This is a genomic window from Williamsia sp. 1135, assembly GCF_002095395.1.
Classification (GTDB): Bacteria; Actinomycetota; Actinomycetes; order Mycobacteriales; family Mycobacteriaceae; genus Williamsia.
Map to the genome: position 1 here is coordinate 1 of NZ_MJEI01000065.1, position 45,717 is coordinate 45,717.

Consider the following 45,717-nt stretch of genomic DNA (forward strand, 5'->3'; position numbering starts at 1 on the left):
TGACATCTCGTAGTCGATGGGACTGAGCATCCCGATCGTTGAGTGCCTCCGTCGAGTGTTGTAGTAGTCGAACCAATTGTCAACCGCAGCAACCAGTTCGCTCTTGTAGACGTAGCTGTGGCGGTAGTAGTGCTCGTGCTTGAACGTCGACCACAGGCTCTCGGCACCGGCGTTGTCCCAGCACACCCCGGTCCGACCCATCGACCGAAGCAGACCGTACTTCCCGCAGGCATTCGTCATCAAGGACGATGTGTACTGAGATCCCCTGTCCGAGTGCATGATGATGCCCTTGGTTCGACCGCGACGGGTACGAGCAGCCATATCGACCGCATCGGTCACCAAGTCAGCGCGCATGTGATCGGCCACAGCCCACCCCAACGCCCGCTTCGAATGCTCATCCTTGATCACGCACAGATACATGTCTTCGCCACCGCAAGTCAGATATGTGATGTCCGACGTCCACACGGCGTCGGTGCGGCCCTGATCGAAGACGCGGTCGACCAGATCCGGCGGGAACGTCGCGAACGGATCGACGATCGTCGTCGGCGGCGAGAAGGTGCGCGGACTGATACCAGCTAGGCCCCGCTCGGCCATGATTTTGGCGACGGTCTTCTCGGTGACGAACTCGCCCCGCGCGCGTAGCTCAGCGGTGATCCGCGGCGATCCGTAGACACCGTGGGAGTCTTCGTGGATCGAAGCGATTCGCACAGCCAACTCTTCCCGACGCTGCCTCTGTATCCCTAATTCTGTTGCCCTGGTTGACTTTAGATGCCGATAGTAACCCGAGGCTGACACACCCAGCAGGGTGGCCATTCGACTGATTGCTGTGGTGGCGCACTCCGTGGCCATCAACGCGTACTTCTCTACCGTTGATGGTTCGCCGCGAAGTACGCCGACGCTTTTTTCAAGAATGCGATGTCCTTCTCCTGATCGGCGACCTGCCGGCGTAGCCGGGCAAGCTCGTCGCGCTCGACTGCGGTCAGTGGCTCATCGCCCTCTCGCCGCGCTGCGTCCAGGCGCCGGCGCTCATCAGCGACCCACCGCCCCAGCAGGCCTTCGTTGAGGCCGAGGTCTCGTGCGACCTCGGCGATGGATCGACCAGAATCGATCACTCGATGCGCAGCATCGACCTTGTACTCGGTCGTGAACGACCGACGCTTCCGCGACATGTGAACATCCTCCCAGCGGAACCGCTGATCCCGCTAGCTCGGTGTCCACTACCTGGGGGGAACCTCACCGGTCGCGACCGCGCATGTGCCCATTGAGTAGATCGGCGCCTTTCAGGCAGAGCTCTGGCTGCTTCTTGTGCACGAGCCAGACGATCCGCGCTTTGTCGCCTTGTTGTTCAGCGCAGGTGAGCGCGTGCCGGGCCGACGGCCGTCGACGTTTCGCACCTCGCCATCGACACACGGCGACGCAGCCAGACGCCGCCCTCGTCATCGAACGGCGCGGGACCTCGGGTCTGGTGGCTCGACCCAACGTCGTCCAGGGACCTATCCGCGCGGACAGAACGCGGAAATCCCAAGTCCTTCAACCCGTTCGACGGTTACGTCCGCGTCTGAGCCGTAGATAGCCCGCAGGTGCTAGCAACCGCAACTCTGGGGACGAAGCCGAGAACGTATCTTAACTTCGGTGCTTGCGGATTCCTCGCCGGGAGAAGCCAATTGTGGGAATGCTGATCGACACGACGGATCACGACGACAATTGGCAAATCCCTGACGCACAATTGACATGAGCAAGCTGTGGGGGCTCGCCAGTCGCTTTGCAGTGGCGGCGAGTTTTGTGAGATGAGGTCTCGGTTATTGTTCGGTTGGCGAGGTTGGGTGATCGGGTAACCGATCGGCCACTGCATTAAGGCCTCTGTTAAGGACTGTTGCACTGTCTTTGATGGCCTTCACTATCGACAGCGGCGTTCCAGGAACCGTCATCGCGGCAGCTAAGTAGTCCCCGACATCTATGACGTACGTGAGTGTATCCACCGGCCCTGAGGGCCCCTGCGCATCGATCGTGACGGTGAACCGCGTCGGATTGTCCGGGTCGGCAGGGTCTAGGACGTCCGTATGGACACCCAGGTGCCACTGCATCACACGACCAGGTGGGAGTGCCTCGAACTGGGCCACTCCAGGTTTGCCAGGTGTGGTGGGGCCAACTGTCCGGCCTCGGCGCCAACCCTGCGGGAGGGGTGGATCGAACGTCATCGTGACACTATTGGCGACGGTCGGGCCCTCGTTCTTGAGTACGAGCATCAAGAACTGCCCGTGCTGCTCGTGCATCCGGATATCTGCCCACACATACGGTTGCGTGGCATCTCGTCGCAGTTGCCTCTGAAGTTCAGTTTGCTCGCTCGCAACACGCGTTTGGAGGGCGGTGAAGAACAACGCGGCGGCCGCGATCACCGCGCCCACGATAGCCACGACGGCAGATACATCCATGTCGACCTGCTTCCTCTTGCGCGGCTCCATGTCGAGGGCGCCCTGGCGGGTGCTCGCCGCAATCGAAGTGTGGCTCCTATTGTGGCCTGAAGTCTCTTCGTTGCGGACTAGGAAACTGCTTGCCATCTGGTCGTTAGCTCAAGGAGCATCGAAGCACACTGGCGGGCACCTTGCTGTGGGGTGGATATCTGCTCAGCGCGGCCGCGAGGACGCTGTCGCCGGCACCCGATTGATGCCAGTGATCCAGTTGCGGGTGGGTTCGCTGATCGACCCAATCAGATTGAAAATGTCACGGGCACGTTCAGCATTGTCCATCTCGAGCAATGACTCCATGTGCGAGACACGGTTGCGACTGAGCGACACTCAGATTCGAAAGCTCGGCACCGAATTCGTCGCGCAGCTCAAGAAGCGCCAGGCGCTCGTCTGATGAGCAAGAGTGGAAACCCCGAGAGCATCTATCGGCGCATTCTCGATGACATCGGCGGGACAGCCTGGAGCGCGTCGCAGGAGATCGTGAGCGGGGTCGAAACCGCTGTCCTCGTACGTCACGTAGAGCGATCTCTGGCGGGCTCTGCATTCGCGTTCAGTGGCGGGAAATTGGAAAGGTTTTCGGGGTATTTCAGCAGAGAACTACATTCATACGGACGCGAAGGCCTGCCGTGTCACCGATGTGGCGCGCTGATCCGGCGCGAAGCGTTCATGAACCGTAGCTCGTTCGTCTGCCGGAAGTGCCAGCGGCCGCCAAGGCAGGGGAATGGTACGTGCCGCTGAGGGCGAGTCATCGCATGCACGCCTGAGGAGGTCGGCCGAGCGCCTCGAAGCCATCTTCGACGCCGATCCGAGATCCGTTCGTGTCGTCCGCACGTGGGCTAGGGCTCTCCGCAACGCAGGACACCGGCGGCACAGCCGCCAGCCAGATCCTCCTCGATGACCCGCCGTCGAGGAGGAACGACATGTCCGACTGCAACGCCCCTTCTGTCTGGATGGGCTCGCTCGCTGCGTAACACGGAGCCCACGACGGCGTCCCGCGCCTCATCGGGAAGTTGGGTCGACGCGATCGACGCCGACGGCGTCACCGTGGCCGATCTGCACGCCGGCACTGACGCGCCCTACGACGACGATGACGAGCTCTGGTCCCTCGACACGTCCGGAATACCTTCGGGCACGGGCGAGATGAGCCCCGCCGAGGCCACGGCCTGGGGCCTGGCATGTGCTCGTCGATCGACGAGCACCTGCCCGGCCTACATCGCGTGGTGCGCCACGGTGGACCTCGACGACGGCCCGCCCGACGTCGACGAGTTCGTCGATTCCTATGCGGGAGTGGGACTCGTTCGGCGACTTGGCATCCCAGCTTGTCGAGAACCTTGGTTTGCTCGCCGAGGTGCCCGAGGAAGTGGCCCGGTACTTCGATCACGACTCGTACTGCAGGGACCTGCTGCTCTCGGGCGACTACAGCACCGTCGATGCTCCCGGCGGCGGCGGCGTCTAGGTGTTCCATTCCTACTGAGAACCATCGCACGCACGACCCTGCCGGGTGGCACCCATCCGCCGGCCTCCTTCGTCGGCAGGCCGATGGACCGATCAGCTGTGGGTCACCATACATGAAAGGAGATCACCCCCATTGATCTACGAGGACCGAATCGAACAGATCCCATTCGATCAACTCGTTCCCGGTCACGTGCTGTTCGACAGTGCCGCACCTTTACGCCGTGGTCGCCACCGGTGCGCTGCTCGTCTCGCCCGATCTGGCCGTCGTCGGCATCCGCGCATGGACGACCGCTGGCAACCTAATCACCACCCCCGACACCGCATTGACCGCGCTCGACTGCCCGAACCGCCTGTGCCGCGTCTACGTCCCCCGCCACCGGCGGCCCCTGGCGCCCGCCCCGGCCCGGGCCGGGGGAGGACCCGCAGGACCCGGATGCCCGGCTCGACGGCATCGCCGACCGACTCCGGCCGCACATCGACCCAGACCGACCTGATCGACGATGACACGAGGCCCCGCGCCGAGATCCGGTGCGGGGCCTCACGCTTACCTGCTCAGGACGAGAAGGCCTCGTCGATCCAATCGTCCCCGCGGTAGACCGCGTCGACCATCATGCCGATCGACGTGTACCCGGTCGCCGTCATCGTGGTGTCATCGCCGCCGTTAATAGCCTCGCCGTCGTCCGGGCGAGATCCCGCGTCCACCTTCAGGAACTTCATCCGGGAGATAGACCGGCAGTGCACCGCCACGGTCCCGCCGTCGGGGAAGTAGTGCTTCAGGCGTTCCACCACGACGTCGTCGGCCGGGTCGTCGTCGATGCACACCACGGTGCTGCGCACCCACGGGTACCTCTCGTCGCGGAAGTCCTGGTCGCGGTTGTTCTGCGCGAACCCGAACGTCGCGACCGTGCGCGGGTCACGCGTCTCGTGGCGGGCGTCCCATTGGTCGGCGAGCTGCTTCATGAAGAAGTTGTATCCGGAGTCGACCAGGTCTCCGTCGCCGGCGCGCAGCTCCCTGGCCACGGAGACCTCGAAGTCGTCGGGCCCCGGGCCAGTGCGCACCCGATGCACAACCGTGCCGTCCTCGACCGAGAAGGAGTCCATCACGTATCGGACCGGCCGCTCGCCGGTCGCGCGGAACGAGTCGACGTCGCCCTCGCGGGCGATCAGCTCGATCGTCCAGTCGTAGTACTTGCCGCCGCGGACCCCGTACCGCACGTGCAGCTCGGTGTTCACCGGGTTGCCGTTGCCATAGGGTCCCAGCGACCCGACGAACTCGTTGTATTCCATACCCGTGGTCGGCACCTTGTAAGGCCTCGTCTCAGTCATACCGGCGACGATAGTGCTCAGTGCAGACACCCTTTCCAAGACACGTGATCTTGGCGTGCAGTACCGCGACAGCCGTTAGCTAGGCGACACGAAACGGACGACAGCCGGCTGTGGGCTCCGACTTAGTAGAGGGAGAGCCCGGCGGCAGCCAAGGCATCGAACGGGACGTCAAATGGCGAACTGTCGTCGTCAGCCACGATTATTCGCCACCCAGGTCCCTCGGCGGTCTTTGCTTCCGGGCGGTCGAATCCTCATCTGTGAGTTGAACACCGCTAGCACGCCCGGATACTCGTCGACCAGATCGACCATGAACGCGTCGTCCGACATGATGTTGTACCCGATGACCACTATTAGTGAGTCGACCTGGCGGCGCACCAACTCGTAGTACGCAATCGAATGCTGATTGTTCAACCCGCTGGTCGCCGCCACCACAGGCTTGCGCGCACCGCCGTTGTACATCCGCCTGCGCCACTGGGGTACTCCCGCGTAACAGCCCTGCGGCTGGTCGACGCTCATGGCCGTACTCGAGATGATCCGGCCACGCGAAGCCGATGTCGCCACCGGTCGGCTGCATCAGCCGGTCACGACCTCCCACCGCGCCAGCTCCGCAGACTCCGACGGTTTGCCGTTCCACAGATGCGCCTGGAAGTCACTGTCCTTGAGCTTGATCTCACCGGTCGTGTCAGTCTCAGTGAAGCTCGCGTAGTGCGCGACGTACAGCGCGAAGACCTGCTCGCTGACCGGCGCAGCTTTGTAGGCCATGGCGAATGCCGTGGCCACCGGGCGCAACTCGTCGGTGGTCGTGATGTCGCCGCCGCACAAGTCGATAGCGATGGCGAACTCACCCGGATGGTCGCTGTCGGTCGACCGTCGGCCGGTCACCAGCGAGACGCCTCCAGGCAGCGCAACACTTTCCGCGACCGCCTGGGCCGCAGGGCCCTGGCCCTTATCCTCGCGTCCACCTTCGCTGAACGGCACCATGTCCCGGCACTCGCCTGCAGTGGCCGTGCTCGTGGCCGTGGTACCCGTGGTCTCGGCGTCGGTAGTGCTTTCGCTGCTACACCCGGCCAGCACTAGCGCCGCCGCTGCGGCCAGCGCGCCGCACATCTTCATGGTTCTCATGCGCATCAGCATCTCAGGTCAGCGCCGGGGAGTGTTGCTGCCCACGTCGATACCTGCACCGACACAACATCCTTAGTCCTGTGAACGAGTCGGCGCAGGTGAGCCGTCGCCATGAGTTCTCGCCGGTGCTGAGATACTCAGCCACCGTGAGCTATGAATCCCTGTACCCCCGAGAACTTGCTGAGCACGTTGGCTACGTCGTTCTAGAAGCCGCCGAGACCGAAGACCTGATCGGTGAACTGCTCGTGCTGCGCGGTGGTCTCGACAAACCTGATCCGAACTGGTGGGCCAGCGGCGAAGCGCTGGCCAAAGCCATCGAGAAGATCGGCGATCCGGCGCTTCAACCGATCGCCGATGAGATGAGAGAACTACTCGCCCAGCGCAATGCATTGGTGCACGGATTGTTCCTCGGCTATGGACAGCCCCGGGTGACCATGAAGCGTCATCGAGGCAACAAGGGCGACGCACCGTCCTTCCAGTTCCGGGGAGAGTGGACTGACGCAGCACTGGCAGATGTGGCCCATCGTTTCCACCTACTCGGCCGAATGGTCGATAACGCGATCAGTGACGCGATGGGTATCACCTCGCCGTCAAGTCCGTGAGTGTTCGATCAGCCGGACCAACCGACACCCCCTGATCTCGATCGGCGGTCTCCGGGGTGCATCGTGATCGACACCGTCGGCTCTCGCCCTCACTTCCATCAGGCTGTCCGCAAGCCGGCGGGTGAGCGGACACTCGGCGCCATACGCCCACCGGGGGCGAACGGTGTCCACAAGACCTGGCGGGTGGTGTCGCCCCGTCGACGCACCCTTACCGAGCCAGCAGGGGGCTGAGAAAGGTGCCGCATAAGGGATCAAACCTGCTGGTAATGGGTGCTACCGCTGGCCTTGAGGCCGCCAAATGAACCAGCGCTGCGTCAGACCAGGAGTCGCCTGTTAGGCAGTGCGATCTGCGAGTCTTAGAAACTTCAGCAAGGGTGCTGGTGGCATCCATAACAATGCCATCACACGGTTTCGGTCTCCATGTAAAAGCCGTACATCGGTCGCCGGCCAAGGCTTCGTCGAAACTGGGCTATGGGAGCGGCCTGCGAACCCAGACCACGTGAAACGTGTGCCCCGCAGCCTCCGCAAAACTCGCTGCCACGTTGACCGCTGTACGGCCCAACACGGCGGTGAACTTAACTGCAGCTCGGGAGTTCGCAACACCCCGTCAGAGTCGCGCTGGCCGGTTTCGCCTTATCGGAGTCCGGCGGCATGGCGCATTACCCAAAACCGCTGTGCGGTCTCAGTGGTCTGCGGTAGCAGCCCAAATCGATCGTCGGGGCCGAGGTTGTTGCGGATCAGATGATAGATGTCGGACACAACCGTCAGCGTCTGGAATACATACGAGTGCCCCAGAAAATCCGACTCCACCTCAGTGGCGTCTATAGTATCCACGCCATCGACCACCACAACGGAGTTTCCAGCCCGAGCCCACCCCGCGATGCTCTGAGATGCGCCCAGCGCCCGATCGTTTCGCGAAACATACAGGGTGTACCGATTAGCCTCTCGCGGAAACGATTCCGAACGGTGCGCGAACACTTCAGCATCAACATCGGGAGCAGCGAAGATCACGTGTCCCAACGTCAGAGGGACGCCAGCGGCCAGAGCTTCGGTCACCAATCGGTTGCCCATGCTGTGCGCCACAATGTGCACGGGCGTCCCCTCGGGCAGTGCATCGCCAAGAATCTGGACGAACCTCCTGAAGTAACGTTGACTCGCCTCGACGCTAGTACTGTCGACAACGTAACTGTTGAGGTTTCCAGCGGACGGCCAACTATAGACCGCAGCAATGCCTTTGAAATCGTAGGCTTCGGCCATTCGCGCTACCTGCCGGACCGCATCGGCAAACGTGACGTTGTATCCGTGGACGAAGAGTAAGACTTCCAGTCCTTGGCCTTGTTCATCGCCGTTGGGAGGCGGCAACTCCCCGGCGAGCTCAGACACTTTCTCGCGCAAGTTCTCGGTTGGCGTGAGCGTGATGACCGGCTTCCTTGATCTGCCGAATCCCAACGGCCGCCGCCGCATTCGCGGACGCTCTCGGGACTCGTGGTGATCAGGCAATCCGATCTTGGCGACCCCGAAGCGTAACGCTCGTCCTCGGTCGCCACCGAAGTCGAGGTCGTCGCCCTCGCGAATTGATCGATCGGTCGCATACAGCACCTGAAGCCAACCGAGTCGAACCGGCGTCGACTGGGCGTTGCCAATTCCCCTCTCCTCGCCCAGGTGCCGCAGCATCTGCGCATCAGCCACCTTGTCCGCGAAGTCAGGAGACTCATCCAGGACCGCTAGCACGCGGTTGTGGGCAGCATCGATATCCTCGCCCTCCGCGCCAAGGAGTGCGGCATCGAGGTCACGGAGGGCATCGATGAGGTCCGCCTCGTTTCGAATCGCGGACAACCCAGAGGCTTCCCACACGTCCGCGAGCGCGGTTACCAGGGCCTCTGCACTGCTCGCATTCGATTCCATCAGTCCTCCTTTGTTGCCGGGTGAATTGGCCTTTCAGCCGCGTCCACAGGTGGTCGATCCCGCACATCGACGTGAGCCAGACCCCAGCCGAAGAATGCATACGGCGCCCACGACAGCGGGTCGAGAGCAGTCACCCGACCACGACGAAGTGAATCTACTGCTTGGTGCATCGCCCGCACGATGGCATCACCAGGACGGTGTTGGCTGGCGCGGTTCAGCGTTGAATAGATGGCATTGACAACGGGAATGGTCGACGAATCGCGAAGCGGCATCGTGGCAGCGACCACTTCTCGATAGCCTGCTTGCCGAGCAGCGCCCGCCAGGTGCAGTGCCTCGTTGGGTAGGCGAACATCTCCTGACGCCGAGTCGCACGAAAGGAGGACTGCCAACTCGCCACCCGGTACCTGGCCGTCCGCCAGTTCCCCCAATGTGAAAGTCCCGTCCCGCAAGCGAATACCCGACTCCACCGAATTCTCATCGAGATGTCCGTGTGCGGTCACATGAAGGTAGCGATGCCTGGTGATGGCCTCCCGTACAGCGTCTACCGTCACGTCTGCATCGAGCAGAGGGGTGATGGGGATCGACGGCAGTGAATCGCTCACCGCTTGATACTCCGCTGGAATGGCTTTGATGCCGCCGATCGAGTCGGTCGCGAGGTAAAGCAAGCCCTTGACAGCCGACGTCTCGTTCGATGAACGAGCGACGTCTAACGACCACACGGTCGGTAGGTAGGCCGAGATCGCGATGTCGGCGAGACACGGCCATTCCTCAGAGTTGGCTCGGGCAATCTGCCGCGACGAGCGAGGGTGACGGCCGGCCGCGTGGAGCGGAAGCAGCGCGAACTGACCGATCGGCGACCACCAAATCCTGGCAAGCTCCTGACCGTGGTGGTGGGGCAGGCAGTCAACGATGGGTCCTACGACGCAATCCCAAAGCCACTCGAAGCAATCAAACAGGGCGTGCCGGCGACGCTCGACACTCGACCATGCACCCGACCGGTCACTAGTGGAACCCAGCGCCGCCCGCAAACTAGCAACCTGCTTGTCGAGTTCGTCGATTCCGGCCTTGGGAAGATGCACTGTTTGGGTGCCGATGGCGTCGCCCACCACAAGCGCGGTCGCTCCCTCCGTGCCGGGGACGACTGACACCAAAGTCCCGGGCACGTGAAGATTCTCATAGACCCGCGGATCAATCGACGGGACCACGAGCGCCGATCCGGTAGAATGAGCTGCCGCCCTTCGCTGTTCACGCTCCGCGTTTGCGCTGTCGGGCAATACACCTGGTGCGTCACGCGAATCGCGGAGAGAAGCGAGGCCAGCCAAAGCCGAACGCTGTTCTGCACCAACGTTGTCGAGGACTGTCCGAACATGCATCGACTGCCGCCACAGTATCGATCGGATCTGATCCGCCCACGCCATCGCCACATGGTTCTGCGACTGCGAAATGGCGAACGTCACCGCCCTGATCATCGCGCCGGACATCTGTTCGAGCAACAGTTGCCGCTCAACCACATTCATGCCTATCCAGGCAACGTCGCTGGCGAGTGTCACAGCCTGCCGATGAGCCGCCATCGCTTGGTCGGCGTCTGCGTACGCCTCAGCGTCCTGCGCCCACAGGACGGACTGTGTGAACTGGTGAGCTGGCGGTATGCCGGTTAAGCTGGCGGCGCGACGCTGAACATTCAGAATGTCTTCCAACGTTGCGGCGGTCGGATGGACGCGGTGCAATAGGCGCAGAGCCCGGGCGTGATTCGCCAGGGCCGGCAGAAGGCGAGGCCCGCTATACCCCGCAGAGGTAGCCGCCGCATCAGCAGCATTGATGGCCCGCGTGATGTCGGCGGTGGCAGCAGATGTCCGCCCCGACTTCTCCCGGAGCGCGGCCCGTTGAAGGTACACGTCTGAGAGATTGGCTTGGCGAAATGCCCGGTCCCCATGATCTTCCGGGAGTATCTCGAGAGCAGTGACCAGCCATTCGATGCCCTCATCGAGCAATGACGGCGATGCCGTGTAGTGCGCCTTCGCGGCGAGAGAAAGGCCGAGGTTCGACGCGTAGCCCGACTGTTCTGTCGGTCGACCTTCGGCCAGTAACTCAGCCTGCTCAAACAACGCGATCGCGTCGGTGAGATCGGAGAGGCGTGACTTGCTTTCGAATCCTCGGCCAGCGCGTTGCCCAGGTTGCTTGCAAATCCCGGCCACAGCAAGGACTGGCGATCAGTCGCATCGACTGCTTTGTGCGACTCGGTGATCGCTTCTTCGAGATCGTCGATGTTTAGAGTCGACTCGAAGCGTGCCCGGAGAGCAAGTGCGAGGTCGTTCTGCCGCTCACAGATACGCATACCGATGGGCTCAGGCCTGGTGAGGGCCTCCCGGTACAGCTCGATTGCTCTATCGAGGTCGGCGAGTACCGCACGTTCATCGAAGTTGTCGCTGAGGATGACCGCCAGGTTCGTCTGTCGCGCAGCGTATTCCCGATGTTCCTCGGGGGTTGAGTCGAGCGACTGCGTCGTGTAGTTGAACGCGAGATCCAGATCAGCCAGCGACCTGGCTACCACGAAGCGGGACCGAAGGGCGTTAGCTGTCATCGTGAGCGCCGCCGCTCGCCTGAGTCCCGGCTTCGTCAGGATGCGTAAAGCCTTCTCGCCGGCGTCCACCGCGTCACCGAGAAGTCCTGCATCATCGAACATCTCACCGGCATCTCGTAGCGCTGCAGAAAAAGTCGACAGGCCGATACCCGCGTCCTCCGCGGTCACCTCTTGAGCGGCAGTTCCCGTTCGATACAGGTCGAGACTCCTGCGGACCAACTGTTTGTCGACCGTCTCATATCCGAGGTCGCTCGCGACCGATGCCGCCGAAATGTGGACATACGCGAAATCCGGGTGATCGTCGATCCCCGCATCCAACACCTCTTGAATGAGAGCCCACGCCCTTTCCAGATGCTGGGCGCTACCTGCTTCCCGTGATCGCTGGCGCAGCAGACCACAGAGATTGGCGGTGAGGCGCGGCCAGTCGTCGTTGTCCGCATCGAGATAGCTCAATGCGCGTTCGCTTGCCGAAATCGCTTCGACGATGAGTTCAGGCTCCGGGCGCAGATCATGCAGTCGGTCAAGTGAATTCGCAAGGCTCATCCACGCCTGCGCTAGGACCCCGCGATCCTCGACCGGCAACGAGGTCGCTCGCCGCGCGTTGTCGACGGCATCCACCAAGTCAGCGAGTGGCGAGTCATCGAGACTCAATGTCTCTGCGAGATTGGCGAGCACCTGGGCGAGTACGTCGACATCCAGGTCGTCGCATGTCGCAGCCTGCTTCCAAAGCGACGCTGCACGTTGCTCGTCGCCGTCTGCCCGCCGGCTCATGAGCCCGACCGCGAGATTGGTTTGCGTGTGCGCCCGCAAGAAGCAGTCATCATCCTCATAGATGTGAGCCAGCGCGCGTTCCCACAGGTGAATGCACTCTGCGAGCAACTCATCGCTACGCACGACCTCGAACTTCGACCACACCATCAAAGCGAAGTCAGTAAGATATTCCGGGTCATTCGGGTGATAGTCATCCACGATCAACTGCGCTCGCCGAATCGCATTCTCGAGATCGTCGTAGTCCCGGGTTTCGTTGTACCGATCGTGCAGCCGATTCGCGACCATCCAGTGCAGGTCAGGCCAGTCTTCGTCGCTACGGTCCAAGCCGTCGATGGCAACACGCATGTCGTTCAAGTTGGGCTCGAAGTTGTCATCATCGTCGCCGTTCATCCTGTGATTATGTACTTTCCGAACCGCGACTGTGCGCCGCTGACGGCGGCGCCCAGGCCAGTCCGCGGCGGCTATCACTCGCGAAAGCCGCACCAAACGCGAATTGGTGCTCGGCTAGCTCGCGACCGGGCAAACACACTGCCCTCGCGGCGCCTGACAGGCATCTTCGGTCGCATCATTGCGAATGTCATTGGATGCGCTAAGTCAGGGTACTTCAGCAGAGAGCTACATTCATACGGCCGGGAAGGGCTGCCGTGCCACCGATGCGATACGCCGATCAGGCGGGAGGCGTTCATGAACCGCAGCTCGTTCTACTGCCCGAAGTGCCAGCGACCGTCCAGGCAGGTGAGCGGCACCCGCCGCTGAGGAGGCGCCATCGCACTGGATGCATCCAGCCTGGCGTCAGTCCTTCTTCGGCATCCGCGAGTGGACATCCTTTGCTGCGTCCGTCATTCGCGTCTGCGCGTCATAACCGCACAGGTCGAGCCACCGCCACGTTCCCCACTGAAGAGTGTCGGCCGCGGCCTCCATGACCTCGGTGATGTACGACCCGTCGGGTATACGCGTCGTCCGGTAATGACCCGGCTCGTACTCGTCGCCCAGTTCGACGTCATACCCCTCCACGCCGAACCAATTCTGGCCGTGGCCGGCGCCGCTCGCGGCGTTCCACAGGTACGACCAGCGCTCGGGGTCGCCGCCGACGGTGGTGGCGGCCGCCTTAACCAACCCCTCGTACCCCGGAGGCTTGTCCTTCGGGGAGACCCCGACGCCGAGCTCCTCGGCCCGGGCGACCAGCTCGTCCATCCGCACGTCGATCTTCTCCACGGGCAAGCCGCCTGCCTTCCGGGCCTTGCGCGCGTAGCCGAAGTCCTTATGCATCACCCGCAGGAGTCGACGCACGCAGTCACGAGGGTCCTTCGGGTCCAGCAGCCAGACTGCGTGGGCTCCGGACTCGAGACCTGCCCTGCCCATCAGCAGATAGGGGAGGAAGCGCACCTGGTTGATGTGGCCCTCCACGAACTCGTACGGCGCGACCAGGTCGGCCCACAGCATCATGTGCTCGGTGCCCGACGTTAGATAGCCGCGCGACCACACGGAGGTCTTCTCCCACTTGTACGCGATGTCGGCCATTCGCATGAAGCTGCCCGGCTTGGGGTCGACTACGTCAGCGAGCGCCAGGTCGCATGCGCGTACCACGTAGGTCGCGGTTGCCCATCGGTGCTGATGGTCCGCGCTCAGGAAGCCAGCGGGAGTGGTCATCCCGCGATCATCTCACTCCGCGTCGAATCCACCGTCTGCAAGCCGGCCGTTGACCGGACGCTCGACGATCGGGGGTCCAGCGGGGCCAACTAGTGCCCGTATGGCCCGTCCGCCCAGGGAACTGCATTCACATGGTCAAGAAGGTCCGCCGTGCGACAGGTGCGGGACGCCGATTATGTGGGAAGCGTTCACGAACCGGAGTTCGTTCTTCTGCCGCGTTGCCAGCGACAACAGTGGGCCCGGTTTGTCTCTGGACAAATGGTAAGCAAGGGCAAGGGGTAGCGGGTTGCTCTAGGAGAAGGGTGTCGGAGCCGTAACTGTCGGGACTTCTGCGTAGTCTCACGCCATGCTTCGAAGTCTTGACGTCCACAGTCAGTGGCGCTCCCTTGCGCCTGGCTTCTGGCCGAAGGAGGTCCCGTTCGGCAAGCGAACTATCGTCTACGGGCACAACGGGAGCGGTAAGTCCACCATCGCGGACTTGTTGCTGGCGCTCGCCGGTGACGGTGCCCCTGTGGACACGTCCTGGCAGGCAGAGGATGGAACTTGCTATCGCGTGGCCAGTGGAGCGGCCGGCCCCGCCAGTGGTGTAGCGGTGTTCACCAAGCGGTGGGTGGAGGAGAACCTCTCAGCATTTCTTGATGGCGATTCGGCGTCGGCCATCGTGACATTGGGTAGACAGGCCATCTCGGCGAAGGAGGAGGAGGAGCGCCTCACTGAAGAAATCGCGTCTTTCGTCAAGTCCGCCCAGGAGCACACACGGACGGCCGAGGAACTCGACAAGAAGGCCGAGGCGCTGGCGCGCGAGCTCCAGAACCTCATCGTTGCGGAGCTGGAGGATGTCGACCGACGGCGGTTTACCAAGCACCGGTATCAACTGCCGACGGTGAAGGCCGATCTTGCTGGGTTCAAGGGAGAGGTGCCGAGTACGGCTGACCATGCCGCTGCGCTGATGCATCTTGGGGAGGGCACGCCGGAGAAGATTCCAGTTCCCCGCCCGATGCCGGATGCCGTCATTGCCAGCTTGCGCGACATAGACGTACTTCTGTCTGAGACTCCAACTCGGGAAGCTCTGGCGTCACTGGAGGGCCATCCCGAGGTTCAGCGATGGGTTGAGGAGGGCCGTGAACTGCACGAGACTGAGGTCGAATGTTTGTTCTGCGCTTCGCCCCTTACCGAGCAGCGCCGCGAAGCTCTTGCGAAGCACTTCGACGAAAGCTGGCTGAGTATCCGCGCCCGCGCACGCACATTGCGTGATCAGGTCAATCAAGAAGCACGAGACTTGGCAGCGTGGGCGCGTGAGTGGCCTGACTCGCCGCTGATCGCAGGCGAGCTCCGTCCTACCTATCAAGAGGCTGTCGAGGCTATCCAAGCGGCCGTAGCGACTAGGGTTGACGTCCTCGCAGCCGTCGAGGAGACCCTTGGCGTGAAGGAACTGGACCCAAGCGCAACGCCCACTTCGCCAGACCTCACCCCGTTGGGTACGCCACCCAGAACGGCGGTGGTGGATGAGCTTGTTGCAACACACAACGAGCAGGCCGACGACCACGATCGACTCCGTTCCGAGAACATCAACACAGTTCTCGATCACCTGGTTGGCTCACGCAGCGCACGGTTCGCGGAACTTAGGAAGCAGGCTGGCGAAGCATCCGAAAAGGGAGAGGCTGATTCGCGGGCGGCTTCCGTGAGCGATCGCAGGTTGAGGAGAATACGCGAGCAGAAGCTGACGACCAGCGAGACTGCTACAAGGCTCACCGAAGATCTGTCGAGGGTCTTCGGGCGGGGCCACCTCTCGGTGCGCGTCACCGACGACGGTAAGTCCTACACTTGCTGGCGCGGCGGCCTGGCTGCAACTCATCTCAGCGAAGGTGAGCGCACCACCCTTTCGCTCCTGTACTTCCTGCGTCAGTTGGAGGATGAAAGTCGCAGGATTGACCCGGGCAAGCGGATCGTGATCATCGATGACCCCTCCAGCTCCTTGGACCGGGAGTCGGTGTTCGCTACACACCAATGGCTGGTCTCTGCTCTCGAGAACGCGGGACAGTTTGTCGTCTTCACCCATGACTTCAACCTGCTCCGCCTGTTCCTGAAGTCGCAGAAGAACCAGTGGGACACTTCGTTCAGGAAAGTGAAGAACAACGATCCCAACGAAATTCGCTACCCACGTGTCGCCTTCATCGAGTGCTTCGCAAGTAACCAAGGTGGGCAGCGCCAGACGCGCATCGCACCTTTGCCCGACCTTCTCCGTAAGAGCACCTCCGAGTACGCCTACCTGTTCTCGATGGTCATGAAAGGCCTTGCCGAGCCAATCGACCACGAGCGCTTGTTCCTACTCCCCAACGCGGCACGCCGCGTGCTGGAGAGCTTCGCGAGCTATAACACGCCGGATCTGAGCCACTTCGACCAGCAACTTGAGGCAATGATCGAAGCGCCGGAACTCCAGCCATACCGTGATGTCTACGACTTCTGTAACAGGTGGTCCCATGGCGAAGGGAGTGAGGCGGTGGACGTTCTCGACGTACGGGCAGTTTACAACTCGGTCCGGCGATGCATGGAGTTCCTACGGGCGGCTGACCTCGATCACTTCACTCGCCTCTGCAAGGCCACCTCGGTTGATGCCAGTGTCCTCGATTGACCGCCATATTTTCGAGCCTGCTGCTATGCGGTTCGTCCTTTCTTGGACGAACTTCCCGGAAACCCCGGGATGGATCAGTCCCTCCTCGGGGGTGACTGAACCGAAGGTAGCGGCCGCCTCCGACAACCATTGGGGCCTGAACCTCAGGAGACTGTCCTGATAATCGTTCCGGGTACGGGAACTAGACCCGCATCAACGACAAACGGCCAGTCGGGGTACTTCGAGCGTTCGCTCAACGCCTATGGGCGAGAGGACAAGCCCTGCCGGCGTTGCGGTGCAGCGATGCGACGGGAGCAGTTCATGAATCGCAGTTCTTTCAGCGGCCCGAAGTGCCAGGTTCGCCCGCGCTTCTAGCCGCTGCGCGTCGGGCATGATCGTCGTATGACCGTGAACCTGACGCCCGACGAACTGCTGACCACCACCCGAACCGTGCGTAAGCGGCTGGACCTGACGAAACCCGTGCCCATCGAACTCGTCAAAGAGTGCCTCGAGATCGCGCTCCAGGCGCCGTCGGGATCCAATCGTCAAGGCTGGCAGTGGATTGTCGTCACCGACCCAGAGGTACGCGCGGCGATCGGGAAGATCTACGGCGAACTCGTCGACGAGTATCTCGACTCGAACCAGTCGGCAGCCAAACTGTTCGCGGACGATCCTGAGCGTGCCCCTGTGCAGCAGCGGGTCGGTGGCAGCGTCGCGTGGCTCGGCGAGCACATGGGCGAGGTCCCCGTTCTGGTGATCCCTTGTATCAAGGCCGGCGCGACGCTACCGGCCGGGAATCAGGCCGGCCTCTGGGGGTCGTTGCTGCCCGCGGCGTGGAGTTTTGCCCTCGCTGCACGTGCCCGCGGCCTCGGCACCGCGTGGACCACGCTGCATCTGCAGCGGGAGGCGGAAGTCGCGGAACTCCTCGAGATTCCCGCCGGTTTCCATCAGGCGGCGTTGATCCCGACGGCGTTCTACACGGGGGACACGTTCAAGCCTGCGCCGCGCGAACCCCTCGACAACCTGCTTCACATCGACCGTTGGTGACCCGCGTCGCGTCGTCTCTCCCCGCTGAGGTCCCGCGGAATTGCCGGGTGGGGCGGCGTGTTCAATATGGACATGAGCGCAACCGAACCAGTGGCCAGTGAGCAGCATGCGACAGAACTGTGGGTTCAGCGAACCGGCAGCAGGCGATACACCGGGCGCAGTAGCCGCGGCGCCGAGGTCCTCATCGGTTCGCAGGACGTCGAGGGAGTCTTCACGCCCGGTGAGTTGCTGAAGATCGCTCTCGCCGCCTGTACCGGGATGAGTTCGGACAAGCCGCTCTCGCGCAGGCTCGGAGATGACTATGACGCGACCGTGCGCGTGGCCGGGGACGCAGACCGGGACAACGAGGTCTATCCGGCGTTGAGCGAGGTGCTCGAGGTCGATCTGTCCGAGTTGGACCCGGAAGCCGCGAAACGGTTGCTGGTGGTGGTCGAACGGGCCGTCGACGCGGTGTGCACGGTAGGGCGCACCCTCAAGGCAGGAACCACCGTCGACCTGCGCATCGACGCGGAGTAGCACCGTGGCCGAGCATCCAGGACCTGATTCGGACCCTGTCCGGCTCACCGCTTGGGTGCACGGGCGAGTACAGGGCGTCGGATTCCGGTGGTGGACGCGTGCCCGAGCGCTCGAACTGGGGCTCGTGGGTTCCGCGACGAACCACGCCGACGGCCGCGTACTGATCGTGGCGGAAGGCCACAGGGCTGACTGCGACAACTTGCTGGACCTGCTCGATCAGGGCCGGAGTCCAGGTCACGTGGACACGGTGGTGGTGCAATGGGGACCCGCCCGCGGTGACTTGACAGGGTTTGTCGAGCGCTGATCGCCCGTCGCCTCGGCCGCCCGATCACACCGCCCGCCCACGCCGCGGACGGTAATGGGTACGCTCAAGCGCTGTGCACCTGAAAAGTCTGACCCTCAAGGGCTTCAAGTCCTTTGCGTCAGCAACCACCCTGCGGTTCGAACCGGGGATCACCTGTGTGGTGGGCCCCAACGGTTCGGGCAAATCGAACGTCGTCGACGCTCTGACCTGGGTGATGGGCGAGCAGGGCGCGAAAGCGCTGCGCGGCGGGAAGATGGAGGACGTCATCTTCGCGGGCACGTCCGGCCGCGCGCCGCTGGGACGCGCGGAAGTGACCCTGACCATCGACAACTCCGACGGCGCGCTTCCCATCGACTACTCCGAGGTGTCGGTGACGAGGCGGATGTTCCGTGACGGTGCCGGGGAGTACGAGATCAACGGCAGCTCGTGCCGGCTGATGGACGTGCAAGAACTGCTCAGCGACTCCGGCATCGGCCGGGAGATGCATGTCATCGTCGGCCAGGGACGGCTGGCGGCGATTCTGGAGTCGCGCCCGGAAGAGCGTCGGGCCTTCATCGAAGAGGCTGCCGGGGTCCTCAAACATCGCAAGCGCAAAGAGAAAGCGGTTCGCAAGCTCGACGCGATGCAGTCCAATCTGGCGCGCCTGGGCGACCTCACCGCCGAACTGCGGCGTCAACTCAAACCACTCGGTAGGCAGGCAGAGGTCGCCCGCCGGGCCCAGACCGTCCAGGCCGACCTGCGTGATGCCCGATTGCGTTTGGCTGCAGACGATCTGGTGACCCGTCGCAACGAACTGGCGGAGCAACGTACCACCGAGGCGGAACTTCGCAGGCAGCAAGACGAGCTGGCACAGCGCCTCGACGAACTCGGTGGCCAGGTCGACGAGAACGAGAAGTATCTGGCGCAGATCGTGCCGGCTGCCAACGACGCCGGACAGGCCTGGTTCGCGTTGTCGGCGCTGACCGAACGAGTCGGGGCAACCTGCCGAATCGCCGGCGAGCGCAGTCGGTACCTCGCGGAGCCGGTGCGCAACGACTCCGGGCGCGATCCCGACGAGCTCGATCGTCAAGCAGAGGTCGCAGCCGAAGAGGAGTTCATCCTCACCGAGACCGTCGAGGTGACTGCCGAAGCTCTCGACGACGCGAAGGTCGCACTGAGCGAGCGTGAGCAGGAAGCCGCGGCGGCGCAGCAGCAGCACCTGGCCGCCGTGCGCGCGGTTGCCGATCGCCGCGAGGGACTGGCGCGGCTCGAGGGCCAGGTGAACAATCTCCGGACCAAGGTCGAGTCGATCGATGCCGAGGCGACCCGTCTGGGAGCGGCGATCGACAACGCGGTCGCCAGGGCCACCGAGGCCGCCGACGAGTTCGACGCGGTCCAGGCCACTGTCGCCGACCTCGATGCCTCCGAGCTGGGGTTGGACGAGCATCACGAGCGCAGTGTCGCGGCGTTGAACCAGGCAAACGAACGGGTCGCGGAACTGCAGGCAGCCGAGCGTGCCGCGGAACAGCGGGTCACGTCGCTGGGCGCCCGGATCGACGCTCTCGCAGTCGGTCTCGAGCGTAAAGACGGTGGCGCGTGGCTGCTGGAGAACAGGGCCGGTGAACTGCTGGGGCCGATGTCCTCGCTGCTGCGGGTGCAAGACGGTTACGAGGCGGCGATCGCTGCTGCCATGGGTCCGGCAGCTGATGCAGTGGCGACGGCTGACCTACCGGCCGCCCGCTCCGCCTTGTCGTCGCTGCGCGAGAACGAGGGCGGGCGTGCTGCGGTCTTGATCGGGGGCGTCGACCCGTCCGGGCGCGGCTCTGCCGGCCTTCCGGCGGGCGCGGTCTGGGCGCTCGACGTCGTCGACGGTCCGGACACGCTGCGGGGAGCCCTGGAGCTGCTGCTCGGCTACACCGTCGTCGCGGACGATGTCTCGATCGCAGAAGCCGTACTCGACGAGGCCGCCGGAGGGGTCCCATACCTGGGCTCCCTGCGGGTCGTGACCCTCAACGGCGATCTGATCGGAGCGGGCTGGCGCAGCGGTGGAACCGGCGCGCGTCCGTCAACCATCGAGGTGCAGTCAGCAATCGATTCGGCACGTGCCGAACTCCAGCAGTCCCGGCGACGCAGTGAAGAACTGGTCGCGGCACTCGCCGGGGCCCTCGCGCAGCAGACCGATCGCAGAGAGACCGCTGAGCAGGCGCTGGCCGCACTGCACGAGTCGGACGCCGAGTTGGGTGCGGTGTACGAGCAGTTGGCCCGCCTCGGGCAGACCGCCCGTGCAGCGCAGGAAGAATCGACCCGGCTGACCAATCAGCGGGCAAAGGCAGAAGACGGCCGCACCGAGGCTCTGGCGAAACTGGCCGAGTTCGAGGAGCGACTGCGCCTGGCCCGCGACGACAGCGAAGAGGCCCCTGCGGACGGGGATCTGCCCGACAACGATCGCGATCGTACGGCCGCTGCCGTGACCGAGGCACGTTCGGTGGAGATGGAGGCACGCCTCGCCCTGCGCAGCGCCGAGGAGCGGCTGGCGTCGGTGCGGGGTAAGTCGGATTCACTCCGGCGCGCGGCCCGCGCTGAGCGAGAAGCGCGCGAGCGGGCCGAACGCCAGAACCGCGCCCGCCGGCACGCGGCGAGTGTGGCCGAAGTGGTGTTCGAGTGCGGCGGTCTGATCGCAACGAGGCTCGAAACCGCAGTGGCGGGGGCACAAGCGCATCGTGACGAACTGGAGCGGGAGCGGCGGGTCCGCACGGAGCAACTGGATGTCGCGAAAAAGGCGGCCGCCGAGGTCGGTGCGCAGCTGACGGCGCTACGTGATGCTGTGCACCGCGACGAGGTGGCCAAGGCGCAGGTGTCGCTGCGCATCGAACAACTCGAAGAACAGATCATGGGGGACTTCTCGATCAGTCCGGACGATCTGGTGGCTGAGTACGGTCCCGAGGTCACGATGCCGCCGTCCGAACTCGAGATGGCGGAATACGAGCAGGCGAAAGAACGCGGCGAGATGGTAGTCGCGCCCACCCCGATACCGTACGACCGGGCGACCCAGCAGGCCCGTGCGAAGAAGGCACAGCGCGACCTCAACACACTCGGTAAAGTCAATCCGCTTGCGCTGGAAGAGTTTGCCGCGCTCGAGGAAAGATACAACTTTCTGTCCACTCAGCTCGAGGACGTGAAGAAGGCGCGGCAGGACCTTCTCGACGTGGTGCAGGATGTCGACAGCCGGATCCTGCAGGTCTTCACCGAGGCCTACGCCGACGTCGAACGCGAGTTCGTCGAGGTGTTCAAGACCCTGTTCCCCGGCGGTGACGGCCGTCTCATCCTGACCAACCCATCCGACATGCTGACCACCGGTATCGACGTGGAGGCGCGACCGCCGGGGAAGAAGGTCAAGCGCCTCTCGCTGCTGTCCGGCGGCGAGAAGTCACTGACCGCGGTGGCGATGCTGGTGGCGATCTTCCGCGCCCGCCCGTCGCCGTTCTATGTGATGGATGAGGTCGAGGCCGCCCTCGACGACACCAACCTCCGTCGGCTCATCACGCTGTTCGAGCAACTACGCGAAAAGTCGCAGCTCATCGTCATCACACACCAGAAGCCCACGATGGAAGTCGCGGACGCGCTCTACGGCGTGAGCATGCAGGGCGACGGCATCACCACCGTCATCTCGCAGCGCATGCGCGGGCAGGACCTCCCGGCACCGACGCCGACAACCGGTTAGGCCCGCCGCCGATCGGGGTGATCAACCGAGCGAGTTCGTCTCCTGCTCGACTTCTTGCCCAACGGGGAACTTCGCGGCCATCGCCGACCTGATGGCGACGTATCGTTCGAGAAACGCGCGCTCGTCCAGCTTCTTGCGCCGCATCCAGGCGGTCACCTCGTCGTTGCATTTGCTGGCGTTGCAGGAACCGCAGGCGGGTGCGATGTTGTCCAGGGTGTACCGGCCGCCACGTGAGATCGGTAGCACGCAGTCTCGTTGCAGCGGTCGGTCGCCCGCGCCGCAGTACGCACACCCTTCCCAGGCTGCCTTGAGCTGCGACCACTGTTCGTCGCTCAGGTCGTGCTCGACGCGGGCCATCCGGCGACGGCGTTTGCGCGCGTATCTCGTCCGGTTGGCGACCACGGGGATCGAGTCTATTGCTCAGCAGACCTGACTGAGCACAACTGCGAAGTCGTCGGCGTGGTCGGTCCAGCTCTCGAGCTGCCGTAGACCGGCGGCGGCCAATTCGGCATGCAGCGATCCGAGGTCGAACTTCGTGCTGATCTCGGTGAGAATCTCAGCGCCTCTGGGTAATTCCCACGTCCGCTCGATCGCGCCGAACCGGGCGTGCACGTCGCGCCGGGCGCGTAGCCACATCTCGATCCGGTGCTCGGGCGGATTCCACCTCGCGATGTGATCGAAGTCGTCGGTGTAGAGGCCGGTCGCGTCGAGCCCTGTACGCAAGACCTCGATGACGTTCCGGTTGAAGTCGGCGGTGACCCCGGCTCGGTCGTTGTAGGCCGCGATCAACCGGCCGGTGTCCTTGATCAGATCGGCCCCGAGGAGAAAGTAGTCTCCGGGCCGCAACGCCCCCGCGATGTGGCGGTAGAAATCGGACCGTTCGGTGGGGTCGAGGTTCCCGATCGTTCCACCGAGGAAGATCGCCATGCGCGGTCCGTCGCGGTCCGCGAGATTCAGGTCGGGGTCACCGAAGTCGGCGTGCAAGGGTTGGACCGAGATCTCCGGGAACTCGGCTGCCACCTGGTCGGCCGCGTACGTGAGCATCTCGACGCTGACGTCGAGCGGCACATAGGTGAAGTCGGTCCCGCGGGCAGCGAAAGCCGACAGCAGGAGCCGGGTCTTCTCCGACGTCCCCGAACCGAGCTCGATCATGGTCCGGGCTCCCGTCGCGGCGACGATCTCTGCCGCGCTCCGTCGCAGGATCTCGGTCTCGCGTCGTGTCGGGTAATACTCGGGCAGCCGGGTGATCTCATCGAACAACTCACTGCCGCGTTTGTCATAGAGCCATTTCGCGGGCAGGACGGGCGGACTCTGCCATAGTCCGGCGACGGCGTCCGCGACGAGCAACGGGTCGACCGACGGTGGTGACATCGTCATCGGGCCAACCGGAGTCCGCTGAAGACCCACCGGGATCCGGCTGGGAAGAAGTTGCGGTAGGTGGGCCGTTCATGGCCGGCGGGAGTCAGTGCGCTCGCGCCACGCAGCACGTGCTGATCACTCATGAACTTGCCGTTGTACTCGCCGACGGCGCCGTGTGCAGGTACGAAGCCGGGGTAGGGGAGGTATGCACTCGCGGTCCATTCCCAGACGTCGCCGACCATGGTTTCACCGGCGATGCCGGGATGACATCGCCCAGGGTCGAGGAGCTGGCCGCGGGAGGCTCCGGTGCGAATCGCCGCGGTCTCCCATTCGAACTCGGTGGGCAGCCGCGCGCCGGCCCACCGGGCGTAGGAGTCCGCTTCGTAGAAAGACACGTGTACGACCGGTTCGCTCTCGACGATCGGACGCCTCCCGGACAGCGTGAACGACGTCCAGGTGCCGTCGTCGAGGCTCCAGTAGCCTGGAGCTGACCAGCCGGTCTCGCCGATCCTGTTCCATCCGTCGGACAACCAGAGTTCACTGCGGCGATATCCGTCATCGGCCATGAATTCCAGCCATTCACCATTGGTCACCTGCCGGTTGGCGAGTTGGAAGTCCGGGAGGTAGACCGAATGGCCGGGACCCTCGTTGTCGTAGCTGAAACCATTCGGATTCGCCCCGATCGTGACGAGCCCCCCGTCGAAGGATTGCCAACGCAGGGGTGCCGCCTCCTCCGTGGCATCCGGTCCCCGCTCGACGTAGACAGGCGCGAACGGGTGCGTCGAGAGGAGATGCTTGATGTCCATGAGCAACAGTTCTTGGTGCTGTTGCTCATGGTTGCAGCCCAGTTCGACGAGGGTGCGTGCGTACTCATCGAGTCGGCCCTGCTCGAGTGCCGAGATCATTGCCTGATCGACGTACTCGCGGTAACGGGTGATCTCGTCGACGCCGGGTCGGGTGACGAGGCCTCGATGTGGACGGGGGTGGCGGGCGCCCACTGCCTCGTAGTAGCTGTTGAAGAGGTACCGAAAGCTCTCGTCGTACACCGTGTATCCCGGCAGATTCCGCAGGATGAACTCTTCGAAAAACCAGGTGACGTGGGCGCGATGCCACTTCGTCGGACTGGCATCGGTCATGGACTGCGGAACCTGGTCTTCGGGTGACAGTCGCGCGGTTAGCTCATCGGTGAGCGCGCGGACGTCACGGAACCTGGTGGTGAGAGTGGACTGCTCGACTGTGATGCTCATGCTCGTCTCCTGGAAGATGACCGGCGGGACAGCAGTATGGATGAGGCGTCTGACAGTCACGGTACCCGCAGGTCGGTCGTGTCCGCCTCTGGCACTGATGGCGTAGGTGCCTCTGGCAGACTGAGGCCGTGAACACCGGTGCCGTCATCGCGATTGTCGTAGTTGTCGTCCTTCTGCTCGTCGCCCTCGTGGCGACGGGCCTGGTCCTGTCCCGTCGCAGGCGAATCTCTCTGAGCGACAGCGCAGATCGGACACCCTCCGACGGCACGAGGCAAGTCGACAAGTCCGGTGGTTACAAGGCGGGGAGCGGGTTCTCTTTCACCCAGGGTGGCGCGGGCACGGCCACCGCCGAACCGCCGGCCCGAGACGTACCCACGATCGAGCGGACCGACACCGACGGGCAGCCGGGTGTGGGTGACGATGCGGCGATCCCTCGCGACGCACCGAAACGCGGCCTGCGCAATGTTCCTCTGCCCGAACCGAAGACAGACGAGACAGAACCGAAGACAGAAGAACCGGAACCTGCTGCCCCGGCACCCGAGGCGACGACCACCGAGATCGAGGCCGCGCCCGCCGAACCTGAGGTAGTGGCGCCGGAACCGGTGATCGAGCCCGAGCCGGCGGTGGAGCCCGAACCTGTGGCCGAACCGGTCCCCTCGACCCCGGTGCTCGACGACATCGCTCCGACAGCCGGGCGGCTGGGATTGCTCCGTGGTCGCCTGTCCCGATCGCAGAATGCTCTCGGCAAGAGTGTGCTGGGGCTGTTGGGCGCCGGCGACCTCGACGAGGACGGCTGGGAAGAGATCGAGGACACCCTGCTGATGGCAGACCTCGGGACCGCGGTGACGACTGCTGTGGTCGATCGTCTGCGCACCGAACTGGCCGCCTCGCCCGTCCGGACCGCGGAGGAGGTCCGTGCGCTGTTACGCAAGGTTCTCATCGCCGAGGTGGGTCCCGATCTCGACCGCGCGATCAAGGCGCTGCCTCATGCCGGCAAACCGTCGGTGCTGTTGGTCGTCGGGGTCAACGGCACGGGAAAGACGACGACGACCGGCAAGCTGGCCCGCGTGCTCGTCGCAGACGGGCGCAGGGTGTTGCTCGGCGCTGCTGACACGTTCCGTGCGGCCGCAGCCGATCAGCTGCAGACGTGGGCCGAGCGGGTCGGTGCCGAGGTCGTCCGCGGCAAGGAAGGGGCCGATCCGGCCGCGGTGGCCTTCGACGCCGTCGCCCGAGGCATCGACGAGGGCGTCGACGTGGTCATGATCGATACAGCAGGGCGTCTGCACACCGAGACCGGCTTGATGGATGAACTCGGCAAGGTCAAGCGGGTCGTGGAGAAGAAAGCCGTAGTCGACGAGGTCCTGCTCGTACTCGACGCGACGACCGGACAGAACGGCCTCGCCCAGGCGAAGGTTTTCGCCGACGTCGTCTCGATCACCGGTGTGGTGCTGACCAAACTCGACGGCACCGCCAAAGGTGGCATCGTCTTCCACGTCCAACGAGAGCTGGGTGTACCGGTCAAATTGGTTGGTCTCGGCGAGGGCGCAGACGACCTCGCACCCTTCGAACCAGAGGCGTTCGTCGACGCGCTCCTCGGCTGATTCCACCTCGCCGTCGACAGCGTGCGAACAACAAACGGCCGCACTTCACGCCATCTGATCAACACCGCTCCTGGCGGTATACACAGATGAAACATGAACTGCCCGCTGGTTCACATGCATGAAACACCACAGCACCACGAACGAAATCCCTGCCCGCCAATCTCTTTGAAGGCGCCGAGCCGTCGGCGCACTCTAGGAGGTTTCTTACAGTGGTTTTGGCACTGCCAGACGATGCGTTCGCGCCCTACGACGTCGGGGCCACCGCCTGGGTCCTGACGAGCGCCGCACTCGTGCTCTTCATGACTCCGGGACTGGCCTTCTTCTACGGTGGCCTCTCGCGACAGAAGTCCGTCCTCAACATGTTGATGATGTCCTTCGGCTCACTCGGAGTCGTCAGCATCATCTATGTGTTGTGGGGTTACTCGATGTCGTTCTCTTCGGCTCACACCGGAGAAAGTGACATCGCGGGCATCTTCGACAACCCGTTCTCGCTGTTCGGCTTGAACCAGCTGATGGAAACGATCCCGGATCCCGAGAACCCAGACGAGGTCCTCAATGTCATCGGCGGCTTCGGTGATGTCCCGGCCATCGTGTGGGCCGGCTTCCAGCTGACGTTCGCGGTCATCACCGTGGCCCTCATCTCGGGTGCGCTCGCCGAACGCGTCAAGTACTCGACCTGGCTGGTCTTCACCGGCATCTGGGCGACCTTGGTCTACTTCCCGCTCGCCCACATGGTGTGGGGTGGCGGTCTGCTGTCGAACAACGAGACCAGCTTCGCCTCCTGGATCTTCGGCACCGAAGACGTCGACGGCACGATGGTCGCGAAGGTCGCACCGATCGACTTCGCCGGCGGCACCGTGGTCCACATCAACGCCGGTATGGCTGCGCTGGTCCTCGTGCTCATCATCGGTAAGCGCGTCGGATACGGCAGGACCGCTTATCGCCCGCACAATGTACCGTTCGTCATGCTCGGTGCCGCGATCCTGTGGTTCGGATGGTTCGGCTTCAACGTCGGTTCCGAAGGCACCGCAGACGCACTCGCCGGCCTGGTCTGGATCAACACGACTGCTGCAACCGCCGCGGGTCTGATCGGCTGGCTCGTGGTGGAGAAGATCCGCGACAAGTCCGCCACCGGTGTCGGCGCGGCCTCGGGCATCGTGGCCGGTCTGGTCGCCATCACCCCCGCCTGTGGAGCGTTGACGCCGATCGGTTCGCTGATCCTCGGCGCTGTGGCCGGCGTGATCGCCGCAATCGCTGTCGGCTTCAAGTCCAAGTTCGGCTTCGACGATTCGCTCGACGTCGTCGGTGTCCACCTGGTCGCGGGCCTCTGGGGCACGATCGGTATCGGCTTCCTGGCGTCGGAGACCGGCCTGTTCTACGGCGGCGGCGGTAAGCAGCTCGTCGTCCAGCTCGTGATCGCCCTCGTCGCAGTCGCGTTCACCGCGATCATGACCGCCATCATCGCGTTCGCTCTCAAGCCACTCGGCTGGCGGATCACCGCAGAGGATGAGGACACTGGTATTGATGAGACGGATCACCGCGAAAGCGCGTACGACCTCGTTTAAGTCCTGGAAACTCAATACTCGAACTGTGATCCTCATGGAGGGATGCAACAAATGAAGCTCATTACAGCAATCGTGAAGCCATTCACGCTTGAAGATGTGAAGGCGGGACTCGAGCAGGCCGGCGTCGTCGGTATGACCGTCAGTGAAGTTCAGGGGTACGGCCGTCAGAAGGGCCACACCGAGGTGTACCGCGGCGCGGAGTACTCGGTGGACTTCGTCCCCAAGGTCCGCGTGGAGGTTGTCGTCGACGACGCCGCAGTGGACAAGGTGGTCGACGTGATCGTCGAGGCCGCACGCACCGGCAAGATCGGTGACGGCAAGGTGTGGGTCTCGCCAGTGGAAGCGGTCATCCGGGTACGCACCGGAGAGCGCGGCGGCGACGCGCTGTAACGACAGTGCCATTCGTACGTGGCGGTCGCGGTCCTGCATCCGAGGAGCCCTCGGGAGCAGGACCGCAGCCGTCTCATCTGACACCGGCTGCCGCGACGGATCTGGTCACAGCACGCAAACAACTCCTACGCCGGACCGACGGCAACAAGCGGGTCGATGCGCCCGCGCTGCGCAGGGTTCTCGTCGACCTGCACGACTTCTGGCTCACCACCAAAGCCGCCGAGATCGGGATCAAACCCGGTAGCGGATTCGCCATCGTTGCCGTCGGCGGACTGGGCAGACAGGAATTGCTGCCCCATTCGGATCTCGATCTGATCCTGTTGCACGACGAGATGGATCCGGCGGTCGTCGCGGAGATCGCCGACCAGATCTGGTATCCGCTGTGGGACGCGCACATCAAACTCGACCACAGTGTGCGGACCGTGTCGCAGGCCCTACAGGTGGCCGCCACCGACATGACCGCGGCGCTCGGGTTGCTGGAGGCCCGCCACATCGCCGGGGACGAGGACCTGTCCAAACTGCTGATCGGTGGGATCCGTCAGCAGTGGCGTACCGACATCCGTTCGCGGTTCGGCGGACTCGTCGATCAGGCCCGCGATCGTTGGCGGCGCAGCGGCGACATCGCCCATCGCGCCGAACCCGATCTCAAGTACGGCCGGGGAGGGTTGCGCGATGTTCACATGCTCGATGCCCTCGCCGTGGCACAGCTGACCGATGGAATGGCTGCGCTCCGTCCGGATTCTCCCGGTGGTGGGCTTCGGCAGGCGTACACCCGCCTGCTCGACGTGCGCACCGAACTACACCGGATCACCGGTCGACCCCGCGAGCAACTGCGTGCGCAGGACGCCGATGAGATCGGTGCCGCGCTGCGGATCGGCGATCGATTCGACTTGGCCCGGACCATCAGTGACAGCGCGCGCACGATCAGTTACGCCGTGGAGGTTGGACTGCGTACATCGTCCAATTCGCTTCCGCGCAAGGGGCTTTCAAAGCTACGTCGCTCACCCATCCGGCGCCCTCTGGATGAAGGGGTTGTCGAGCACTTCGGTGAGGTCGTCCTCGCGCGTAACGCGCTGCCCAGCAAGGACCCAGGTCTGATCCTGCGGGTCGCTGCGGCATCGGCGCGGACCGGCCTGCCCATGGCGGCCTCCACCCTGGCCAGGCTGGCCGACTACGCGCCGGAGCTGCGGGAACCCTGGCCGATCGATGCGCTCAGTGACCTGCTGGTGCTGCTCGGCACCGGTGAACACATGATCGCGCCGATCGAGGCCCTCGACCGGACGGGCTTGTGGGGCAGGCTGATCCCCGAATGGGGTGCGATTCGAGACCTACCCCCACGCGATCCGATCCACACGTGGACAGTGGACCGCCATCTCGTGGAGACCGCGGCCAACGCGGGTTCGATGACGACCAGGGTGTCACGTCCTGACCTGCTGGTCCTGGGCGCGCTGATCCATGACCTCGGGAAGGGGCGCGGCGCCGACCACAGCGTCGTCGGTGCCGAGCTCGCCAATCAGGTGGGTAACCGCATCGGCCTGTGGCCCGAAGACGTGCAGATCCTGTCCAAGATGGTCCGCTATCACCTGCTCCTGCCCGACGTCGCGACCAGGCGCGATCTGGACGATCCGGCGACCGTGCAGGGCGTGGTCGACACCCTCGGCGGTTCCCGTGTCCTACTGGAATTGCTTGCCGCGCTTGCCGAAGCCGATTCCAAGGCGACCGGTCCCGGGGTCTGGGGCGATTGGAAGTCTTCACTGATCGGCGAACTGGTCCGCCGGTGTCTGCGGCTGATGGACGGCGGCGAGTTGGCCGATCCAGGGCCGCTGACGCCTGAACTGACCGCTCTGGCGGAAGCGGGCGGCGTCAGCGTCGACCTCGTGACGACCGACAACCCGCACACCTTCGCAGTGACCATGATCGCGCCCGAACAGCCGGGTCTGCTCTCGCAGATGGCGGGGGTGCTCTCCTTGCGGGGCCTGCGGCTGCTGAGCGCGTCGGTACAGTCCCACGCGGGGAGCGCGGTCAACACGTTCCTGGTCTCACCGCTGTTCGGTGAACCATCGGAGTCCGGCCTCCTGCGGCAGCAACTGATCCAGGCGCTGGAGGGCAACATCGACGTGATCGCCCGGCTCGACGCCCGTGAGCGGGAGTCACAGCTCCCGGTCGCACCGGGGCCGGGCGGAGAGAACTCTCAGGGGCCGGCGGTGCCGGCATTGTTCGCCCAGGCCCCACCGCGGGTCCTGTGGTTCGACGGATACGACGACGACAGGGTGATCCTGGAACTGCGCGCGGGCGACCGTGTCGGCCTGCTGGCCCGGGTCAGTGCGGTGCTCGAGCAGCATCGGGTCTTCATCACGTGGGCGAAGGTCTCCACATTGGGCGGATCGGTGGTCGATTCATTCTGCGTCAGCCTGCCCGGGGATGGTCCGCAGACGCGCGACCAGCTCGAAGAGGCGATCCTGGCGGTGGTACCACCCCCTGCGCCACCCCGGGAACCAGAGGAGGACACCGGTAAATCCGGCGTCCCGATAGGCTAGGGGAATGTTCGACTCCCTCTCAGGCCGGTTGGCCGGTGTCCTGACCGATCTGCGCGGCAAGGGCAAGCTGTCCGATGCCGATATCGACCGCACCTGCCGCGAGATCCGTCTCGCCCTACTCGAGGCCGACGTCTCGCTGACCGTCGTCCGCGGTTTCATCGCCAGGATCAAGGAACGTGCCAAGGGCGCAGAGGTGTCGGGGGCACTCAACCCCGCACAGCAGGTCGTCAAGATCGTCAACGAAGAGCTCGTCGGGATTCTCGGCGGCGAGACCCGGCGGATCCAGTTCGCGAAGACGCCGCCGACGGTCATCATGCTCGCCGGTCTGCAGGGTGCCGGTAAGACCACCCTCGCGGGCAAGCTCGCGGCCTGGCTGAAGAAGCAGGGTCATACCCCGATCCTGGTGGCATGTGACCTGCAGCGACCGGGTGCTGTCAGTCAGCTCCAGATCGTCGGTGAGCGGGCCGGCGTCCCGGTCTTCGCGCCAAACCCGGGCACGAGCGTGGGCGGCACCGGCGAGCTCGGCGTCTCGGGTTCCGAGGGCGCGGGCAGTCTGGCCGAACCCATCGAGGTCGCGAGATCCGGTGTGGCCGAGGCGAGGTCCAAGCACCACGACGTCGTGATCGTGGACACTGCCGGTCGCCTCGGTATCGACGAAGAACTCATGGCCCAGGCCAAGGGCATCCGTGACGCAGTCGAGCCCGACGAGGTGCTCTTCGTCCTCGACGCGATGATCGGTCAGGACGCCGTGGCGACGGCGGAAGCATTCGCCCAGGGTGTCGATTTCACCGGTGTGGTCCTGACCAAGCTCGACGGCGACGCACGTGGCGGTGCCGCGCTCTCGGTGCGCGAGATCACCGGCCGTCCGATCATGTTCGCGTCCACGGGCGAGAAGCTCGAGGACTTCGACGTCTTCCACCCCGACCGGATGTCGAGTCGCATCCTCGGGATGGGCGACGTACTGAGCCTGATCGAGCAAGCCGAAACGCACTGGGACGTCCAGCAGGCCGAGGCGGCCGCGAACAAGATCACCCAGGGTGAGCTGACTCTCGAGGACTTCCTCGAGCAGATGCTCATGATCCGCAAGATGGGGCCGATCGGGAACCTGCTGGGGATGTTGCCGGGCGCGGCGGGCATGAAAGACGCCTTGTCCCAGGTCGATGACAAGCAGCTCGACAAGGTCCAGGCGATCATCCGCGGTATGACCCCGGCAGAGCGTGAGAATCCGAAAATCATCAACGGGTCGCGTCGTGCTCGCATCGCCAACGGTTCAGGCGTGACGGTGAGCGACGTCAATCAGCTCGTCGACCGCTTCTTCGACGCGCGAAAGATGATGTCGCAGATGGCCGGCCGTATGGGCATGCCGGGTGGTCGCAAGAACAATCGCAAAAAGGGCGGCAAGAAGGGCAAGAAGGGTGGGCGCGGGCCTACGCCTCCGAAGGTGCGGGGCGGGTTCCCCGGGATGCCTGGTGGTATGCCCGCCGGCTTCCCCGACCTGTCGAACATGCCTGCCGGGCTTGACCAGATTCCGCCCGGCCTCGAGGGTATCGACGTGAGCCAGTTCCAGCGGCCGAAGAAGAAGTAGGGGCGGTCGCGGTCGATGAGCCTGTCGCAGCTGCACTTTCGTGGATTGGCGGTCGGGTCGGGTGAACCCGTCGAGTTCTGGGTCGATGATGGTGTCATCACCCGCGAGCCCATCACGGGCGCCGACACGGTCACCGACGGTGGCTGGATCATGCCGGGGTTGGTGGACGCGCACAACCACGTCGGCATCGCACCCGGGCTCGGCGTCACGATCGAGCAGGCCCGGGCGTTCGCCCACCAGGACCTACGAGCAGGTGCGACGCTGATCCGTGAGGTCGGGTCGCCGGTCGACACCCACCCACTCGACGACGATGCCGGAGGCCCCCGATTCATCCGGGCGGGCAAACACATCGCCCGTCCGAAGCGGTACATACGCGACTACGGCGTCGACCTGGACGAGGTCACCGACCTTCCCGCCGAGGTCGCGCGGCAGGCCCAGGCAGGCGACGGCTGGGTCAAGCTGGTGGGGGACTGGATCGACCGGGACACCGGGGATCTGTCTCCACTGTGGCCGGACAATGTTCTCCGCGAGGCCATCTCGGTGGCCCACCAGCTCGGTGTCAAGGTGACCGCGCACGTGTTCGGCACAGAGGCCCTCTACGGGCTGATCAACGCCGGGATCGATTGCATCGAGCACGGCACCGGCCTGAACGACGAACTCATCGCGATCATGGCTGCCCAGAGGATCGGGTTGGTGCCGACGTTGATCCAGGTCGAGAACTTCCCGTCGATCGCCGACGGGGCGGACCGTTTCCCCGCCTATCAGCAGCACATGCGCAAGCTGCACGCAGACGCGCCGAGCACCTTCGCCGCCGCGATCGAGGCGGGGGTGGACGTCTACGCAGGGACGGATGCAGGCGGATTCGTCGAACACGGTCGCATCGTCGACGAGATCATCGCGCTGGCGGGCATCGGGCTAGGTCCGGGGCAGGCACTGGACGCAGCGTGCAGCTCTGCTCGTGAGTGGCTGGGGGCGGGAGGCCTGAGCGACGGTGATCGCGCGGACGTGCTCGTGCTGCGCGACGACCCCGCAAAGGACCTGTCCATCTTGCGGTCCCCGGCCGCGATCGTCTGCGGCGGGCACCTCGTCTGAGATTCTTCAGGTGTTGGTGCGGACATGAGCGCGCTCGCCCTGGGTTCCGTAGAGGCAGAGAACTTCTGCCTCTCCCGGTCCGACGGCCGCAATCCAATGCGGCACATGGGTATCGAACTCGACCACCTCTCCCGGCAGCAGGGTCAGATCCTGGTCGCCGAGAAGTAGTCGGACGCGACCGGACAGCACGTACAGCCACTCATAGCCCTCGTGGACCTTCAGTTCGGGCTCGACGGGGTCCTGCGGTGGCATGATCTGCTTGAACGCCTGGATCCCACCCGGGCGCCGCGTCAGCGGGATGAAGACACGGCCGTGCCGGCGGATGGGGCGCATGTGGATGCGGGGGTCGCCGGTGGCCGGGGCGCCGACGAGTTCGTCGAGCGGGAAGCCGTAGGCCTTCGCGAGTGGCAGTAGCAACTCCAAGGTCGGTTTCCGGCCACCCGATTCGAGCCGCGACAGCGTGCTCTCGGAGATGCCTGTGCTCTCCGCCAGCTCGGCGAGGGTGATCTCCCGTTCGCGGCGCAGGGCGCGAAGCCGCGGCCCGACGGCGTTGAGGGTGTCGTGCAGCTCGTCGTCCATGGGATGCAGTGTGCCAGAATTTGCTGAATCGGCAAGTAAACTTGCCGTGCTGTGGGTTCGGGCGGCACAGTGAACTCATGACGCAGCAGCAGCAGCAAGCAACGTACGACGCAATCGTGATCGGTGGCGGGTCCGCGGGCCTGAGTGGGGCGGTGATGTTGGGCCGTTCGCGGCGGTCGGTGCTCGTCATCGACGGTGGGCAACCTCGGAATGCACCCGCCGACGGTGTGCACGGATTCCTGACCCGCGACGGGTTGCCGCCCGCCGAACTCGTCGCCATCGGGCGCGACGAGGCGAAGAGTTATGGCGCCCAGATCCTCGACGACGAGGTGGTCGGTGTCGACGGCGACGTCGGCACCGGGTTCACCGTGAGGACCGCAGGGGGTGTCACTGTCGGAGCACGACGACTGTTGGTGACCACCGGATTGGTCGATGAGTTGCCCGACATCCCGGGGTTGGCCGACCGCTGGGGCAAGGACCTGCTGCACTGCCCCTACTGCCACGGCTGGGTAGTGCGCGATCAGGCCATCGGGATCCTGGGAGTGAACGCCATGTCCCTACACCAGGCCCAGATGTTCCGGCAGCTCAGCAAGGACATCGTGCTGTTCCACAACGATGAGTTGCGGCTCACCGACGATGAACGCACGCAGCTGACCGCGCGCGGGATACGCCTCGTCGAGGGCAAGGTCGCGGCGGTGAGAACCGAGAGCGATGCCATCACCGGGGTCGTGCTCGCCGACGGCACGTTCGTCGGGCGCCAAGCGCTGACGGTCACGCCCCGATTCGTCGCCCGTGCAGCATTCCTTGCGGACCTGGGGCTGCAGCCGGTGCAGCATCCGATGGGCGTCGGCGAATACATCCCGGCCGACGAGACCGGGCTGACCGCGGTTCCTGGTGTGTGGGCAGCAGGCAACGTCAGCAACCTGATGGCCCAGGTCGGCGCAGCTGCTGCTGCCGGTGCGATGGCCGGCGCCCACATCAACGGGGATCTGATCGCAGCGGAGACCCGTATCGCAGTCGCAGAACTCTCTGCATCCGCCTCGTGATTTCTGTCGGGAGGGCACTCTCTGGCACAATGGCTCCCTGGTTCGCCGGACCCGGCCACGTGCCGACCGGCGGTCACACCACCTCAACAGCAAAACCGGGCGCTCCGACTCTTGGAACGTCGCCGAATTGCACTGTGACCATAGAAGGAAGTAACTCGTGTCTGTCAAGATCAAGCTCACCCGCCTCGGCAAGATCCGTAACCCCCAGTACCGGATCGTCGTCGCCGACGCCCGCACCCGTCGTAACGGCCGGGCAATCGAAACCATCGGTCGTTACCACCCCAAAGAAGAGCCCAGCCTGATCGAGATCGACTCCGATCGCGCGCAGTACTGGCTCGGTGTCGGCGCACAGCCGACCGAGCCCGTCGCGGCACTGCTGAAGATCACCGGTGACTGGCAGAAGCACAAGGGCCTGCCGGGCGCCGAGGGAACCCTGCGTGTCGCAGAGCCCAAGCCGTCGAAGCAGGACCTGTTCAACGCTGCGCTCGCCGCTGCCGACAACGCTCCCGCCGGCGAAGCCGTCACCCCGAAGAAGAAGGCTGCCAAGAAGGCAGAAGATGCACCGAAGGCCGACGAGCCTGCTGCCGAGGCCCCCGCAGCTGAGGTCGCCGACAAGTGAGCGTCGTCGTCGCTGACGCCGTCGAGCATCTCGTCCGCGGCATCGTCGCCAACCCCGACGACGTCCGCGTCGAGCTGGTAACCGGCCGACGGGGCCGCTTCGTCGAGGTGCATGTCAACCCGGAAGACCTCGGTAAGGTCATCGGCCGCAACGGCCGCACGGCCACTGCGCTGCGCACCCTCGTCACCGGAATCGGTGGCCGCGGGGTCCGGGTCGACATCGTCGACACCGACCGCTGATCGCACCGCAGAACAAGGCGCTCACAGGTGGATCTGGTTGTCGGCCGCGTTGCCAAATCGCACGGCGTACGTGGCGAGGTGATGGTCGACGTCCGTACGGACGAGCCAGGCGTGCGTTTTGCTGTAGGAAATGTGCTGCGCGGACGAAAGTCCACCGGTAAGAACACCTTCGTCGAGACCAGCTACACGGTGACAGCCGCCCGGAATCACTCCGGGCGGCTGTTGCTGTCTCTCGCCGAGATCAACGACCGGGATTCCGCGTCCGCGCTGCGCGGCGTGCTCTTCTTGATCGATGCCGACGACGTCAGTTCCGGGGATGACCCGGACGAGTTCTACGACCACGAGCTGCAAGGGGTCCCCGTGCGCACGGTCGATGGCGATGATGTGGGGACCGTCACCGATGTCGTCCACCTGCCTGCCGGGGATCTGCTGTCGGTGAAGATGCCCGATGGCCGGGAGGTGCTGATCCCGTTCGTCACCGCGATCGTGCCGACCGTGAGTCGAGAACTCATCGAGATCGACCCGCCCGACGGCCTACTGGATCCCGAATGAGCCAGGGGAGCGGCCCGGCCATCCGGATCGGCGTGGTCTCGATCTTTCCCGAATATCTCGAACCGATGCGAATGGCACTGCTGGGCAAGGCCATCGACCGCGGAATACTCGCGCTCGACACCTACGACCTGCGGGACTGGACGCACGACGTCCACCGTGCAGTGGACGATTCCCCGTACGGCGGTGGCCCGGGCATGGTCATGAAACCGACAGTGTGGGGGCCGTGCCTCGACGAGGTCTGCCCCGACGACGCGCTCCTGGTCGTCCCGACCCCTGCGGGCGTTCCGTTCACCCAGGCCACCGCGCAGGAGTGGAGTCGCGAGAGCCACATCGTGTTCGCGTGCGGACGGTACGAGGGCATCGACCAAAGGGTGTTCGATGATGCCGCCACACGTGTTCGGGTGCAAGAGGTTTCGCTGGGCGACTTCGTCCTGATCGGCGGCGAGGTGGCCGTGATGGCCATGGTCGAAGCCACAGTGCGCCTGATCGACGGGGTCTTGGGCAACAAGAACTCGCACCAGCAGGACTCCTTCTCCGACGGTCTGCTCGAAGGTCCGAGCTACACGCGCCCACCGACGTGGCGTGGGCTCGACGTGCCGCCGGTACTCCTGAGCGGTGACCACGCCAAACAGGATCGCTGGCGCACAGAGCAGTCGCTCGCCCGTACCCGGGAGCGGCGTCCAGATCTGCTGCCTCGCGAGTCCGGAGACTCCGCCGACTCCGCCGGTGGCGCCCCCGCGGGCTAAGATCTCCGCACGCGAGTGGGGGGTCACTATGGTCGCAGAGTCGATGAGGTCCGGTGAGATGAACCGGGCCTGGGATGCGGTGTTGGCGGAGGTGGACGAGCAACGGGAGCAGTTGCGAGCGGCCGCGCAGGAACTCAATTCCGCCACCGTGGAAGTCACGTCCACCGACCGTCTGGTCAGGGTGGTGGTCAACGCCCGAGGCATGCTGACCGATCTTCACATCGATCCGCTCGCGCTGCGGCGTCACCGAGCCGATCAGCTGGCGACGCTCATCCGCAATCTGGTCGAGCGGGCGGACGGTGAACTGACGTCTCGCCGGAACCAACTGGTGACCGCGATCGTCCAAGACCAGGGTCCACATCTTCGGGATCTGGACTGAGTCGACGGATCGGGGAGACGCGAATGCCGGCAGCACAACCGGGGTCGGAACTTCGGATCGACGGCGCCGCAGTCCTCGCGGCGGCGAGAGACCTCGAACCGGTACTCGTCGAGCTCGCGGCGATCTCGTCGGATATCGATGAACTCGCCAGGCAGATTGCGTCGACGTGTGCGGCCCATGTGAGCGGGCACGTCTTCGCCCGCGCCCACGGCCGGCTCAGCGCCGGTGCCGTTGCCGCTGTCGACGAGGCGCACGCCTCACTCGCACGCTATGCCGGTGGCCTGACCCGAGCTGTCGAGGTAGTGGTGAACGAGGACGCGGAGGCGGCCGGATCTGTCCCGGCCGCGTCGGACCACTGATGCCGACCGACTACCGCGAACCGGTCGAGTCTTTTTTGCGGGAACTGACCCCCGACATCGACGCGGCCGCGCTGTACCTCCTCGTCGAGCGTTATGAGTCTCTGATCCAGCGGCTTTCGGAGTGCATCTCCGCGGTCGATGGCGGGATCCGTTCGGTGTCCGAAGCGATCGACGGTCAGACGTCGGCGGCCGCAGACGCCGTGGGTGTGTCGCTGGTTCGCGCTCTGCACACGAGCACAGAGAAGGTCGACGGCACCGCCGAGGTCGTCCGGGCCTACGCCGATGCGGTCGAGCAGACGAGGCAGCGACTGACGGTTGTCGCGGCGATCGCAGATCGCGAGTTGCTCGCCGGGACGGTACTCGCGGCGGCCACGGGCGACACCACCACCCTGGCAGGCGCGGAACACCTCGCGGCGCGCACGTTGTCGGCTACTGCGGCAGAGTTGGACCGGCGCGCAGCCCAGATCTCGCAGGAGACGGTCGAGGAGACCGGCACCGAGCACGGTCAACAGTCCGGCGGTACGCCGATGAACCCAGGCGCGATGATGGCGCCGACGGGCGCCGCCCTCGCAGGCATCGCGGCAGGTCGATCTGCCGCCGGCGTGGGGGATACGCATCCGCCCGACGCGGACCTGGTCATGTTGCGCGCCCGGGCTGCCGTTCTCACCGCGACCCAGCCTCCCGAGGTCGCGCCGTGGATCCGGGTGGCTGTCGGTCTGGGAATCGATCAGAACGGTCGCCGCACCGTGGTCGTCGGGACAAGCGAGCCTGCCGGCTACCTGAGACCGGGCGTGGTCCCCGAGCCGCACGAGGTGGTCGTGGGCGACGGGCGGGCACCCGAACTTGCCATCCTCGGCTACTTCCGGGACGCCGAGCTCGTCCCCCTGGCCGTCTGTGCCATGACACCACCGCCACCAGAAGTTGCGGCGGTGGTCGACGAATCAGGCGCGCACGCGGTCGATCCCGGTGGCCATGAAGACTCACCGGATTCGGCGCCGTGAGCCCACATCGCATAGATGTCCTGGGCGCAGGAGTCGCGGGACTCGTCGACCGAGTCGATTCCAGGCAGCTGGACCGCGTCGGTCTGCTGATCGCGGTGGCCGCCCTCGATGCGGCCGGCGTCCCGACCGACGGGCCGGTCACCGGAGCGCTCAAGACCTGGCGCGCCGGGCGACCCGCGGCGGCGATCCAGCGTCTGGAGATCGCGGCGCTCCGGGGCCGTCTGGACACCATGGCTTTCGCTGCGTCCCACGCCGGCCGCGATGCCGAGTATCGGGCAGCGTTCGCTCGGGCCCGTGCGGTCGGCGCCCTCGAGTTCGGTGCCGGCCGTGGCGGCCGAGAGGGGTTGCGCGAAGTCGTGTGTGAGGCGTGCGCCGCCACCGGATCGGCGTCTTTGGTCGCAAACCTCTTGCTCGACCACCTCGGCGACTAATCTGACCCCATGAGCCACTGGTTCACCGAGAACATCATCGACAACGGTCGACTACCGCTGTTCATGGCCTACATCGGCTTCATTCTGGGATTCCTCGGGATTCGTATCAGCGTGCGGCTGATCCGAGCCGAGGTCAGCTGGTGGTTCAACAATGTAACCCCCGGCGGACTGCACATCCATCATGTCGTCTTCGGCACCGTGCTCACGATGTTGTCCGGCCTCGGCCTGATCGCTCTGGCCATCAACGGCTCCCAGACGACGCTGTCGATCTTTGCTGCGCTCTTCGGAGTCGGTGCGGCCTTGGTCCTGGACGAGTTCGCGCTGATCTTCTATCTACGCGACGTCTACTGGGCAGAAGAGGGGCGCGCCTCGCTCGATGCCGTGTTCGTGGCGATGGCGGTCACGGGCCTGATCCTGCTCGGTTACCACCCGCTCGACTGGTGGGGCGCCGACACCAACGACGTGGCTGCCACGATCGCTGCGGTGATCTACTCGGGAGTGGTACTCGCACTGGCCGGGCTCGTGCTGCTCAAAGGAAAGATCTGGACGGGCCTCATCGGTTTGTTCATCTTCCCGCTGCTCGTGGTCGCGGCCATCCGACTGGCCCGTCCCACCTCGCCCTGGGCTCGCTGGCGCTACACAAAACGGCCGAAGAAGATGAATGCGGCCGTCCGGCGGGAACGCCGAGTGCGCAGGCCGCTCATCCGGGCAAAGATCTTCCTGCAGGACCTCATGGCCGGCAAACCCGACGTCGCCCACGCCAAGTCGGGCGCCGAAGAGGAATTGAACGCCAAGGTCCACCCCGCTCCCGCCAAGGGCGAGTCCGCAGGGCTCGTGCTGACCGAGGCGATTTCACCTGGCGGGGGTGCTTCTGGCACAATTGACCAGTTGCCGTTTGACGGTCAGCAGCCCGGCACGCCCGCGGTCGCTGAGACGTCGCGGAGACCACACGAATCGGAGCACGAACCAGTCGAGCCGTAACGCGTGACCCACGAGGCCACGTCGAAAGCCGCTAGGTTCCTCTACTCACGCCAACTGCAAGATTGGAACCGACAACATGAACACTCTGGACTTCTTGGACAACAAGTCCCTGCGCGACGACATCCCCGACTTCCGTGCGGGCGACACCCTGAACGTTCACGTGAAGGTGATCGAGGGTTCGAAAGAACGCGTCCAGGTGTTCAAAGGCGTCGTGATCCGCCGTCAGGGTGGTGGCGTGCGTGAGACGTTCACGGTCCGCAAGGTGTCGTTCGGTGTGGGCGTGGAGCGTACGTTCCCGGTGCACAGCCCCAACCTCGCGAAGATCGAGGTCGTGACCCGCGGCGACGTGCGTCGCGCGAAGCTGTACTACCTTCGCGACCTGCGCGGCAAGGCTGCCAAGATCAAAGAAAAGCGCTGACGCACTAAGCTTGCGGCGTGGTAGACACCCCCCGCGGTTCCGAGAGTTCCAGCCCTTCCGGCGACGATACCTACGGAGACCCGGATTCTGAGGGCGCCCGTCCGTGGCGCAGCCTGAACGACCAGGACGAGAGCAAGCCCAAGAAGAAGGGCTCCATACTGCGCGAGACGGCGATCATCATCGTCTGCGTGCTGCTGTTGACCTGGGTCCTGCAGACCTTTGTCGGCCGCCAGTATGTGATCCCGTCCGAGTCGATGGAACCGACGTTGACCGGATGTGCCGGGTGCACCAACGATCGCATCGTCATCGACAAGCTGGTCTACCGGTTCGGCGAGCCCGAGGCCGGCGACGTGGTGGTCTTCAAGGCCCCTACGTCGTCCTGGGATCTCGGATGGCGCTCACCGCGTTCGGACAACACCGTTGTCCGCGGGGCACAGAACGCGATGTCCTGGTTCGGGTTCGCCCCACCGGACGAGAACAACCTCGTCAAGCGCGTCATCGCGACCGGTGGGCAACGCGTGGAGTGCCACAACGCCGATCGCACCGGAGTCAAGGTCGACGGTAAGCCGCTGGTGGAGCCGTACATCGACATGAAGCTCCAGGAACAGAACGCTGCGATGCGTCCCGGAGATCTGCTGGACGCGAACGGCCAACTCAACTCGTGTCTCGGTGAGGATTTTGGTCCGTTGGACGTGCCGGCGGGGCAGGTCTGGGTGATGGGTGACAACCGCGGCAACTCCGCGGACTCGCGCTACCACCAGGACGACGAGCTGCATGGCATGGTGCCCGTCGACGACATCCGCGGCAAGGTTCGGTTCGTCATCTACCCGTTCTCCCGGATGGGTTCTGTCGACTCCGTCAATCCGCAGAAGTAGCACTGTAGTGCCAACGCGGTGGCCACCGAGGGTTGCAATCAGACGCGCGGCGGGTCTGCGCACCTTCGAGGCCGCTCTGTATCGCAGCGGGCTCGGGCCTGTCGCCGGGGTCGATGAAGCCGGTCGCGGTGCCTGCGCCGGACCGCTGGTCGTCGCGGCGTGTGTTCTCAAGCCCACGCAATTGGCGTCGTTGGCCGATCTGAACGATTCCAAGAAGCTCACGGCCGCGACCCGGGAGAAACTGTACAAATCGGTGACCCGTCACGCAGCGGCGTGGAGCGCGGTGATCATCGACGCAGCCGAGGTGGATCGAATCGGTATCCACGTGGCGAACATCGAGGGAATGCGCAGGGCTGTAGCAGGTTTGGTAATCCAGCCCGGCTATGTGTTGTCCGATGGATTCCGTGTCCCAGGTCTGACCGCACCTTCCCTGCCGGTGATCGGTGGTGACGGTGCCGCCGCCTGCATCGCGGCGGCAAGCATCGTCGCGAAGGTCACCCGCGATCGGATCATGGTCGCGATGGACACCGAGCTGCCCGGATACGGGTTCGCAATCCACAAGGGTTACAGCACAGAGATGCACATGCAGTGCCTCGATGCGCTCGGACCTTCAGAGCAGCACCGAATGTCGTACCGCAACGTGCGCATGCGCGTGCGTTGAACCAGGCGGTACGCAAGTTAGGCTTAGAGGATGAGCGCCGAAGATCTCGAGAAGTACGAAACCGAGATGGAATTGTCCCTGTACCGGGAGTACAAGGACGTCGTCGGTCAATTCACCTATGTCGTCGAGACCGAGCGCCGGTTCTACCTGGCGAATGCCGTCGAGATGGTGCCCCGTAACGCAGACGGCGAGGTCTACTTCGAGGTGCGCATGAGTGATGCGTGGGTATGGGACATGTACCGGCCGGCCCGGTTCGTGAAACAGGTCCGGGTCATCACCTTCAAGGACGTGAACATCGAAGAGCTGGAGAAACAGGATCTGCGGCTTCCCGAAGACGGCGTGCTGGGGGACTAACCGGCTACGTCGGCAACCGCGGTCACCGGTTTCTTGAGCAAAAGGCTGATGCACGCGAGCACCACCGCTGCCCCGGCAATCGCCCAGAGCACCACGGCGAGTGCTCCGAGGAATGATTGGGCTGCGGCTTGACGCGCTGCCTCCTCGAGCTCTGGTGCCGCTTGGACGGCGACGGTGCTCCTGATGTCCCCCGGGGTCGGAGATGCCGATGCGGGGTCGCCCGCACACCCTGGTGGCGTCTGCTCCGGGTGCGGTGAACTCAGCTGCATTTGTGCGCAACGGGTGAACTCACCTGCCACCGCGGGCCGCAGGGCCGGCGCCACGGCCGTCGCTTCCAGCGACCGGGACAGGGTGGCGCCTGCGTTGTCGACGGCCGATTGCGATTGGGCCGCAACTTGATTGAAGAAAACGATGCTGATCAACGCCAGTCCGACGGAGCATCCGATCTGCTGGATTGTCGGGATGGAGCCCGACGCGGAGCCGACGTTCGACGACGTCGTCCCCGACAGGATCGTTGCCTGCAGGGGTGCGACGAACAGACCGGTTCCGACGCCGCCGATGAGTAGCGGCAACAGGAGGGTGAGTAGATCCAGCGACTCACTGGCCGGATCGATGGTCACCGCGAGCCAACCGAGGCACACCGCGAACGCGACCATCCCGACGGTGAGTGTGCGTGAGCCGATCCGTGCGACCAACCACGGGGACACCACCGATCCGAATGCAGCCCCGACGGCGAACGGAAAGGTGAGGACGCCGGTGCGCAGCGGGCTGTAACCCAGTCCGAACTGCGCGGCGATCGACACCGTGAAGAAGAACGCAGCGAACACGCTGAAGAACGTGACCGAGAGAACGGCACCGACCGAAAAACTCCGGTGGGAGAAGAGGTCGAGTCGTAGCAGCGGGCTACCGCCCCGGTGCTGCAGTCGGCGTTCGTAGAAGACGAAGATCACGAGGAGTAGGACTGCGGCACCGAGCATGAGCAGCAATGAGACCGGCCACCCCTTCTCCCGGCCGACGGCGAGAGGGTAGATGAGTAGGAACAAGCCGGTGCTCGAGAGCACCATGCCGATCACGTCGAATGGCTCATGGGTCTGCGACCGCACCGGCGGGAGGTGCCGGTAGGCAAGCAGGGAGGCCGCCGCGCCCAGGGGGAGGTTCACCTGAAAGATGGTCCGCCAGTCCCAACCGAATACGTCGAGCGCGATGAGTGCGCCGCCGAGCATCGGGCCGAGCATCGCGGCAACCCCGGCCGTGGCGCCGTAGATCCCGAAGACCGCACCATGCTTGGCCCGTGGGAACAACACCGAGATGATGGCGATGGTTTGCGCGGATGCGGCGGCCGCGCAGACACCTTGCACTCCACGCAACGCGATGAGCTCTGTCACACCGGAAGCGGTGCCGCACAGAACCGAGGCGACGGTGAACCCGGCAAGCGCACAGAGGAAAACTCGGCGCCTGCCATAGCGTTCTCCGAGGCGTGAACTCGTCATCAGGGTGCACGCAAATGCGAGCGTGTACACCGTTGCGACAAGAAGTTGCGCCGAGTAGGTGGCGTTCAGGTCGGTGGCGAGGCTGGGCAGGGCGATGTTGACGATGGTGGTGTCCACCATCTGCATGAACACTGCGATGAGATGTCAACGGTCATCGGGAACTGCCCATGTGCGGACTTGAAAACTGCCCGTAGGTGGCCAATAAGAACTGCCCGGTGGCGGACATGAATCTGCCCATGCGGCGGTGCCCGCCACCGGTTCCTGAGGTTCCCCCCAAACCGTAGAGGCATCGATAATGAGGAGCACGATGTCTGAGAAGCGGAAGAAGTACGACCGGGAGTTCCGTGATGGGGCGGTCCGGATCGTCGAGGAGACGGGTAAACCGATCGCCCAGGTCGCGCGCGATCTGGGGGTCAACGAGGGCACCCTGGGCAACTGGGTCAACCGTGCGCGCGCCGAGCGCGGCGGCGAGGATGAGGCGAGCGGCGATAGTGCTGCCGAGCTCAAGCGGTTGCGTGCCGAGGTGGCCGAGTTGCGGATGGAGCGCGATGTTTTAAAACGATCGGTGGTCCTGTGGGTGAAGGAGGCGACGAAGTGATGCTGGCCCGCTTCATCGCAGAGCAGAGGACCACCTATCGAGTGCCACATACGGTCACGTGCGCGCTGCTTGGCGTGAGTATGGCGTGGTTCTACAAGTGGTTCAAGCGTTCTCAAAAGCCGGGTGCAGCAACAGGATTGCATACCGCGCGTGACTATCGGCGCGACACGGTAGACCGCGCAGTCAAGGTCAAGTTCATGACATTGCGGGGCTTGCATGGTTCCCCGCGGCTGCACGTGGACCTGCGTGAGGACGGGTGGACAGTGAGCGAGAAGACGGTCGCGGATTCGATGCGCCGGCAGGGTTTGGTGGCACGCCGGATCCGTCGCCGAAACGGGCTGACCCGGCAGGACAAGACGGCACCGAAGTTCCCGGATCTGGTGCGCCGGAACTTCACCGCGACGCGTCCGAACGAGAAGTGGGTCGGCGATATCACCGAGATCCCGACTGCGGCCGGGAAGTTGTATCTGGCGACCGTGATCGACCTCTACAGCCGCCGATTGCTGGGTGCGGCCACCAGCGTGCATCCAGACGCACCGCTCGCGTGTGCAGCAATCGAGATGGCGGTGGCCACCCGAGGCGGTAAGCAGGCCATAAGGCGTGACGAGGAGTCCGAACGGGTCATCTTCCACAGTGACCGCGGGTCGACGTACACCTCCAACAAGTTCACCAAGCTGTGCCGTCGGATGGGACTCCGTCAGTCGATGGGCCGCGTCGGGTCATGCTTCGACAATGCCGCTGCCGAAGCGTTCTTCTCTTCCCTGGAGTGGGAGGTACTGTCACGCAACGATTTCGAGACTCTTGCCGGAGCCAAGGCCGGTGTGCTTGACTGGTGTTACGGCTTCTACAACCACGTCCGCCGGCACTCCACGATTGGGATGGTCAGCCCCATCGACTACGAGAACGCTGCAGTCGCGGAGCCCGAAGCCGCATAGAGGAGTCCTCCACGATTTGGGGG

Annotated in this window: 45 protein-coding genes and 3 pseudogenes; 34 read left to right on the plus strand and 14 right to left on the minus strand. The window is 64.5% G+C overall.

The genetic code is table 11. The features are described 5' to 3' along the window. On the minus strand, positions 1-912 hold a 912-nt coding region (locus BFL43_RS04260), incomplete at its 3' end, for an IS3 family transposase (protein ID WP_168176492.1). Beyond that, complete coding sequence (locus BFL43_RS04265; protein WP_084889730.1) at positions 864-1,169, minus strand: transposase; 306 nt, start codon at positions 1,167-1,169, stop codon at positions 864-866. The genes BFL43_RS04265 and BFL43_RS04260, both read right to left, overlap by 49 nt. Before the next feature lie 1,198 nt (positions 1,170-2,367). Here BFL43_RS04265 and BFL43_RS28410 point away from each other — a divergent pair. The 4 genes and pseudogenes from BFL43_RS28410 (at position 2,368) to BFL43_RS04295 (ending at position 4,414) form a co-directional block, all read left to right on the plus strand. Further along, on the plus strand, positions 2,368-2,859 hold the full coding sequence (locus BFL43_RS28410; protein ID WP_143695085.1) for a hypothetical protein: 492 nt from the start codon (positions 2,368-2,370) through the stop codon (positions 2,857-2,859). A gap of 182 nt (positions 2,860-3,041) precedes the next feature. Further along, a pseudogene (locus BFL43_RS29340) lies at positions 3,042-3,203 on the plus strand (zinc finger domain-containing protein); the annotation flags it as partial. Positions 3,204-3,771: 568 nt separating this feature from the next. Continuing rightward, positions 3,772-3,921 carry an antirestriction protein ArdA gene (locus tag BFL43_RS04290; protein WP_206186612.1) on the plus strand — a complete coding sequence of 50 codons (150 nt, stop codon included), beginning with the start codon at positions 3,772-3,774 and terminating at the stop codon, positions 3,919-3,921. A 202-nt stretch (positions 3,922-4,123) separates the two neighbouring features. Next, positions 4,124-4,414, plus strand: coding sequence for a hypothetical protein (locus BFL43_RS04295; RefSeq protein WP_143695086.1), 291 nt, complete (start codon positions 4,124-4,126; stop codon positions 4,412-4,414). A 58-nt stretch (positions 4,415-4,472) separates the two neighbouring features. Here BFL43_RS04295 and BFL43_RS04300 read toward each other — a convergent pair whose 3' ends face one another. From BFL43_RS04300 to BFL43_RS04310, 3 genes are all read right to left on the minus strand, one after another. Continuing rightward, positions 4,473-5,246 (minus strand): hypothetical protein, encoded by a 774-nt coding sequence (locus tag BFL43_RS04300; RefSeq protein ID WP_240498052.1) that lies wholly within the window; start codon positions 5,244-5,246, stop codon positions 4,473-4,475. A 189-nt stretch (positions 5,247-5,435) separates the two neighbouring features. Next, positions 5,436-5,762, minus strand: a complete 327-nt coding sequence (locus tag BFL43_RS04305) for a hypothetical protein (RefSeq protein ID WP_084891114.1) — start codon at positions 5,760-5,762, stop codon at positions 5,436-5,438. Positions 5,763-5,819: 57 nt separating this feature from the next. Further along, a complete protein-coding gene (locus tag BFL43_RS04310; protein WP_143695087.1) occupies positions 5,820-6,368 on the minus strand; it encodes a hypothetical protein in 549 nt (182 codons plus the stop codon). A 146-nt stretch (positions 6,369-6,514) separates the two neighbouring features. Here BFL43_RS04310 and BFL43_RS04315 point away from each other — a divergent pair, with 146 nt between their 5' ends. Continuing rightward, entirely contained in the window at positions 6,515-6,970 is a 456-nt protein-coding gene (locus BFL43_RS04315; RefSeq protein WP_143695088.1) for a hypothetical protein, read from the plus strand. A 633-nt stretch (positions 6,971-7,603) separates the two neighbouring features. Here BFL43_RS04315 and BFL43_RS04320 read toward each other — a convergent pair. The 3 genes from BFL43_RS04320 to BFL43_RS04330 all read right to left on the minus strand — a co-directional run bounded on the left by BFL43_RS04320 (position 7,604) and on the right by BFL43_RS04330 (position 12,617). Next, the gene (locus tag BFL43_RS04320) at positions 7,604-8,875 is read right to left on the minus strand and encodes an alpha/beta fold hydrolase (protein ID WP_084891120.1); all 1,272 of its coding nucleotides are present in this window, start codon (positions 8,873-8,875) and stop codon (positions 7,604-7,606) included. Then, positions 8,875-10,392 (minus strand): CHAT domain-containing protein, encoded by a 1,518-nt coding sequence (locus BFL43_RS04325; protein WP_168176527.1) that lies wholly within the window; start codon positions 10,390-10,392, stop codon positions 8,875-8,877. Before BFL43_RS04325 ends, BFL43_RS04320 begins: the two co-directional genes overlap by 1 nt. Positions 10,393-10,556: 164 nt before the next feature. Beyond that, positions 10,557-12,617 (minus strand): hypothetical protein, encoded by a 2,061-nt coding sequence (locus BFL43_RS04330; RefSeq protein ID WP_084891124.1) that lies wholly within the window; start codon positions 12,615-12,617, stop codon positions 10,557-10,559. 183 nt (positions 12,618-12,800) lie between these two features. Between BFL43_RS04330 and BFL43_RS29345 the strand changes: the two are divergent. Next, positions 12,801-12,983: pseudogene (locus BFL43_RS29345) on the plus strand (zinc finger domain-containing protein); the annotation flags it as partial. Between the two features lie 36 nt (positions 12,984-13,019). Here BFL43_RS29345 and BFL43_RS04340 read toward each other — a convergent pair. Then, positions 13,020-13,877 (minus strand): hypothetical protein, encoded by an 858-nt coding sequence (locus tag BFL43_RS04340; protein WP_084891125.1) that lies wholly within the window; start codon positions 13,875-13,877, stop codon positions 13,020-13,022. Between the two features lie 346 nt (positions 13,878-14,223). On the opposite strand from BFL43_RS04340, the gene BFL43_RS04345 reads away from it, so the two are divergent. The 6 genes and pseudogenes from BFL43_RS04345 to smc all read left to right on the plus strand — a co-directional run bounded on the left by BFL43_RS04345 (position 14,224) and on the right by smc (position 22,055). Next, positions 14,224-16,509 carry an AAA family ATPase gene (locus BFL43_RS04345; RefSeq protein ID WP_084891127.1) on the plus strand — a complete coding sequence of 762 codons (2,286 nt, stop codon included), beginning with the start codon at positions 14,224-14,226 and terminating at the stop codon, positions 16,507-16,509. Positions 16,510-16,710: 201 nt separating this feature from the next. Beyond that, positions 16,711-16,863, plus strand: a pseudogene (locus BFL43_RS04350) (zinc finger domain-containing protein); the annotation flags it as partial. A gap of 27 nt (positions 16,864-16,890) precedes the next feature. After that, the gene (locus tag BFL43_RS04355; protein ID WP_084891131.1) at positions 16,891-17,535 is read left to right on the plus strand and encodes a nitroreductase family protein; all 645 of its coding nucleotides are present in this window, start codon (positions 16,891-16,893) and stop codon (positions 17,533-17,535) included. 72 nt (positions 17,536-17,607) lie between these two features. Then, entirely contained in the window at positions 17,608-18,051 is a 444-nt protein-coding gene (locus BFL43_RS04360) for an OsmC family protein (RefSeq protein WP_240498053.1), read from the plus strand. 4 nt (positions 18,052-18,055) lie between these two features. After that, positions 18,056-18,355 (plus strand): acylphosphatase, encoded by a 300-nt coding sequence (locus tag BFL43_RS04365; RefSeq protein WP_084891135.1) that lies wholly within the window; start codon positions 18,056-18,058, stop codon positions 18,353-18,355. 73 nt (positions 18,356-18,428) lie between these two features. Next, positions 18,429-22,055: a chromosome segregation protein SMC gene (gene smc, locus BFL43_RS04370; RefSeq protein ID WP_084891137.1), complete on the plus strand. Its 3,627-nt coding sequence runs from the start codon at positions 18,429-18,431 to the stop codon at positions 22,053-22,055. Between the two features lie 21 nt (positions 22,056-22,076). Here smc and BFL43_RS04375 read toward each other — a convergent pair whose 3' ends face one another. The 3 genes from BFL43_RS04375 to egtB form a co-directional block, all read right to left on the minus strand. Next, the gene (locus BFL43_RS04375) at positions 22,077-22,412 is read right to left on the minus strand and encodes an HNH endonuclease signature motif containing protein (protein WP_084891139.1); all 336 of its coding nucleotides are present in this window, start codon (positions 22,410-22,412) and stop codon (positions 22,077-22,079) included. A gap of 63 nt (positions 22,413-22,475) precedes the next feature. Further along, positions 22,476-23,426, minus strand: coding sequence for an L-histidine N(alpha)-methyltransferase (gene egtD / locus BFL43_RS04380; RefSeq protein WP_084891141.1), 951 nt, complete (start codon positions 23,424-23,426; stop codon positions 22,476-22,478). Between the two features lie 2 nt (positions 23,427-23,428). Continuing rightward, entirely contained in the window at positions 23,429-24,661 is a 1,233-nt protein-coding gene (gene egtB, locus BFL43_RS04385; RefSeq protein ID WP_084891143.1) for an ergothioneine biosynthesis protein EgtB, read from the minus strand. Positions 24,662-24,789: 128 nt separating this feature from the next. Between egtB and ftsY the strand changes: the two genes are divergently transcribed. From ftsY to BFL43_RS04415, 6 genes are all read left to right on the plus strand, one after another. Beyond that, positions 24,790-26,262 (plus strand): signal recognition particle-docking protein FtsY, encoded by a 1,473-nt coding sequence (gene ftsY, locus BFL43_RS04390; RefSeq protein WP_084891145.1) that lies wholly within the window; start codon positions 24,790-24,792, stop codon positions 26,260-26,262. A gap of 209 nt (positions 26,263-26,471) precedes the next feature. Next, positions 26,472-27,827 (plus strand): ammonium transporter, encoded by a 1,356-nt coding sequence (locus tag BFL43_RS04395; protein WP_084891147.1) that lies wholly within the window; start codon positions 26,472-26,474, stop codon positions 27,825-27,827. A 51-nt stretch (positions 27,828-27,878) separates the two neighbouring features. After that, a complete protein-coding gene (locus BFL43_RS04400) occupies positions 27,879-28,217 on the plus strand; it encodes a P-II family nitrogen regulator (protein WP_084838616.1) in 339 nt (112 codons plus the stop codon). A 5-nt stretch (positions 28,218-28,222) separates the two neighbouring features. Next, positions 28,223-30,754, plus strand: a complete 2,532-nt coding sequence (locus tag BFL43_RS04405) for a [protein-PII] uridylyltransferase (protein ID WP_084891150.1) — start codon at positions 28,223-28,225, stop codon at positions 30,752-30,754. 4 nt (positions 30,755-30,758) lie between these two features. Continuing rightward, positions 30,759-32,339, plus strand: coding sequence for a signal recognition particle protein (ffh, locus tag BFL43_RS04410; protein ID WP_084891152.1), 1,581 nt, complete (start codon positions 30,759-30,761; stop codon positions 32,337-32,339). A 15-nt stretch (positions 32,340-32,354) separates the two neighbouring features. Continuing rightward, positions 32,355-33,431, plus strand: a complete 1,077-nt coding sequence (locus tag BFL43_RS04415; RefSeq protein ID WP_084891154.1) for an amidohydrolase family protein — start codon at positions 32,355-32,357, stop codon at positions 33,429-33,431. A 6-nt stretch (positions 33,432-33,437) separates the two neighbouring features. Here BFL43_RS04415 and BFL43_RS04420 read toward each other — a convergent pair whose 3' ends face one another. Next, the gene (locus BFL43_RS04420; protein WP_084891156.1) at positions 33,438-34,010 is read right to left on the minus strand and encodes an XRE family transcriptional regulator; all 573 of its coding nucleotides are present in this window, start codon (positions 34,008-34,010) and stop codon (positions 33,438-33,440) included. A 77-nt stretch (positions 34,011-34,087) separates the two neighbouring features. Between BFL43_RS04420 and BFL43_RS04425 the strand changes: the two genes are divergently transcribed. The 14 genes from BFL43_RS04425 (at position 34,088) to BFL43_RS04490 (ending at position 42,671) form a co-directional block, all read left to right on the plus strand. Next, positions 34,088-35,056 (plus strand): NAD(P)/FAD-dependent oxidoreductase, encoded by a 969-nt coding sequence (locus BFL43_RS04425; RefSeq protein WP_084891158.1) that lies wholly within the window; start codon positions 34,088-34,090, stop codon positions 35,054-35,056. 157 nt (positions 35,057-35,213) lie between these two features. After that, on the plus strand, positions 35,214-35,675 hold the full coding sequence (gene rpsP, locus BFL43_RS04430) for a 30S ribosomal protein S16 (protein ID WP_084891160.1): 462 nt from the start codon (positions 35,214-35,216) through the stop codon (positions 35,673-35,675). Beyond that, positions 35,672-35,914 (plus strand): RNA-binding protein, encoded by a 243-nt coding sequence (locus BFL43_RS04435; protein WP_020107279.1) that lies wholly within the window; start codon positions 35,672-35,674, stop codon positions 35,912-35,914. Before rpsP ends, BFL43_RS04435 begins: the two co-directional genes overlap by 4 nt. Positions 35,915-35,941: 27 nt before the next feature. Further along, positions 35,942-36,466 (plus strand): ribosome maturation factor RimM, encoded by a 525-nt coding sequence (rimM, locus tag BFL43_RS04440; protein WP_084891162.1) that lies wholly within the window; start codon positions 35,942-35,944, stop codon positions 36,464-36,466. Positions 36,467-36,486: 20 nt separating this feature from the next. Next, a complete protein-coding gene (trmD, locus tag BFL43_RS04445; protein ID WP_084891178.1) occupies positions 36,487-37,212 on the plus strand; it encodes a tRNA (guanosine(37)-N1)-methyltransferase TrmD in 726 nt (241 codons plus the stop codon). Positions 37,213-37,240: 28 nt separating this feature from the next. Next, positions 37,241-37,591 (plus strand): YbaB/EbfC family nucleoid-associated protein, encoded by a 351-nt coding sequence (locus BFL43_RS04450; RefSeq protein ID WP_240498054.1) that lies wholly within the window; start codon positions 37,241-37,243, stop codon positions 37,589-37,591. A 23-nt stretch (positions 37,592-37,614) separates the two neighbouring features. Beyond that, on the plus strand, positions 37,615-37,950 hold the full coding sequence (locus tag BFL43_RS04455; protein ID WP_084891164.1) for a hypothetical protein: 336 nt from the start codon (positions 37,615-37,617) through the stop codon (positions 37,948-37,950). After that, the gene (locus BFL43_RS04460; RefSeq protein ID WP_084891166.1) at positions 37,950-38,951 is read left to right on the plus strand and encodes a hypothetical protein; all 1,002 of its coding nucleotides are present in this window, start codon (positions 37,950-37,952) and stop codon (positions 38,949-38,951) included. The genes BFL43_RS04455 and BFL43_RS04460 overlap by 1 nt, the downstream gene beginning before the upstream one ends. After that, positions 38,948-39,382 (plus strand): hypothetical protein, encoded by a 435-nt coding sequence (locus BFL43_RS04465; RefSeq protein ID WP_084891168.1) that lies wholly within the window; start codon positions 38,948-38,950, stop codon positions 39,380-39,382. The genes BFL43_RS04460 and BFL43_RS04465 overlap by 4 nt, the downstream gene beginning before the upstream one ends. A 9-nt stretch (positions 39,383-39,391) precedes the next feature. Then, the gene (locus tag BFL43_RS04470) at positions 39,392-40,363 is read left to right on the plus strand and encodes a hypothetical protein (RefSeq protein WP_084891170.1); all 972 of its coding nucleotides are present in this window, start codon (positions 39,392-39,394) and stop codon (positions 40,361-40,363) included. A 76-nt stretch (positions 40,364-40,439) separates the two neighbouring features. Further along, a complete protein-coding gene (gene rplS, locus BFL43_RS04475) occupies positions 40,440-40,781 on the plus strand; it encodes a 50S ribosomal protein L19 (RefSeq protein WP_084838604.1) in 342 nt (113 codons plus the stop codon). A gap of 17 nt (positions 40,782-40,798) precedes the next feature. Then, positions 40,799-41,656, plus strand: a complete 858-nt coding sequence (gene lepB / locus BFL43_RS04480) for a signal peptidase I (protein ID WP_084891172.1) — start codon at positions 40,799-40,801, stop codon at positions 41,654-41,656. Between the two features lie 7 nt (positions 41,657-41,663). Next, positions 41,664-42,317 carry a ribonuclease HII gene (locus tag BFL43_RS04485; protein ID WP_240498055.1) on the plus strand — a complete coding sequence of 218 codons (654 nt, stop codon included), beginning with the start codon at positions 41,664-41,666 and terminating at the stop codon, positions 42,315-42,317. 30 nt (positions 42,318-42,347) lie between these two features. Further along, positions 42,348-42,671 (plus strand): DUF2469 domain-containing protein, encoded by a 324-nt coding sequence (locus BFL43_RS04490; protein ID WP_084838601.1) that lies wholly within the window; start codon positions 42,348-42,350, stop codon positions 42,669-42,671. On the opposite strand, the gene BFL43_RS04495 is transcribed toward BFL43_RS04490, so the two are convergent. Next, positions 42,668-44,293, minus strand: coding sequence for a DHA2 family efflux MFS transporter permease subunit (locus BFL43_RS04495; RefSeq protein ID WP_276206086.1), 1,626 nt, complete (start codon positions 44,291-44,293; stop codon positions 42,668-42,670). The genes BFL43_RS04490 and BFL43_RS04495 overlap by 4 nt on opposite strands. Positions 44,294-44,468: 175 nt before the next feature. Between BFL43_RS04495 and BFL43_RS04500 the strand changes: the two genes are divergently transcribed. Together BFL43_RS04500 and BFL43_RS04505 are read left to right on the plus strand one after the other, a co-directional pair. Further along, positions 44,469-44,759, plus strand: a complete 291-nt coding sequence (locus tag BFL43_RS04500; RefSeq protein WP_084889699.1) for a transposase — start codon at positions 44,469-44,471, stop codon at positions 44,757-44,759. Continuing rightward, the gene (locus BFL43_RS04505; protein ID WP_084889697.1) at positions 44,756-45,694 is read left to right on the plus strand and encodes an IS3 family transposase; all 939 of its coding nucleotides are present in this window, start codon (positions 44,756-44,758) and stop codon (positions 45,692-45,694) included. The genes BFL43_RS04500 and BFL43_RS04505 overlap by 4 nt, the downstream gene beginning before the upstream one ends. Positions 45,695-45,717 lie beyond the last annotated feature (23 nt).

What these genes read in the sequence shown, in the direction of transcription:
- BFL43_RS04420 (WP_084891156.1), bottom strand. Translation starts at nt 34,010, where the DNA reads ATGGACGACGAGCTGCACGACACCCTCAACGCCGTCGGGCCGCGGCTT.
- BFL43_RS04330 (WP_084891124.1), bottom strand. Translation starts at nt 12,617, where the DNA reads ATGAACGGCGACGATGATGACAACTTCGAGCCCAACTTGAACGACATG.
- BFL43_RS04450 (WP_240498054.1), top strand. Translation starts at nt 37,241, where the DNA reads ATGGTCGCAGAGTCGATGAGGTCCGGTGAGATGAACCGGGCCTGGGAT.
- ffh (WP_084891152.1), top strand. Translation starts at nt 30,759, where the DNA reads ATGTTCGACTCCCTCTCAGGCCGGTTGGCCGGTGTCCTGACCGATCTG.
- BFL43_RS04345 (WP_084891127.1), top strand. Translation starts at nt 14,224, where the DNA reads ATGCTTCGAAGTCTTGACGTCCACAGTCAGTGGCGCTCCCTTGCGCCT.
- egtD (WP_084891141.1), bottom strand. Translation starts at nt 23,426, where the DNA reads ATGTCACCACCGTCGGTCGACCCGTTGCTCGTCGCGGACGCCGTCGCC.
- BFL43_RS04325 (WP_168176527.1), bottom strand. Translation starts at nt 10,392, where the DNA reads ATGAATGTGGTTGAGCGGCAACTGTTGCTCGAACAGATGTCCGGCGCG.
- BFL43_RS04500 (WP_084889699.1), top strand. Translation starts at nt 44,469, where the DNA reads ATGTCTGAGAAGCGGAAGAAGTACGACCGGGAGTTCCGTGATGGGGCG.
- BFL43_RS04460 (WP_084891166.1), top strand. Translation starts at nt 37,950, where the DNA reads ATGCCGACCGACTACCGCGAACCGGTCGAGTCTTTTTTGCGGGAACTG.
- BFL43_RS04415 (WP_084891154.1), top strand. Translation starts at nt 32,355, where the DNA reads ATGAGCCTGTCGCAGCTGCACTTTCGTGGATTGGCGGTCGGGTCGGGT.
- BFL43_RS04400 (WP_084838616.1), top strand. Translation starts at nt 27,879, where the DNA reads ATGAAGCTCATTACAGCAATCGTGAAGCCATTCACGCTTGAAGATGTG.
- BFL43_RS04310 (WP_143695087.1), bottom strand. Translation starts at nt 6,368, where the DNA reads ATGAGAACCATGAAGATGTGCGGCGCGCTGGCCGCAGCGGCGGCGCTA.
- BFL43_RS04360 (WP_240498053.1), top strand. Translation starts at nt 17,608, where the DNA reads ATGAGCGCAACCGAACCAGTGGCCAGTGAGCAGCATGCGACAGAACTG.
- BFL43_RS04320 (WP_084891120.1), bottom strand. Translation starts at nt 8,875, where the DNA reads ATGGAATCGAATGCGAGCAGTGCAGAGGCCCTGGTAACCGCGCTCGCG.
- BFL43_RS04355 (WP_084891131.1), top strand. Translation starts at nt 16,891, where the DNA reads ATGACCGTGAACCTGACGCCCGACGAACTGCTGACCACCACCCGAACC.
- rplS (WP_084838604.1), top strand. Translation starts at nt 40,440, where the DNA reads ATGAACACTCTGGACTTCTTGGACAACAAGTCCCTGCGCGACGACATC.
- BFL43_RS04265 (WP_084889730.1), bottom strand. Translation starts at nt 1,169, where the DNA reads ATGTCGCGGAAGCGTCGGTCGTTCACGACCGAGTACAAGGTCGATGCT.
- egtB (WP_084891143.1), bottom strand. Translation starts at nt 24,661, where the DNA reads ATGAGCATCACAGTCGAGCAGTCCACTCTCACCACCAGGTTCCGTGAC.
- BFL43_RS04305 (WP_084891114.1), bottom strand. Translation starts at nt 5,762, where the DNA reads ATGAGCGTCGACCAGCCGCAGGGCTGTTACGCGGGAGTACCCCAGTGG.
- BFL43_RS04490 (WP_084838601.1), top strand. Translation starts at nt 42,348, where the DNA reads ATGAGCGCCGAAGATCTCGAGAAGTACGAAACCGAGATGGAATTGTCC.
- BFL43_RS04470 (WP_084891170.1), top strand. Translation starts at nt 39,392, where the DNA reads ATGAGCCACTGGTTCACCGAGAACATCATCGACAACGGTCGACTACCG.
- BFL43_RS04455 (WP_084891164.1), top strand. Translation starts at nt 37,615, where the DNA reads ATGCCGGCAGCACAACCGGGGTCGGAACTTCGGATCGACGGCGCCGCA.
- BFL43_RS04300 (WP_240498052.1), bottom strand. Translation starts at nt 5,246, where the DNA reads ATGACTGAGACGAGGCCTTACAAGGTGCCGACCACGGGTATGGAATAC.
- BFL43_RS04425 (WP_084891158.1), top strand. Translation starts at nt 34,088, where the DNA reads ATGACGCAGCAGCAGCAGCAAGCAACGTACGACGCAATCGTGATCGGT.
- BFL43_RS04375 (WP_084891139.1), bottom strand. Translation starts at nt 22,412, where the DNA reads ATGGCCCGCGTCGAGCACGACCTGAGCGACGAACAGTGGTCGCAGCTC.
- BFL43_RS04340 (WP_084891125.1), bottom strand. Translation starts at nt 13,877, where the DNA reads ATGACCACTCCCGCTGGCTTCCTGAGCGCGGACCATCAGCACCGATGG.